This window comes from Streptomyces daliensis, from assembly GCF_054782395.1.
In genome coordinates, this window is record NZ_BAAGSO010000106.1 from 57,672 (window position 1) to 114,847 (window position 57,176).

At 72.2% G+C, this 57,176-nt stretch carries 48 protein-coding genes (2 of these 48 cut by a window edge); 25 read left to right on the forward strand and 23 right to left on the reverse strand.

Going from position 1 to position 57,176, the window contains the following annotated elements; all coding sequences use genetic code 11:
- The 3 genes from ACYVOO_RS27930 to ACYVOO_RS27940 all read left to right on the forward strand — a co-directional run.
- Positions 1–499, forward strand: partial view of an acyl-CoA dehydrogenase family protein gene (locus ACYVOO_RS27930; protein ID WP_461018479.1) — the end only. Its footprint begins 644 nt before the window's first position; only the last 499 of its 1,143 coding nucleotides appear in the window; its start codon lies beyond the left edge, outside the window; the stop codon is at positions 497–499.
- Between the two features lie 89 nt (positions 500–588).
- Positions 589–1,803, forward strand: a complete 1,215-nt coding sequence (locus tag ACYVOO_RS27935) for an acetyl-CoA C-acetyltransferase (RefSeq protein ID WP_461018480.1) — start codon at positions 589–591, stop codon at positions 1,801–1,803.
- 147 nt (positions 1,804–1,950) lie between these two features.
- Positions 1,951–4,185 (forward strand): 3-hydroxyacyl-CoA dehydrogenase NAD-binding domain-containing protein, encoded by a 2,235-nt coding sequence (locus ACYVOO_RS27940; RefSeq protein WP_461018481.1) that lies wholly within the window; start codon positions 1,951–1,953, stop codon positions 4,183–4,185.
- Between the two features lie 46 nt (positions 4,186–4,231).
- Here ACYVOO_RS27940 and ACYVOO_RS27945 read toward each other — a convergent pair whose 3' ends face one another.
- The gene (locus ACYVOO_RS27945) at positions 4,232–5,074 is read right to left on the reverse strand and encodes a MerR family transcriptional regulator (RefSeq protein WP_461018482.1); all 843 of its coding nucleotides are present in this window, start codon (positions 5,072–5,074) and stop codon (positions 4,232–4,234) included.
- A 242-nt stretch (positions 5,075–5,316) separates the two neighbouring features.
- Here ACYVOO_RS27945 and ACYVOO_RS27950 point away from each other — a divergent pair, with 242 nt between their 5' ends.
- Complete coding sequence (locus ACYVOO_RS27950) at positions 5,317–7,200, forward strand: AMP-dependent synthetase/ligase (protein ID WP_461018483.1); 1,884 nt, start codon at positions 5,317–5,319, stop codon at positions 7,198–7,200.
- 255 nt (positions 7,201–7,455) lie between these two features.
- Entirely contained in the window at positions 7,456–8,916 is a 1,461-nt protein-coding gene (locus ACYVOO_RS27955) for an amino acid permease (RefSeq protein ID WP_461018772.1), read from the forward strand.
- Positions 8,917–8,970: 54 nt separating this feature from the next.
- On the opposite strand, the gene helR is transcribed toward ACYVOO_RS27955, so the two are convergent.
- The 8 genes from helR to ACYVOO_RS27995 all read right to left on the reverse strand — a co-directional run bounded on the left by helR (position 8,971) and on the right by ACYVOO_RS27995 (position 18,731).
- A complete protein-coding gene (gene helR, locus ACYVOO_RS27960; RefSeq protein WP_461018484.1) occupies positions 8,971–11,235 on the reverse strand; it encodes an RNA polymerase recycling motor ATPase HelR in 2,265 nt (754 codons plus the stop codon).
- Between the two features lie 328 nt (positions 11,236–11,563).
- A complete protein-coding gene (locus ACYVOO_RS27965; protein ID WP_461018485.1) occupies positions 11,564–12,838 on the reverse strand; it encodes a cytochrome P450 family protein in 1,275 nt (424 codons plus the stop codon).
- Positions 12,835–14,040 carry a cytochrome P450 gene (locus tag ACYVOO_RS27970; RefSeq protein ID WP_461018773.1) on the reverse strand — a complete coding sequence of 402 codons (1,206 nt, stop codon included), beginning with the start codon at positions 14,038–14,040 and terminating at the stop codon, positions 12,835–12,837. Before ACYVOO_RS27970 ends, ACYVOO_RS27965 begins: the two co-directional genes overlap by 4 nt.
- 98 nt (positions 14,041–14,138) lie before the next feature.
- A complete protein-coding gene (locus tag ACYVOO_RS27975; RefSeq protein WP_461018486.1) occupies positions 14,139–14,795 on the reverse strand; it encodes a GTP-binding protein in 657 nt (218 codons plus the stop codon).
- Positions 14,776–15,132, reverse strand: a complete 357-nt coding sequence (locus ACYVOO_RS27980) for a DUF742 domain-containing protein (protein ID WP_461018487.1) — start codon at positions 15,130–15,132, stop codon at positions 14,776–14,778. Before ACYVOO_RS27980 ends, ACYVOO_RS27975 begins: the two co-directional genes overlap by 20 nt.
- Positions 15,129–15,545, reverse strand: a complete 417-nt coding sequence (locus tag ACYVOO_RS27985) for a roadblock/LC7 domain-containing protein (RefSeq protein ID WP_453346136.1) — start codon at positions 15,543–15,545, stop codon at positions 15,129–15,131. The genes ACYVOO_RS27980 and ACYVOO_RS27985 overlap by 4 nt, the downstream gene beginning before the upstream one ends.
- A complete protein-coding gene (locus tag ACYVOO_RS27990; RefSeq protein ID WP_461018488.1) occupies positions 15,542–17,245 on the reverse strand; it encodes a sensor histidine kinase in 1,704 nt (567 codons plus the stop codon). Before ACYVOO_RS27990 ends, ACYVOO_RS27985 begins: the two co-directional genes overlap by 4 nt.
- Before the next feature lie 340 nt (positions 17,246–17,585).
- Positions 17,586–18,731, reverse strand: coding sequence for an acyl-CoA dehydrogenase family protein (locus ACYVOO_RS27995; RefSeq protein ID WP_461018489.1), 1,146 nt, complete (start codon positions 18,729–18,731; stop codon positions 17,586–17,588).
- A gap of 99 nt (positions 18,732–18,830) precedes the next feature.
- On the opposite strand from ACYVOO_RS27995, the gene ACYVOO_RS28000 reads away from it, so the two are divergent.
- Positions 18,831–19,484, forward strand: a complete 654-nt coding sequence (locus ACYVOO_RS28000) for a TetR/AcrR family transcriptional regulator (protein ID WP_461018490.1) — start codon at positions 18,831–18,833, stop codon at positions 19,482–19,484.
- Positions 19,485–19,540: 56 nt separating this feature from the next.
- On the opposite strand, the gene ACYVOO_RS28005 is transcribed toward ACYVOO_RS28000, so the two are convergent.
- Both ACYVOO_RS28005 and ACYVOO_RS28010 read right to left on the reverse strand, forming a co-directional pair.
- Positions 19,541–21,040 (reverse strand): aldehyde dehydrogenase family protein, encoded by a 1,500-nt coding sequence (locus ACYVOO_RS28005; protein ID WP_461018491.1) that lies wholly within the window; start codon positions 21,038–21,040, stop codon positions 19,541–19,543.
- Positions 21,037–22,026 (reverse strand): oxygenase MpaB family protein, encoded by a 990-nt coding sequence (locus ACYVOO_RS28010; protein WP_461018492.1) that lies wholly within the window; start codon positions 22,024–22,026, stop codon positions 21,037–21,039. The genes ACYVOO_RS28005 and ACYVOO_RS28010 overlap by 4 nt, the downstream gene beginning before the upstream one ends.
- A 288-nt stretch (positions 22,027–22,314) precedes the next feature.
- Between ACYVOO_RS28010 and ACYVOO_RS28015 the strand changes: the two genes are divergently transcribed.
- The gene (locus tag ACYVOO_RS28015) at positions 22,315–23,130 is read left to right on the forward strand and encodes an oxygenase MpaB family protein (protein WP_461018774.1); all 816 of its coding nucleotides are present in this window, start codon (positions 22,315–22,317) and stop codon (positions 23,128–23,130) included.
- 144 nt (positions 23,131–23,274) lie between these two features.
- On the opposite strand, the gene ACYVOO_RS28020 is transcribed toward ACYVOO_RS28015, so the two are convergent.
- Positions 23,275–24,747, reverse strand: a complete 1,473-nt coding sequence (locus tag ACYVOO_RS28020; RefSeq protein WP_461018493.1) for a M1 family metallopeptidase — start codon at positions 24,745–24,747, stop codon at positions 23,275–23,277.
- 272 nt (positions 24,748–25,019) lie between these two features.
- On the opposite strand from ACYVOO_RS28020, the gene ACYVOO_RS28025 reads away from it, so the two are divergent.
- From ACYVOO_RS28025 to ACYVOO_RS28045, 5 genes are all read left to right on the forward strand, one after another.
- Positions 25,020–25,463 carry an Rrf2 family transcriptional regulator gene (locus tag ACYVOO_RS28025; protein ID WP_461018494.1) on the forward strand — a complete coding sequence of 148 codons (444 nt, stop codon included), beginning with the start codon at positions 25,020–25,022 and terminating at the stop codon, positions 25,461–25,463.
- Positions 25,464–25,552: 89 nt separating this feature from the next.
- Positions 25,553–26,809 (forward strand): amidohydrolase family protein, encoded by a 1,257-nt coding sequence (locus ACYVOO_RS28030; RefSeq protein ID WP_461018495.1) that lies wholly within the window; start codon positions 25,553–25,555, stop codon positions 26,807–26,809.
- 109 nt (positions 26,810–26,918) lie between these two features.
- A complete protein-coding gene (locus ACYVOO_RS28035; protein ID WP_461018496.1) occupies positions 26,919–28,013 on the forward strand; it encodes a hypothetical protein in 1,095 nt (364 codons plus the stop codon).
- A gap of 2 nt (positions 28,014–28,015) precedes the next feature.
- Complete coding sequence (locus ACYVOO_RS28040; RefSeq protein ID WP_461018497.1) at positions 28,016–29,125, forward strand: beta propeller repeat protein; 1,110 nt, start codon at positions 28,016–28,018, stop codon at positions 29,123–29,125.
- A gap of 160 nt (positions 29,126–29,285) precedes the next feature.
- Complete coding sequence (locus ACYVOO_RS28045; RefSeq protein ID WP_461018498.1) at positions 29,286–30,641, forward strand: M14 family metallopeptidase; 1,356 nt, start codon at positions 29,286–29,288, stop codon at positions 30,639–30,641.
- 90 nt (positions 30,642–30,731) lie between these two features.
- On the opposite strand, the gene ACYVOO_RS28050 is transcribed toward ACYVOO_RS28045, so the two are convergent.
- Positions 30,732–31,658: an FAD-dependent oxidoreductase gene (locus tag ACYVOO_RS28050; RefSeq protein WP_461018499.1), complete on the reverse strand. Its 927-nt coding sequence runs from the start codon at positions 31,656–31,658 to the stop codon at positions 30,732–30,734.
- A 225-nt stretch (positions 31,659–31,883) separates the two neighbouring features.
- Here ACYVOO_RS28050 and ACYVOO_RS28055 point away from each other — a divergent pair, with 225 nt between their 5' ends.
- Both ACYVOO_RS28055 and ACYVOO_RS28060 read left to right on the forward strand, forming a co-directional pair.
- Complete coding sequence (locus ACYVOO_RS28055) at positions 31,884–32,954, forward strand: oxidoreductase (RefSeq protein ID WP_461018500.1); 1,071 nt, start codon at positions 31,884–31,886, stop codon at positions 32,952–32,954.
- Between the two features lie 44 nt (positions 32,955–32,998).
- Positions 32,999–33,769 (forward strand): helix-turn-helix transcriptional regulator, encoded by a 771-nt coding sequence (locus ACYVOO_RS28060; RefSeq protein WP_461018501.1) that lies wholly within the window; start codon positions 32,999–33,001, stop codon positions 33,767–33,769.
- A 30-nt stretch (positions 33,770–33,799) separates the two neighbouring features.
- Here ACYVOO_RS28060 and ACYVOO_RS28065 read toward each other — a convergent pair whose 3' ends face one another.
- Complete coding sequence (locus tag ACYVOO_RS28065) at positions 33,800–34,192, reverse strand: VOC family protein (RefSeq protein ID WP_461018502.1); 393 nt, start codon at positions 34,190–34,192, stop codon at positions 33,800–33,802.
- 108 nt (positions 34,193–34,300) lie between these two features.
- Positions 34,301–35,926 (reverse strand): ABC-F family ATP-binding cassette domain-containing protein, encoded by a 1,626-nt coding sequence (locus ACYVOO_RS28070; protein ID WP_461018503.1) that lies wholly within the window; start codon positions 35,924–35,926, stop codon positions 34,301–34,303.
- Positions 35,927–36,249: 323 nt separating this feature from the next.
- Between ACYVOO_RS28070 and ACYVOO_RS28075 the strand changes: the two genes are divergently transcribed.
- The gene (locus ACYVOO_RS28075; protein WP_461018504.1) at positions 36,250–36,924 is read left to right on the forward strand and encodes a nitroreductase family protein; all 675 of its coding nucleotides are present in this window, start codon (positions 36,250–36,252) and stop codon (positions 36,922–36,924) included.
- A gap of 87 nt (positions 36,925–37,011) precedes the next feature.
- Complete coding sequence (locus ACYVOO_RS28080; protein WP_461018505.1) at positions 37,012–38,649, forward strand: ABC-F family ATP-binding cassette domain-containing protein; 1,638 nt, start codon at positions 37,012–37,014, stop codon at positions 38,647–38,649.
- A gap of 69 nt (positions 38,650–38,718) precedes the next feature.
- Here the strand turns inward: ACYVOO_RS28080 and ACYVOO_RS28085 are convergent, their stop codons facing one another.
- The 4 genes from ACYVOO_RS28085 to ACYVOO_RS28100 all read right to left on the reverse strand — a co-directional run bounded on the left by ACYVOO_RS28085 (position 38,719) and on the right by ACYVOO_RS28100 (position 43,323).
- The gene (locus tag ACYVOO_RS28085) at positions 38,719–41,175 is read right to left on the reverse strand and encodes a Tex family protein (RefSeq protein ID WP_461018506.1); all 2,457 of its coding nucleotides are present in this window, start codon (positions 41,173–41,175) and stop codon (positions 38,719–38,721) included.
- A 175-nt stretch (positions 41,176–41,350) separates the two neighbouring features.
- The gene (locus ACYVOO_RS28090) at positions 41,351–41,476 is read right to left on the reverse strand and encodes an LPFR motif small protein (protein ID WP_386449778.1); all 126 of its coding nucleotides are present in this window, start codon (positions 41,474–41,476) and stop codon (positions 41,351–41,353) included.
- A gap of 76 nt (positions 41,477–41,552) precedes the next feature.
- Positions 41,553–42,416 carry an SCO6745 family protein gene (locus ACYVOO_RS28095; RefSeq protein ID WP_461018507.1) on the reverse strand — a complete coding sequence of 288 codons (864 nt, stop codon included), beginning with the start codon at positions 42,414–42,416 and terminating at the stop codon, positions 41,553–41,555.
- 148 nt (positions 42,417–42,564) lie between these two features.
- Entirely contained in the window at positions 42,565–43,323 is a 759-nt protein-coding gene (locus tag ACYVOO_RS28100; RefSeq protein ID WP_461018508.1) for an enoyl-CoA hydratase/isomerase family protein, read from the reverse strand.
- Between the two features lie 206 nt (positions 43,324–43,529).
- Between ACYVOO_RS28100 and ACYVOO_RS28105 the strand changes: the two genes are divergently transcribed.
- A complete protein-coding gene (locus tag ACYVOO_RS28105; RefSeq protein WP_453346160.1) occupies positions 43,530–44,060 on the forward strand; it encodes an ATP-binding protein in 531 nt (176 codons plus the stop codon).
- Positions 44,061–44,249: 189 nt separating this feature from the next.
- Here ACYVOO_RS28105 and idi read toward each other — a convergent pair whose 3' ends face one another.
- The 3 genes from idi to galE all read right to left on the reverse strand — a co-directional run bounded on the left by idi (position 44,250) and on the right by galE (position 47,057).
- Positions 44,250–44,810 (reverse strand): isopentenyl-diphosphate Delta-isomerase, encoded by a 561-nt coding sequence (idi, locus tag ACYVOO_RS28110; RefSeq protein WP_461018509.1) that lies wholly within the window; start codon positions 44,808–44,810, stop codon positions 44,250–44,252.
- A gap of 51 nt (positions 44,811–44,861) precedes the next feature.
- A complete protein-coding gene (locus tag ACYVOO_RS28115; RefSeq protein ID WP_461018510.1) occupies positions 44,862–45,797 on the reverse strand; it encodes a cation diffusion facilitator family transporter in 936 nt (311 codons plus the stop codon).
- A gap of 216 nt (positions 45,798–46,013) precedes the next feature.
- Positions 46,014–47,057, reverse strand: a complete 1,044-nt coding sequence (gene galE / locus ACYVOO_RS28120) for a UDP-glucose 4-epimerase GalE (RefSeq protein ID WP_461018511.1) — start codon at positions 47,055–47,057, stop codon at positions 46,014–46,016.
- A gap of 259 nt (positions 47,058–47,316) precedes the next feature.
- Here galE and ACYVOO_RS28125 point away from each other — a divergent pair, with 259 nt between their 5' ends.
- The 7 genes from ACYVOO_RS28125 to ACYVOO_RS28155 all read left to right on the forward strand — a co-directional run bounded on the left by ACYVOO_RS28125 (position 47,317) and on the right by ACYVOO_RS28155 (position 54,450).
- Entirely contained in the window at positions 47,317–49,164 is a 1,848-nt protein-coding gene (locus tag ACYVOO_RS28125) for a DUF5941 domain-containing protein (protein WP_461018775.1), read from the forward strand.
- Entirely contained in the window at positions 49,161–49,916 is a 756-nt protein-coding gene (locus ACYVOO_RS28130; RefSeq protein WP_461018512.1) for a phosphocholine cytidylyltransferase family protein, read from the forward strand. The genes ACYVOO_RS28125 and ACYVOO_RS28130 overlap by 4 nt, the downstream gene beginning before the upstream one ends.
- A complete protein-coding gene (locus ACYVOO_RS28135) occupies positions 49,904–50,965 on the forward strand; it encodes an iron-containing alcohol dehydrogenase family protein (protein ID WP_461018513.1) in 1,062 nt (353 codons plus the stop codon). Before ACYVOO_RS28130 ends, ACYVOO_RS28135 begins: the two co-directional genes overlap by 13 nt.
- Complete coding sequence (locus ACYVOO_RS28140; RefSeq protein WP_453346166.1) at positions 50,943–51,722, forward strand: CDP-alcohol phosphatidyltransferase family protein; 780 nt, start codon at positions 50,943–50,945, stop codon at positions 51,720–51,722. Before ACYVOO_RS28135 ends, ACYVOO_RS28140 begins: the two co-directional genes overlap by 23 nt.
- A gap of 17 nt (positions 51,723–51,739) precedes the next feature.
- Positions 51,740–52,612, forward strand: a complete 873-nt coding sequence (locus ACYVOO_RS28145) for a glycosyltransferase family 2 protein (RefSeq protein ID WP_461018514.1) — start codon at positions 51,740–51,742, stop codon at positions 52,610–52,612.
- Positions 52,613–52,679: 67 nt separating this feature from the next.
- A complete protein-coding gene (locus ACYVOO_RS28150; protein WP_453346168.1) occupies positions 52,680–53,624 on the forward strand; it encodes an ABC transporter permease in 945 nt (314 codons plus the stop codon).
- Entirely contained in the window at positions 53,611–54,450 is an 840-nt protein-coding gene (locus tag ACYVOO_RS28155; protein WP_461018515.1) for an ABC transporter ATP-binding protein, read from the forward strand. Before ACYVOO_RS28150 ends, ACYVOO_RS28155 begins: the two co-directional genes overlap by 14 nt.
- Positions 54,451–54,562: 112 nt before the next feature.
- Here the strand turns inward: ACYVOO_RS28155 and ACYVOO_RS28160 are convergent, their stop codons facing one another.
- Positions 54,563–56,809: an MMPL family transporter gene (locus tag ACYVOO_RS28160; protein ID WP_461018516.1), complete on the reverse strand. Its 2,247-nt coding sequence runs from the start codon at positions 56,807–56,809 to the stop codon at positions 54,563–54,565.
- Between the two features lie 131 nt (positions 56,810–56,940).
- On the opposite strand from ACYVOO_RS28160, the gene ACYVOO_RS28165 reads away from it, so the two are divergent.
- A protein-coding gene (locus tag ACYVOO_RS28165) for a TetR/AcrR family transcriptional regulator (RefSeq protein WP_461018517.1) crosses the window boundary here: on the forward strand, positions 56,941–57,176 show its start. Its footprint extends 541 nt past the window's final position; 236 of the gene's 777 nt are visible here — the first part of the coding sequence; its start codon is at positions 56,941–56,943; its stop codon lies off the right edge, out of view.

The window sequence follows — 57,176 nt, forward strand, 5'->3', positions numbered from 1 at the left end:
CAACGACGTCAAGGTCCCCAAGGAGAACCTCCTCGGCGAGCTGAACGGCGCCTTCGTCCACCTGATGACCAACCTCGCCCAGGAGCGGATGACCATCGCCGTCTCGGCCATCGCCGCGGCCGAGCACGTCCTGGAGTTCACCACCGAGTACGTCAAGGAGCGCGAGGCGTTCGGGCGCCCCCTCGCACGGCTCCAGCACATCCGCTTCGAGATCGCCGAGATGGCGACCGAGTGCGCCGTGACCCGCAGCTTCCTCGACCGCTGCATCGAGGACCACACCAAGGGCGAGCTGGACGCCGTGCACGCCTCCATGGCCAAGTGGTGGGCCACGGAGTTGCAGAAGCGGGTCGCCGACCGCTGCCTCCAACTCCACGGCGGCTACGGCTACATGAACGAGTACCAGGTCGCGCGCGCCTTCACGGACGGACGCATCCAGACCATCTACGGAGGCACGACCGAGATCATGAAGGAGATCATCGGCCGCTCGCTGCTGAACTGACCGCCCGCCCCTTCCCGCACCCCGCCCCGCCTCTCCGACGCCCCCCTCCCGCACCCTCCCCGGCCCCCGCACCCGAAAGGCTGCTGACCTTGAGCACCGAAGCGTACGTATACGACGCCATCCGCACCCCGCGCGGGCGCGGCAAGCCCAACGGCGCCCTGCACGGCACCAAGCCGATCGATCTCGTCGTCGGGCTGATCCACGAGATCCGCAGGCGCTACCCGGACCTCGACCCGACCGCCATCGACGACGTCGTGCTCGGCGTCGTCGGCCCCATCGGCGATCAGGGCTCCGACATCGCGAAGATCGCCGCCATCGCCGCCGGGCTGCCGGACACCGTGGCCGGTGTCCAGGAGAACCGCTTCTGTGCCTCCGGCCTCGAAGCGGTCAACCTCGCGGCGGCCAAGGTGCGCTCCGGCTGGGAGGACCTCATCCTGGCGGGCGGCGTCGAGTCGATGTCCCGCGTCCCGCTCGGCACCGACGGCGGCGCCTGGCACATGGACCCGATGACCAACTACGAGACCGGCTTCGTCCCCCAGGGCATCGGCGCCGACCTCATCGCCACCCTCGGCGGCTTCTCCCGGCGCGACGTCGACGAGTACGCCTCCCGCTCCCAGGAACTGGCCACCGAGGCGTGGAAGGACGGCCGGTTCGCGCACTCCGTCGTCCCGGTGACCGACCGCAACGGGCTCACCGTCCTCGACCGCGACGAGCACATCCGCCCCGGCACCACGGCCGACTCCCTCGCCAAGCTCAAGCCCTCCTTCGCCGACATCGGCGAACTGGGCGGCTTCGACGCCGTCGCGCTCCAGAAGTACCACTGGGTCGAGAAGATCGACCACGTGCACCACGCGGGCAACTCCTCCGGCATCGTGGACGGTTCGGCGCTCGTCGCGATCGGCAGCGGCGAGGTGGGGGAGCGGTACGGGCTGCGTCCCCGCGCCCGTATCGTCTCGGCCGCCGTCTCAGGCGCCGACCCGACGATCATGCTCACCGGGCCCGCGCCCGCCTCCCGCAAGGCACTCGCCAAGGCCGGTCTGACCATCGGCGACATGGACCTGGTCGAGATCAACGAGGCGTTCGCCGCCGTCGTGCTGCGCTTCGTCAGCGACATGGGCATCCCGCTGGAGAAGGTCAACGTCAACGGCGGCGCCATCGCCATGGGCCACCCGCTCGGCGCCACGGGGGCGATGATCATCGGCACCCTCATGGACGAGCTGGAGCGGCGCGACCAGCGCTACGGGCTGGCCACGCTCTGCGTCGGCGGAGGCATGGGCATCGCCACCGTCATCGAACGGCTGTAGCGCGGAGCGCCGGGCCACGCGCCACGTCCCCGCAGGGCGCCGCGCCACGAGCCCCGGCCCCGGCCCGCCCCCGGGACGCAGGACGCAGGCCCGGCACGCGCCGCACCACAGCCCACAGCCGTACGACCTTCTTTGGAGACCACAGCCATGCCCGAGTCCACCACGATCCGCTGGGAACAGGACGACACCGGCGTCGTCACCCTCGTCCTCGACGACCCCAACCAGTCCGCCAACACCATGAACGAGGCGTTCACCGTCTCGCTCAGCGCCATGGCCGACAGGGTCGAAGCCGAACGCGACAGCATCCGCGGCATCATCTTCACCTCCGCCAAGAAGACCTTCTTCGCGGGCGGCGACCTCCACGACCTCATCGCCGCGCGCCCCGAGAACTCCGAGCAGGTCTTCGAGGCGGGCATGCGCATCAAGCGCGACCTGCGCCGCATCGAGACGCTCGGCAAGCCCGTCGTCGCCGCCATCAACGGCGCGGCCCTCGGCGGCGGCCTGGAGATCGCCCTCGCCTGCCACCACCGCGTCGCGCTCGACGCCAAGGGCACGAAGATCGGCCTCCCCGAGTCCACCCTCGGACTGCTCCCCGCGGGCGGCGGCGTCACCCGCACGGTGCGGCTCCTCGGCATCGCGGACGCGCTGCTGAAGGTGCTGCTGGAGGGCAAGCAGTACTTCCCCGCGAAGGCAAAGGAGATCGGCCTCGTCCACGAGGTCGTGGAGACCCGCGAGGAGCTGCTGGCAGCGGCCCTCGCCTTCATCGACGCCAACCCCGAGTCGCAGCAGCCCTGGGACGTCAAGGGCTACCGCATGCCAGGCGGCGCCCCCTCGAACCCCAAGTTCGCCGCGAACCTCCCCGCCTTCGCGCCGAACCTGAAGAAGCAGACCGGCGGCGCCCCGTACCCGGCCCAGCGCAACATCCTCGCCGCGGCCGTCGAGGGCGCCCAGGTGGACTTCGAGACCGCGCAGGTCATCGAGGCCCGCTACTTCGTGGAGCTGGTCACGGGCCAGATCTCCAAGAACATGATCCAGGCGTTCTTCTTCGACCTCCAGGCGGTCAACGCGGGCCGCAGCCGCCCCAAGGGCATCGGGGAGAGCAAGGTCTCCAAGGTCGGCGTCCTCGGCGCCGGAATGATGGGCGCGGGCATCGCCTACTCCTGCGCCAAGGCCGGGATCGACGTGGTCCTCAAGGACGTCTCCCAGGAGGCGGCCGACAAAGGCAAGCGCTACTCCGAGGGCCTGCTCGACAAGGCGCTCGCCCGCGGCCGTACGACCCAGGAGAAGCGGGACGCGCTGCTCGCCCGCATCACCCCGACCGCCGAGCCGCGGGACCTCGCGGGCTGCGACGTGGTGATCGAGGCCGTCTTCGAGGACCCCTCGCTCAAGCACAAGGTCTTCCAGGAGATCGAGGACATCGTCCAGCCCGAGGCTTCCCCTGGGTCCGAGGGGCCCGCGAGGTACCCCCTCCTCTGCTCCAACACCTCCACCCTCCCCATCACCGCGCTCGCCGAAGGGGTGAAGCGCCGAAGCGACTTCATCGGGCTGCACTTCTTCTCGCCCGTGGACAAGATGCCGCTGGTGGAGATCATCCGGGGCGAGGAGACCGGCGACGAGGCACTGGCCCGCGCCTTCGACCTCGTGCGGCAGATCAAGAAGACGCCGATCGTCGTCAACGACTCGCGCGGCTTCTTCACCTCGCGCGTCATCGGCCACTTCATCAACGAGGGCGTCGCGCTCGTCGGCGAGGGCGTGGAGCCCGCCACCGTCGAACAGGCGGCGGCCCAGGCGGGCTACCCGGCCAAGGTCCTCTCCCTCATGGACGAGCTGACCCTCACCCTGCCCCGCAAGATCCGCGACGAGACGCGGCGGGCGATGGAGGCCGAGGGCGTCGAGTGGCCCGCGCACCCCGCAGACGGAGTCGTGGACCGCATGATCGACGAGTTCGGGCGGCCAGGGCGCAGCGGCGGAGCGGGCTTCTACGAGTACGGCGAGGACGGCAAGCGCGCCGGGCTGTGGCCCGGCCTGCGCGAGCACTTCACCAGGACCGGCGCCGACGCGCCCGACATCCCCTTCGTGGACATGCGGGAGCGGATGCTCTTCTCCGAGGCGCTGGACACCGTCCGCCTCTTCGAGGAGGGCGTCCTCACCTCCGTCGCCGACGCCAACATCGGCTCCATCATGGGCATCGGCTTCCCCGCCTGGACGGGCGGCGTGATCCAGTACATCAACGGCTACGAGAACCCGGAGGGTGGCGAGGGCGGCCTCAAGGGCTTCGTGGCCCGTGCCCGTCAGCTCCAGGAGCGCTACGGGGACCGGTTCGCGGTCCCCGCGCTGCTGGCGGACAAGGCAGAGAAGGGCGAGGTCTTCAGCGACGGCTGACGGGCGACGGCTGAAGGACCGACGGCCGGTGGCCGACGCCGGCCCTTCAGCCCGGGATGCGGGGCGCCTTCTCCCCGGGGAAGTCGCCCCGCAGCTCCTCGTTCAGCGACCGCTGGAACGCCGTCACCAGCGCCTGGAGCACCATCGGCTGCATATGGGCCGAGAGCGCCTTCATCCGCTCGACGCGTTCCGGGTCCTCCTCCCGCTCCCGGTACGGGCGCCACACCTCCTCCTTGAAGAGGCGGCTCAGTTCCCGCGCGGCCGAGCGGGTGTGCTCCAGCATCACGTTCCGCGCCGCGAGGATCGCCTCCTGGGAGATGGGCACGTCGAGCAGGCGTGCCCCCAGGTGCACCAGGCCGGGATCGACGCGGAAGACCTCCGGGTCGTCCGTGCCCTCCAGCACGCTCATCGCCTCAAGGCGCTTGATGTCGTCGTCCGTCAGCTCCCGCCCGACGCGCTGCTCCAGTTGTTCGCGCGTCGACTCGTCGACGGTGTCGGGCATCCATGAGGCGACCATGGCCCGGTGTATCGCAAGGTCGTGGGGGCTCATGTCGTCCGGGAGGCGCTGGATGTAGCGCTCGATCGCGGAGAGCGTCAGGCCCTGGTTCTGCAACTCCTCGATGAGCGCGAGCCGGGAGAGGTGGTCGGGCCCGTAACGTCCCACCCTGCGCGGGCCGATGGTGGGCGGCGGGAGCAGGCCGCGGGTGCTGTAGAAGCGGATCGTGCGGACGGTGACACCTGCGCGGGCCGCGAGCTGGTCGACGGTGAGCTGGTCCGTGCCGGCCTGCGGGCCAGCGGAGGCGCCGTCCGGCCCCGGTCCCGCTCCCTTGTCGGTGCCCGTGTCCGTGCCCGAAGCCTCGGCTGCGGCGTCCCCTGGCTGCTGCTCCATCGGCTGCGACCTCTCTCGCTGCTGCCGCGCGCGGCGGCTCACGTACACCAATCGTGTTCAACAGTATTGCTGTCTCACCAGTCTTGTACTGCAATACCCCGTGGGGAAGCCCTTGATCCCCGGCCTTCCCGCCGAGCGCACCACTGAGCGCGCCATCGAGCGCGTCACCGCGCACGCCACCAGCGCACCACCGAGCGGAACCAGTCCACGGCACCATTCCGAATCCCTGCCCGGAGGCCGTCATGACCGCGAACCTGCGACTGCCCGGGGACGACCCGGCGAACCTCACCATCCCCGCACTCCTGCTGCGCAACGCCGAGGACCACGGCGACCTCCCGGCCCTCTCCTGGCGCGCACCCGCCACCGCCACCGCCACGGCCACCGCCACGGCCACCGCCACCGCAAGCAGCACAGGCACCGCCCCCGAAGAGGACACCGGCTGGGCGACCCTGACCTGGGCCGAGGTGCGCCACCGCGTCGCCGAACTCGCCGCGGGCTTCACCGCACTCGGCGTCACCGGCGGCGAACACGTCCTGATGATGATGGGCAACAGGCCCGAGCACTGGCTGTGCGACCTCGCGCTCACCCACCTCGGCGCCGTCCCCGTAACCGTCTACAGCACCGCGGCCCCCGAACAGATCGCCCACATCGTGCGCCACAGCAGGGCCCGTCTCGCCATCGTCGAGGGAGCGGCGGAGACGGCCCGCTGGGAGCCGCTGCTGGCGGACGCCGGGCCGCTGGAGCGCCTCGTCGTGGTGGAGGAAGGCGCGGCCGGGCCGCACACCCCGTACGCCGGTGTGCCGCGCCCCTACGAGCGCGAGGGCTTCGAGAAGACCTGGCGCGGCATACGGGCCACCGACCCGGTCACCGTCGTCTACACCTCCGGGACGACGGGCGACCCGAAGGGCGTCGTCGTCAGCCACCGCAACGTCATCCTCAACGGCGTCGCGCTGGACCGCGTCGTCGAGCTGCCCGAGCACGTCGAGCACATCTGCTATCTGCCCTTCGCGCACATCGCCGAGCGGATGCTCGGCATCTACCTGGCCGTCTTCCGCGCCGCGCACGTCTACATGTGCGCCGACCCGGCGCAGGTCGCGGCGACGGCGCGGGAACTGCACCCGGCGCAGTTCTTCGGGGTGCCGAGGGTGTGGGAGAAGCTGGCCGCTTCCGTACGGGCCGGGCTCGCGCTGCTGCCCGAGGAGCAGCGGGCCGCGGTCGAGCGCGCGGGGGACGTGGCACGCGAGTACGTGGACCACCGCGAGCGCGGTGAGGAGCCGCCCGCCGAGCTCGTCGCCTCGTACGAGCGGGCCAGGAGCGAGGTGCTGGAGCCGCTGCTGTCCATGGCCGGGTTCGAGAGGCTGGTGTGGACGTCGAGCGCGTCGGCGCCCATGCCGCTGGACGTGGTGCGGTTCTGGGCGGGCTTCGGCATCGTGATCATGGACGCCTGGGGGCTGACGGAGACCGTCGGCGTGAGCACGATCAACACCCCGGACGCCTTCCGGCTGGGCTCCGTCGGCCGCCCGATCGACGGCTTGGAGGTGCGGACGGCCGAGGACGGCGAGATCGAGGTGCGGGGCAGGACAATTTTTGACGGCTATTTGCGGGCCGACGGCACCGTCGAACGGGCCACGGACGACGAGGGCTGGTTCGCGACGGGCGACATCGGCCGCGTCGACGAGGACGGCTACCTCTGGCTGACCGACCGCAAGAAGGAGATGATCGTGACCTCGACGGGCAAGAACGTCTCGCCCGCGCTCGTCGAGAACACCCTCAAGGAGCACCCGCTCATCGGGCAGGCCCTCGTGCACGGCGACGGGCACTCCTACCTCGTCGCGCTGCTCGTGCTCGACGCCGAGATGGCGCCGGTCTGGGCGAAGGGCCAGGGCATCGACGCCGAGCCCGCCGCGCTCGCCTCCCACCCCGCCGTACGGGCCGAGGTCGAGCGCGCCGTGGCGGCGGCGAACGCGCGGCTCAACCGCACCGAGCAGGTCAAGCGCTACCGCCTCCTCTCCGAGGAGTGGGGCCCGGCCACCGGCGAGCTGACCCCCTCGCTGAAGCTGCGGCGCCGGGTGATCAGGGACAAGTACGCGCCGGTCATCGAGGAGCTGTACGGGGAGCGGGGCTGAGCGGGAGCGATACCCGGCCCCGGCTCCCGGCCCCGGCTCCGGGCGCCGGACCGGAGCCGGGCGCCGGGCCTGGGGGCACGGGCATGTCCGCGATGTGAGATGTTCCCGGTGTGATGTACACCACCGCGTAGTTGGTCAAGGCAAGGAAAGGTAACGCCCTGGCCTTGATCTGTGGAACCCGCGGTGACGGGCCGAGCCATGGCCCGACCAGAGTGAGTTGAACAAGCTGTGAGCAATCAGACCGTCGAGGACGCCATCCCCCCACAGCCCGGCGCGCAGGGGGCGTCCTCCACGACGCAGGGTCCTCGGGACGCCGGTGACGCCGGCTACAGCAAGGACCTCAAGCCACGCCACATCAACATGATCGCCATCGGCGGCGCGATAGGCACCGGCCTCTTCCTGGGCGCGGGCGGCCGTCTCGCCTCGGCGGGACCGGCCCTCGCCCTCGCCTACGCCGTCTGCGGACTCTTCGCCTTCTTCGTCGTCAAAGCCCTCGGCGAGCTGGTGCTGCACCGCCCCTCGTCCGGCTCGTTCGTCTCCTACTCGCGCGAGTTCCTCGGCGAGAAGGGCGCCTACGTGGCCGGGTGGATGTACTTCCTGAACTGGTCCACCACCGGCATAGCCGACATCACGGCCATCGCGCTCTATACGCATTATTGGAGCCTCTTCACTGACATCCCCCAGTGGGTGCTGGCGCTGATCGCGCTCGCCGTGGTCCTCGCCATCAACATGATCTCGGTGAAGATCTTCGGCGAGCTGGAGTTCTGGTTCGCGATCGTCAAGGTGGCCGCGCTGGTCGTCTTCATGGTCATCGGCATCGTCCTGCTCACCACCCAGCACCCCGTGGGCGGCAGCACACCGGGCCTGCACATGATCACCGACCACGGCGGGATCTTCCCGCAGGGGATCATGCCGGTCGTCATCGTGATGCAGGGCGTCGTCTTCGCGTACTCCTGCGTCGAGCTGGTCGGCGTGACCGCCGGTGAGACGGCCGAGCCCGAGAAGGTCGTCCCGAAGGCCGTGAACGCGATCATGTGGCGGGTCGGCTTCTTCTACGTCGGCTCGGTCGTGCTGCTCGCGCTGCTGCTGCCGTGGGGCGAGTACACGGAGGGGCAGAGCCCCTTCGTGACCGTGCTCTCCAAGGTCGGCGTCCCGGCGGCGGGCGATGTGATGAACCTCGTCGTGCTCACCGCCGCCATGTCGAGCCTCAACTCCGGCCTCTACTCGACGGGCCGCATCCTGCGCTCCATGGCGATGGCGGGCTCGGCGCCGAAGTTCACCGCGCGCATGAACAAGAGCCAGGTCCCGTACGGCGGCATCCTGCTGACCTCCGCCGTCTGTGTGCTGGGCGTGGCTCTCAACTACGTCGTGCCGGGCAAGGCCTTCGAGATCGTGCTGAACATCGCCTCGCTCGGCATCGTCAGCACCTGGTGCATCATCATGCTCTGCCACCTCGTCTTCGTGCGGCGTGCCAAGGCGGGGCTGGTCGAGCGGCCCCACTTCCAGCTGCCGTGGTCCCCGGTGACCGAGATCGTGACGATCGCGTTCCTCCTCGGCGTCATCGTCCTGATGTGGGAGGACCCCGACGTCGGCCGCAAGACGGTCATGCTCGTGCCGCTCATCGCCGCCGCGCTGGTGGCGGGCTGGTTCGCGGTGCGGGGGCGCGTGCGCTCCCTCGCCGCCGAGCGGGAGAAGGAATCCGCCGGACAGCTCTGACGGCCCCGGCCCCGGCCGCCGGGCCCCGCGCGTGAGGTGCGGGGCCCGGCACGGTCACGAACTGGTGAGGACGACGAGCTGCTGCGTCGCCCGGGTCATCGCGACATAGCGGTCGACGGCCCCCTCGACGCCCTCCCCGAACGTCTCCGGGTCCACGAGGACGACCAGATCGAATTCGAGCCCCTTCGACAGCTCGGGCGTCAGCGACCGCACACGCGAGTACGCCCCGAACGCGCTCCCGACCCCGCCCACACCCTCGGAGCCGATGACGCAGGCGACCCCGTCGGCGTGCGCGGCGAGCCAGTCGTCGAGCACCGTGTCCAGCTCCGCGACGGAGCCGTGGACGACGGGGAGGCCGCCCTTGCGGATGGACGTCGGCACGTTGGCGTCCGGGAGCACGGCGCGGATGGCGGGCTCGGCCTCCGCCATGACCTCCTCCGGCGTGCGGTAGTTGACGCGCAGCGAGGACACGCTGATCCGCTCCAGCCCGGCCCGCTCCAGCCGCTCCTGCCACGCCTCCGCGAACCCGTGCCTGGCCTGGGCGCGATCACCGACGACGGTGAAGCTCCGCGACGGGCAGCGCGCCAGCAGCATCTGCCACTCGGCGTCCGTCAGTTCCTGTGCCTCGTCCACGATGACGTGCGCGAACGGGCCCGCGAGAAGGTCCGGTTCGGCGGTCGGCAGCGCGCTCTCGTCGATCAGGGTGTCCTGGAGATCCTGGCCGCGCAGCATCCCCACCGCGCCCTGGGCCTCGTCGATGTCGCTGTCCTCCAGGATGCGGTCGATGACGTGGGACCTGCGCGCCCGCTCGGCGGCGACGGACGCCTCGTGCCGCCGCCTGCGCGCCGACGCCTCCGGGTCGCCGAGCCGCTGCCGTGCCGCGTCCAGGAGCGGCAGGTCGGACACCGTCCAGGCGTGCGCGTCCGTGCGTTGCAGCGCGCGCACCTCGTCGGGGCTCAGCCAGGGCGCGCACTTGCGCAGATAGGCGGGCACCGTCCACAGGTCGCCGACGAGGTCGGTCGCTTCGAGCATCGGCCACGCGCGGTTGAGGGTCCTGATCAGGTCGCGGTCCTGGAGCAGTGACCTGCGCAGCAGCTCGGGCGAGACGCCCCCGCCCCTGCCCCCACCCCCGTCGCCTTCGCCTTCGCCGTCGCCGTCGTCCGCCCAGTCCTCCCCGTCGTCCTCTTCGTCCACGCCGTGCTTGTCGACCAGGATCGTGAGCAGTTCTTCCCGTATCTGGTCCCGCGCCTCGTTGTGCGGAGTGCCCGGTTCCACCGCGCCGAACGCCGTCGCCCAGTCGTCGGCGCTCAGCCAGACGTCGGCCCAGTGGCTGGAGACCGTCATGCCCTCGGCGGGCGGCTCCTCGTAGAGGGCGACGGCCGGTTCGACGGCCCGTACCAGGTCGGCCGACGACTTCAGCCTGGCCACTTCCGGATCGCTCTCGACGGTGGCGGTGGCCCCCTCGGTGACGAGGTCGCGCAGGAGGCACGTCTGCACGCCCTCCTCGCCGAGGCTGGGCAGCACGTCGGCGACGTAGGCCAGGTAGGGCCTGCTCGGGCCGACGAACAGCACGCCGCCCCGACGGTGCCCGAGGCGCGGGTCGGAGTAGAGGAGGTGCGCGGCGCGGTGCAGCGCTACGACGGTCTTGCCCGTGCCAGGACCGCCGTCGACGACGAGGGTTCCGCGCGAGCCCGCCCGGATGATGGCGTCCTGGTCGGCCTGGATGGTGGAGAGCACGTCGCGCATCCGCTCCGACCTGTTGCCGCCCAGGCTGGCGATGAACGCGGACTGGTCGTCCAGCGCGGCGTGGCCTTCGAGCCCGTCGGCGGTGAACACCTCGTCCCAGTAGTCGCTGACCCGGCCCCCTGCCCAGCGGTATCTGCGGCGGCTCACCAGGCCCATGGGCGCGGCGTGGGTCGCCGCGAAGAACGGCTCGGCGGCGGGGGAGCGCCAGTCGAGCAGCAGCCTGCGGCCCGTGCTGTCGGTGAGGCCGAGGCGCCCGATGTAGACGGGCTCGGCACCGTCCGCACCGCTCTCGGGGACGATGCGCCCCAGGCACAGGTCGAGGCCGAAGCGGCGCAGGGTACGCAGCCGCCCTGTGAGCCGGTGGATCTCCGAGTCCCGGTCCATCGCCATCCGGCCGATGCCGCCGGGCGCCTTGCGAGTGGCTTCGAGGCGCTCTGACAGTTCGGCGATGGTCTGCTCAAGGCTCTCCGCGATGGCGGCGAAGTGCCGTTCGTCGGCGTCGATCAGCGCCGGGTCGGCCTTGGGGGAGAGGTGGTCGGGAAGGTCGAACGCGCTGGTGGTCAAGGAGGTCATCGCGGCAGCTCCACCCTGGGGTCGTCACACGACTCGTGAACAGACAACAACACACGCACTTCGTGAAACTCCCATTTCCGCAGGTTCTGGCGTCGAGCCGCGATTCTGCACCAGAGGCGGGGCCTTGCCGCAAGCCCCCCGGTGAGCTATAAGTTGAAAGTGGCAAGGAGTGGGATGTCCTCCTGTCCTCCCCGCCGTCCGCTCGCACGGACAGCCCTCACACACCTCCGCACACACTTCTGCACACGCTTCTGCCCCCTGTTTCGGACGCTCTCACGCGCGCGTCCGAAACAGGGGGCAGAAGGCGGGAAGCCCCGGTCAGCCGGTCTCAGCGTGCGGCGGTGCCCAGGACCACCGGCAGCTCGTACAGCTCGTTCTGCGTCACCGCTGGCTTGTTGCGCAGCTCCGACGCGGGAACCCCCAGTGACAGCTCGGGAAAGCGCGCGAAGAGCGCGGGCAGCGCGACCCGCGCCTCCAGCCGCGAGAGCGGCGCGCCGGGGCACACGTGCGGGCCGTGCCCGAAGGAGAGGTGCCGGTTGGGGGAGCGCGTGACGCGGAACTCGTCGGCCGTCGGCCCGTGCTGTGCCCCGTCCCGCCCGATGGCCCCGTAGGCGACGATCAGGGCCTCGCCCTTCCCGATGACGGTGCCGCCCACCTCGACGTCCTCGGTGGCGAAGCGGATCAGCACGTGTGTCGTCGGCGCGTTCCAGCGCAGCGTCTCCTCGATGACGCCGTCCCAGTCGGCCTCGCCCGAGCTGACGAGGGCGAGCTGGTCGGGGTGGGTCAGCAGCGCGACGACGGCGTTCACGATGAGGCTGATCGTCGTCTCGTGACCGGCGGCGATCATGACCTGGAGGGTGCCGAGGACCTCCTCGTCGGTCAGGCTGTCCCCGTCCTCGCCCGCGGCGAGCAGCGCGCTGGTGAGGTCGTCGCCCGGTGAGCGCTTCTTCTGCTCCAGCACACCGCCGAAGAAGGCGGCCAGCTCACCGATGATCTCCTGGACGCGTTCCGGGGGTGTGACGCTGCTGAAGAACCCGTCGTAGAGGGAGCGCAGCCGGGGGTGGTCGACAGCGTCGATGCCCATCAGCTCGCTGACGACGTTCATGGGGAGCCGGTACGCGAAGTGCGACTTGAGGTCGATCCGCCCGCCCGTCGCCGCCGCGTTCCGCTCCAGCGCGTCCAGCAGCTCGTGGGTGATCGCCTCGATGCGGGGCCGCATGGCCTCGACGCGCCGGGGCGTGAGCGCCTGCGCCGACAGGGCGCGGAGCCTGCGGTGCTCGGCGCCGTCGAAGGTGAGCATGCTCGGGCCCGGATCGGCGAGCCCGATCAGCGGCCAGGTCTTCGGTATCTCGCCCCGCCGCCAGGCCGCCCAGTGGCCGATGTCCTTGACCAGGCGCGGGTCCATCAGCAGTTCCCGCGCCTCGGCGTGCCGGGTCACCGCCCACACGGGCACCCCGCCCGGCAGCTCCACCGCGGCGACGGGCCCCGCCTCGCGCAGCCTGGCGCCCTCCCCGGCCAGATCGCGTACGAGGGGGTCGAGCACCACCCGCGCTTCCCCCGGTCTGTCGCCGCCTGTCTCTCCGGTCACGGGGCAGGACGTCATCCGGCGTCTCCTACGGCGATGGTGGGCGTGAAGTGGACGGGCAGCGACTCAAGGCCGCGCAGCCACGGCGAGGGCCGCCACACCAGAGCCTGCCGGGACACGGCGAGGTCGGCGTCCGGCAGCCGGTCGAGCAGCACCTCGATGCCCGTACGGGCGATGGCCTCGGCGATGTCCTGCGCCGGGTAGGGGCAGCGGTGGTCGCCGTGGCCGAAGGAGAGGAACGCGTTGTTGCCGCCGGTGAACGAGTGCTGGTCGGGGCGCACCTGTGGGTCGGCGTTGGCCGCGGCGAGGCTGAGGATGAGCAGATCGCCGCCCCGGACGCGCTTGCCGCCGAGCTGGGTGTCACGGGCGGCCCAGCGGCCCGCGACGTTCTGGGTCGGCGTCTCCTCCCACAGCACCTCGTTCATGGCCTCGCCGACGCTGTGCCTGCCCCCGGAGAGCGAGGCGGAGAAGCGGTCGTCGGTGAACGTCAGCCGCAGGGAGTTGCCGATCCAGTCGGCGGTGGGCTGGTGGCCCGCGACGATGTTGACCATCATGTCCTCGACGATCTCCTCGAAGGAGAACTCGTCGGCGTACGCGTGGTGCAGCATCCGCGTCGCGACGTCGGCGCCAGGAGCCGCGCGCCGGGAGGCCAGCAGGCCCCGCATCGCGGCCTGGATCCGGTCCCGCCCCTCAAGGGCGCCCTCCGAGCCGTCGACCAGCGCGTTGATGCTGGGCACCAGCGAGGCGCCCTCCTCGTCGCCGAAGCCGTACAGCCTGGCGAGCACCAGCGCGGGCAGCACCTTCGCGTACTCGGCGACGAGGTCTCCGTCGCCCCGTCCGCAGAAGCCGTCGATCAGCCGGTCGGCGAACCGCTCGGCGTGGTGGCGCAGTTCGAAGGGGTCGACGGCGGCCAGCGCGTCGCTGACCAGCGAGGAGCGGCGCTGGTGGCGCGCGCCCGTCTCGTAGAGGATCGAGGGCTGCCTGCCCACCATGGGCAGCAGCGGCCAGTCCGCCGGTATGCGGTCCCACTGGTTCCAGATGCCCGAGTCGCGGGTGAACAGCGCGGGGTTGCTGGTGATCTGGTGCAGCTCGCGGTAGCCGAGCACCAGCCAGGCGGGGACGTCGCCGAGCAGGGTCACGGGGGCGAGGGGGCCGTGCTCCTGGCGCATCTCGCGGTAGAGCTGGGCCCGGTCGTCGTTGATGAACCGCGTGCCGAACATCGGTACCGCGCCGGTGCCCTCATGGGCCGGGCAGCCCGGCGGCGGCGCGACGGTCTCGGCCGCCGGTTCTTCGGGGGTGGTGCGGGCGTGCGGGGTGGTCACGGTGTGGTCTCCCGGGCGGAGGACAGGGCGTAGAGGTGGTCGACGAGGGCGATCAGCACGTCCCGGCTGGACTCGCGCGAGCGGGCGTCGCACTCGACGAGCGGCACGTCCTCGGGCAGGTCCAGCGCCTCGCGCACCTGCTGCGGGGTGTGCCGGGGGCCGCCGAAGTCGTTGCTGGCGACGATGAACGGGGTGCCGTGCGCTTCCAGCCGGTCGATGGCGTACCAGGAGTCCGAGAGCCGTCGGGTGTCCACGAGGACGACGGCGCCGAGCGTGCCCAGGAACAGCCGGTCCCACAGGAACCAGAAGCGCTCCTGGCCCGGCGCGCCGAACAGGTACAGCACTGTCCGCTCGTCGAGGCCGATGCGGCCGAAGTCGAAGGCGATGGTGGTGGTCGTCTTGCCCTCGACGTCGGTGAGGTCGTCGACGCCCTCACCGGCGCGCGTCATCGTCTCCTCGGTGTTCAGCGGACGGATGTCGCTGACGGAGCGGACCATCGTCGTCTTGCCGACCCCGAAGCCGCCGACGATGACGATCTTGAGCCCGTTGTCGACGGTCTCGCTCAGGGGCGGGCGGCTCGCGGGCTGGTGGGCCGCGGTGGGGCCGGTCGAGGCGGGGCCGGTCGCGGTGAGGTCAGAGGTTGCGGAGTCCAACGAGCACCTGCTTCAGGATTTCGGGATCGGGCAGTTGATCCGCTGAGGCGGTCGTACGGGGGTGGCGGGCGGTGATCCGGCCCGCCGCGAGCAGGTCGCCCAGCAGGATGCGGACGATGCTCACGGGCAGGCCGAGATCGGAGGCGACCTCCACGACCGCCGTCGGGTACCGGCAGATCCGGAGGATCGCGACGTGTTCCGACTGCATTCCGGGCACCGGGTCGCACTCGCTGACCACGAGCGTGACCAGGTCGAACGTCTCCGTGTCCGAGCGGCTGCGGCCGCCGGTCACGGTGTAGAGACGGTCCGGATCGTCGTCCCGGCCCGGCCGTGTCATGTGGTCCCGCTGCCTTCGCCGAGGTTGCGGGGCGGCGTGCTGAGGTACTCGCTGAGCTGCTCGATCAGCTCGTTCATGTTGTGCCCGACGAGGCCGACGTCGGAGTCCTCGTCGGCGACGACGGCCAGATGGGCGCCGTCGCCCGCCTCGACGACGAACAGGATGCCGCCGTAGAACTCGGCCATGGCCTGGCGCACGCCGCCGGTGCCGTCGCCGAACTCGATGGACGCGCCGTGGGACAGGCTCTGGATGCCCGCGGAGATCGCGGCGAGCTGGTCGGCCTGGTCGACGGAGAGTTCGGGGGTGCGGCACAGCTTGAGGCCGTCACGGGAGAGCACCAGGGCGTGCCGGGCGCCCGGCGTGCGGCTCAGCAGACTCTCCAGCAGCCAGTCGAGCTTGCTTTCGGTGGTCATTCGGTGTCGTCCTCCGGGCGGGAAGAGGAAGGAGAGAGGGACGGGGTAGCGGAAGCGGAAGCCTGGGGCGGAGCGGTGCCTTCGCCGATGCGGGTGCGGGGGTCTGCGCCGGTGTCTTCGCCGGTACCGGCGTCCTCGGACGGGCCGCCTTCCGCTGACGGCTGGCCGCCCTGGACGGCGCGCCGGAAGGCGCCGAACCGGGAGCCGGAGCGCTCGGGAGAGCGGGCGCCCTCCGCGTCCTTGGCGGCACGGGGCGGCGGTGTCTGCGCGCGCTTGGAGGCGGCGGCCAGGGTCTGCCCGCGCCGCCGCTTCGGCAGCCCGCTCTCGCCGGTTTCCGGAGCCGGAGCGTGCTCGGGCGAGGGCTCGCGCGTGACGCCGGACTCCGCCGGCGCTGACGCGTCGGACACGTCAGATGTGACGGACGCCTTGGACGCGTCGCCACGCGCGGACGTCCGCCGCGTCTCGGGCGGCAGTGCCTCCAGCCGCGGCCGTCGCTCGGGCTCGCGGACGCCGTCCGCCCCCTCGGCGCGTGACTGCCGCGGCACGGCGGGCCGTTCCTCGCGCTTGGTCTGGGTGATCAGTTCCTGCGGAATCATCATCAGCACGCCCGTGCCGCCGTGCGCGGAGGGCCGGAACGAGACCGTGAGCCCGTGCTTGCGGGCGAGGCGTCCGACGACGGGGAGGCCGAGGCGGGTGCCGGAGAGCGTGGTCAGATCGAGTGACTCGGCGGACACGGCCTGCTCGGCGCGGCGCAGCGCGACGTCGCCCATGACCAGGCCGCCGTCCTCGACGGTGATGACGACACCGGCCGAGACCTCCTCGACGTACACATGCACCTCGGAGGTGGGCGGGGAGAAGTTGGCCGCGTTGTCCATCAGTTCGGCCAGCGCGTGCATGACGCCCTCGGCCGCGTGGCCCGCGACGGCGACGGTGCTCGTGGAGTGCAGGCGCACCCGCTGATAGCCCGCGATGCGGCCGAGCGCGCCGCGCAGGATGCTCTCCATCACGATGGGCTTCGCCCAGCGGCGGCCCGAACGGGCGCCGGTCAGCACGGCGATGGAGTCCGCGAGCCGTCCGGCCTGCGCCGTGCGGTGGTCGAGGTGGAGCAGGTCGCCGAGCACGTCCTCGTCGCTGTGGCGGTGCTCCATCTCGCGCAGGTCGGCGGCCATGCTGGTGGCCAGCGCCTGCACCCGGCCCGCCGCGTTGGCACACGCGGACATCGCGGCGGCGCGCCTGCCCTCACCGCGGTGCACCTCGGTGGCCACCGTGGTCAGGACCCGCCGCTGGGGCTCGTCCTCGGTCGGGGGCGCGGCGGCGAGCGCGGTCTCGGCTGAGGCGCCCTCGCGCAGGCGCTGCACCAGCGCGGGCACGGTGACGTCGGCGAACCGCGCGGACGAGGCCCGCAGCGCCTCGATCGACGCGTCCCTGAGGGCGATGGTGTGCCGCAGCCCGCGCGCGACGAGGACGGCGTGCGCCGCGACCGCCACGGCCGCGCACAGCAGTACGGCGGCGGCACCGGCGCTCCATGCGACGACGGCGCGCTGGGCGAGGGGTGTGGCGTAGACCGCGATCAGCCACGCGGGCGCGGCGACCACGACGGCGACGAGCAGGGCGAGCGCGGTCCCGGTCCCCGGCCGCTGCGACCTCCGGCCGCCTGGACCGGGAGGCGGAGGCTGGGGCGGGGCTATCTCGGGGGTCATCAATCAGGGTCCTCGTGGACAGATCAGGTCCGGACAGGGGACAGGGGGACGATGGCGTTTCGGGCCGAGCGACGCCGGAACAATATATTCGAGTTGGCGATCTTATGTGCGAGTGCGGGTGCGGGATCGGGCCCGGAGGCACACAGGGCCGCCCGTCGAGGGCGGCCCTGGTGCGGTTCCGATGCGGTTCTGGCGCGGTTCTGATGCACCGTCAGCTCGCGGCCGGGCCCGTCGAAGGGCCCGTCAACGGGGCCTGATCAGCGGATTTCCGGCGCGGGACAAGCCTGTGGAGGGAGGCGGCTGGACGCCGCGCGTGAACGGCGCCGCCGCCCCCGGGGCGTCACAGCCCGTACGTCTTGCCGATGATGTCCCGCTGTATCTCGCTCGTGCCCCCGTACACGGTGGAGACCACCGCGGTACGCAGATACCGCTCCATGTCGTATTCCGTCGCGTATCCGTAGCCGCCCATCATCTGCATGCCCTCCAGGGCCGCCTGCTTGGCCAGCTCGGTCGTCTTGAGCTTGGCCATGGACGCCTCGCGGGGGAAGAGCCGCTCGGGCTCGGCGTCGCAGGCCGCCGCGGTGTCGAACACCAGCAGCCGCGCGCACTCCAGCTCCGTGGCGAGGTCGGCGAGCCGGTGCCGCAGCGCCTGGAACGAACCGACCGGTCGGCCGAACTGCTCGCGGGTGCGGACGTAGGCGACGGTGTCCTCGAAGATGCGCCGGGTCAGCCCGAGCATGTTCGCCGCGAGGAAGAGCCGTTCCGCGTTCAGCCCGGCCATGAGCTGGCTCCAGCCCTCCCCGACCTCCCCGACCACGGCGTCGGCGGGCAGCTTCACATCGGTGAGGTAGACGTCGTTGACCTCGCGCCCTCCCATGGTCTCGATGCCCCGGATCTCCACGCCCGGGGTGTCGGCGGGCAGATGGAACATCGTCAGGCCCTCGTGCTTGGAGCCCGTGGAGCTGGTGCGCGCGACGAGCAGGATGTGGCTGGCCAGATGGGCGTTGGAGATCCACGTCTTGTGCCCGTCGACCGTCCAGCCGCCGTCCTCGCCGCGCACGGCGGCGCAGCGCAGCGCGGCCACGTCCGAGCCCGCCTCCGGCTCCGACATGGCGATCGAGAGCACCTGCCCCGAGACGGCGCCGCCGACCGCGGTCTTGCGCTGCGCCTCGCTGCCGAAGCGCTCGTACGCCTTGGCCGTGATGACGGAGGTGACGAAGCCGCCAGCGGGGATCTGGCCGAGGCTGCACTCCTCCAGGAAGAGGCACGCCTCCGTCATGCCGCCGCCTCCGCCCCCGTACTCCTCGGGGAGGCAGACGCCGAGCCAGCCCAGCGCGGCGAGCTTGGCGTACAGCTCGGGACTGTGCGGGCCCGCGCCGCCGGATGTGAGGTCCTGGCGGCGCTCACGCGTGCCGCACTCGCGGCGCGCGAACTCCCGCACGGCCGTGGCGAATTCCTGCTGTTCGGGCGTCGGGGTGAACGGCACGGTGCCTCCTGTGCAGCGGCTTGAAACAATGAGATGGAGATAGTGTCTATGTAGCAGAGTGCGTGTGGTTCAGTTGGGTGAAAGCACGGGGAGGGGCCGATGGCCGTACAGGACAGGGAAGCCGGGGGAGCCGGGGAGGGTGAGGGCTCGCTGCTCGCCCGCGTGCTGGCGACGGCACCGGAGGAGGACGCGCTGCGCGAGAAGATCCTCGACGCGGCACGCGAGCAGTTCATGACCTTCGGCCTGCGCCGCTCGACCGTCGACGACGTCGCCAAGCGGGCGCGCGTCTCCCGGGTGACCGTGTACCGGCGCATCGGCAACAAGGACCAGTTGGTGCAGGAGTGCCTGCTGAGGGAGTACCGCAGGTTCGTCGCCGAGGTGGACGCCGTCGCGGCCGAACTGCCCACGGTGGAGCAGCGCATGGAGGAGGGCTTCGTCGTCCTGCTGCGGCACATCCGCGACCACCCCCTGGTCGGCGGCCTGCTGAAGCTGGAGCCGGAGCTGATCCTGCCGTATCTGACGGTGGACTCGGGGCCCGCGCTCGTCGCGATGCGCGAGTATCTGGCCACCCGGCTCCGGCGCGTGCAGCGCTGCGAGGGCAGGCCCGAGGGCGATCCCACGCCGGTCGCCGAGCTGATGGTGCGGATCACGGTCTCCTTCCTGCTGAACCCTGAGAGCTGTTTCCAGCTCGACGACGACGACCAGGCCCGCGACTTCGTGCGCCGCTACCTGATCCCTCTGCTGGACCGGTGAGCGCCGACCGGTGAGCGCCGACCGGTGAGCGCGGCGCCGCCCGCCGAGGGCGACGGTCAGCGCCGCGCGTGCAGCCTGCGCGCCAGCTCCACGGCACGCGCGGCCTTCTCCCCCGGGGTCGCGTACGACGTCAGATCGACGTAAGGGCGCATCCGCCGCACCGTCACCGAACGCGGCGTCGCGAAGGAGCGCAGTCCCTCGTCGCCGTGCACGCGCCCGTACCCCGACTCGCCCGAGCCGCCGAACGGCAGCGAGGGCACCGCGGCGAAGCCCAGCACCGTGCCCACCGAGACCGCGCCAGCGCGCAGCCGCTCGGCCACCGCGAGACCCTCACGCCGTGACCCTGTGAAGACGGCGGCGCCCAGCGCGTACGGCGAGTCGTTGGCGCGCTCGACGGCCTCGTCCAGGTCCCGCACGGAGTTGACGGCGACGACGGGCCCGAACGTCTCCTCGCGCATCGCGGGCGAGTCCTCGGGCACGTCGACGAGGACGAGGGGGTGGACGAAGGGCGGCCTGACCGACTCGGGCCCGCCCAGCGGCGCCCGCGCCCCGGCGCCCAGCGCCTCCTTGAGGTGGTACTCGACTGTGCCGGTCTGGGAGGGCAGCGTCAGCGGGCCGTAGTCGTCGGGCTCGCCGTCACGCGCCGCGCCGGGGCCGCCCGTGCGCAGCTCGCGGGCCCGGTTGACGATCCGCTCGCACAGCTCCTTGTGCACCCGCTCGACGGCGTAGACCCGCTCCACCCCGGCGCAGGTCTGGCCCGCGTTGGACATCGCGCCCCACACGATCGCGTCGGCCGCCTCGTCCAGATCGGCGTCGGCGCCGACGAGCACCGCGTCCTTGCCGCCGCCCTCGGCCAGCAGCGGCGTCAGTGTCCGCGCGCACACGGCGGCGACCTTGCGGGCCGTGGCCGCAGAGCCCGTGAAGGCGACCTTGTCCACACCGGAGGCGGCCAGCGCCTCCCCCGTCTTTCCCATGCCGGTGACGGTGCGCAGGAGCCCCGCGTGCTCCGGCACCGTCTCCTCCCACATCCGGGCCAGCAGCACGCCCGTGCCCGGGGTGAGTTCGGAGGGCTTGAAGACCACGCCGTTACCGGCGGCGAGCGCGTGTCCGATGGAGCCCATGGGGGTGTAGACGGGGTAGTTCCAGGGGCCGATCACACCGATGACGCCGAGCGGACGGTAGGCGAGGAGGGAGCGCTGGTGGACGGACAGGGCGCCGGAGGCGACGCGACGGCGGCCGAGGACGCGCCGTGCGTTGCGCGCGGCCCAGTCCAGGTGGACCACGGCGAGCAGCACCTCGGCCCGCGCGTCGTGCATGGGCTTCCCGGTCTCCGCTGCGACGGTGTCGGCCAGTTCGTGCGCGCGGGAGGCGAGGGCGCGCTTGAAGGTGAGCAGCGCCGCGCGGCGCCCCTTCCACCCGGCTCCGGCCCAGTCCCGGGCGGCCGAGCGTGCGCGGTCGACGGCCGCGCGCACCTCCTCGGGGCCGTGCACCGGGTGATCGGCGACGCGCTCGCCTGTGGCGGGGGAGAGGGAGGTGAAACTCTCTGCGCTCTTCATGGGGGGTCCTCACGGTGTGTGGGAGAGCTGGTGGGCCGGGGAGCGGGCGGGCGGGCCCGGTGGGGGCCGGTGCCGTTACCGGCGCTGGTCCTGGTCCTGGTGCTGGTGCCGGTGCCGGTGCCGGGCAGCGGTTCGAGGGGGCGGCTCTGGGCCCAGGCGGGGCCGAGATCGTCGAGCGTGTAGCCGAACGGGTACGAGCGCGGGGCGAACCGGGCAGGCCGCCACCGCGGTCGCGCGGGCCCCAGCCGCAGGAGCGCGGACCGCGCCCGTACCGCCGAAGCGGCCAGCGAGCGCAGCCACGCGGGCTGTACCGGGAAACCGAGCGCGCGCAGCAGGGGTTCGTCCAGCAGTGCCAGCGTGGCGCGGCCGACGAGCGTGCGCAACGGTGCGGGGTACCAGCCCGCCATCACGCGGAACGTGGCGTTGGCGACCCGGTGGTTGGCCGGGTCGTAGGCGAACATCTCCGCCTCGTACGAGTCCAGCAGCTCCTCGAAGCCCTCCATGGTCCGCGGCGCGCCCTCGATGCCCATCGCCTCGGCCATCCGGTGCCCGACGAGGGCGAGCGCGGCCAGCTCGTTCGCGCACAGTGGCCGCCAGCCGAACCGCTCCAGCCAGCGCTTGGGCCCGACGACCGTCGTGGCGAGGACGTAGCGGAAGTCCTGCTGCGGTATGCGGTACTTGCCGTGGATGCGGTTGAGGTGGCGGGCCGCGGCCTGTCCTCGTGCGGAGCCGAAACCGTCGACGGCCATCTCGTACGCGAACAGCACGGTGTCGTCGTAGCGCTTCTGGCCCGCCTTCTCGAACTCCTGGGTGCGGTCCAGCAGCCGGGAGATCCGGGGGACGCCGAAGTCGCGGAGGAAGGCGACGCTGACCCCCTGCTGGTAGTCCCAGGGGAACTCGTAGCGGGTCAGCAGCCGGAAGATCTCCTCGTAGTCGCGCGCGGGGTCCATGCGCTGGATCGCGCGCAGACGGCTGTAGCGGCCCATGGGGCGGCTCCTCTGTGCTGACGGTGCCCGGATGAGTCAAAGTTACAAAGACTATTGACTTGTTTCATCGTCCCCGTCAACACTGCTGACGGAGATTCAAATGACCCGCCGACGTCGGTGCACCCGAACGCCGCTGGAGGCATCATGAAGAACGTGAGTGCACGGAACGACAGCCTCCGCGAAGCGGGCGAAGGTGGCGGCGAGGGTGAGGGCGGCGGCGAGGACAGCCCCGGCAGCCCCAGCAGCGCCGGCCGTCGCGCGGACCCGCCACCGCCACCCCCTGACGGCCTGCTCTGGGAGGTGGCCGGAGAGGCACGCGCCCTGCTGATGCTGCCCGCCGCGCTGACCATGCAGGTCGCCCACCCGGCCGTGAGCGCGGGCGTCGACGACCACTCCGTCTTCCGCACCGACCCCTGGGGCCGCGGCGAGCGCTCGCTGACCTCCCTGCTGACGTGGGTCTACGGAGGAGAACAGGCGGCGGCGGAGGGCAGGCGGCTGCAGCAGCTCCACAAGACCATCCAGGGCACGGACGCGCACGGCCGCAAGTACCACGCCCTGAGCCCGCCCTACTACGCCTGGGTCCACGCCACCGGCTTCCCCGTCTACCGGCACGCCCAGCGCTACCTCGGCCGCCGCCCCTACACCGGGGCCGAGGAGCGGCAGCTCTACGCGGAGTGGCTCCAGGTCGGGCGGATCCTCGGGCTCCACGACCGCGACATGCCGCAGACGGTCGAGGAGTTCTGGCCCTACTACCGGCGGATGCTCGACGAGGAGCTGGAGGCGACGCCCGTCGTGCGCGAGCTGGTCACCACCTCGCGCCACCTTCCGCCGCCCGACCGGGGACCGCGCCCGCTACGGCTGGTGCTCGGGCTGCTGTGGCCGCTGCTGCTGCCGCCCTTCGCGCGCTTCCGCCGCTTCGTGACCATCGGCCTGATGCCCCCGGACGCGCGCGAGGCGATCGGCCTCCCCTGGACGGCCAGCCAGGAGCGCGCCCTGAAGCGGTTCGGGCGGGTACTGGCCGTGGTGCTTCCGCTGCTGCCGGAGCGGCTGCGGTACGTGCCGATGGCGTACCGGGCGCGGGCGGCGCACCGTGCCGGGGCCTGACGGCGCGGGCCTGTCGGTGACGCCGGGTCCGACGGGGACGGCGGGCCCGGAGGAACCGGGGCCGGAGGGAGCTTTCTCCCTCCGGCCCGTGCCTCAGCGGGCGTGCGCCCCGTCAGCGGGTGTGCGCGTGATCAGTGGGCGTGATCAGTGCTCGTGCACGTGGTTCGTCTCCTGGATCTTCTTCCAGGACTTCGGGCGCTCGGGGGTGTCCGAGGCGCTCAGCGCGGGTGCTCCGGGCTTCGAGGGCTCGTAGAGCCAGGTGTCGAAGAGCCCGGACAGCGGCTCGCCCGAGACCTTCTCCGCGTAGGTGACGAAGTCGCGGACCTTCGCGTTCCCGTCCGCGTGCTGCTGCGGCCAGCCCTTGAGGATCGCGAAGAAGTCCTCGTCACCGATCTCGTTGCGCAGCGCCTGGAGCGCCATCGCGCCACGGTCGTAGACGGCGGCGTGGAACTGGTTCTCGGGGCCCGGGTCGCCCGGCTTCACCGTCCAGAACGGGTCGTCGGCCGGGTGCGAGGCGTACGCGTAGTCGGACAGCTCCTGCGCCGTGCCCTCGCCCTGGTCCTCGGACCAGAGCCACTGGCTGTAGCGCGCGAAGCCCTCGTTGATCCAGATGTCCTTCCACTGGCGCACCGAGACGCTGTCCCCGTACCACTGGTGCGCCAGCTCGTGCACGACGACCGACACGTTGGAGCCGTTCGCCCAGCCGCGCTTGCCGTAGAAGGGGCGGGTCTGCGTCTCCAGCGCGTAGCCCGCGTCGACGTTCGGCGCGTAGCCGCCGACGGAGTTGAAGGGGTACGGGCCGAAGTAGCCCTCCAGCCACTCGGTCACCTCCGCGCTGCGCTCGATGCTGGCGCGGGCCGCGCCCTCGTCGGCGCCGAGGTCCTTGCTGTAGGCGTTGATGACGGGGAGGCCGCTGGAGGTGGTGTCCTTGACGACGTCGAACTTGCCGACGGCGAGCGTGGCCAGATATGTGGCCTGCGGCTTGTCGGAGCGCCACGCGAACCGCGTCCAGCCCGCGCTGGAGCGCTGCGACTGGAGGGTGCCGTTGCTGAGGGCCGTGGTGCCGTCGGGCACCGCCACGCTGACGTCGTACGTCGCCTTGTCCGTCGGGTGGTCGTTGCTGGGGAACCACCACCAGGCGGCCTCGGGCTCGTTCGCCGCGACGCCGCCGTCCGGGGTGCGGTGCCAGGAGGTGAAGCCGTCCACCTCGACGTCCGAGGGGACGCCGGAGTAGCGCACGACGACGGTGGCGCGCTGCCCCTTGGCCAGCGGCGTCGCGGGCGTCACCTCCAGCTCGTGCGCGCCCGAGGTGGCGAAGGACGCCTTCTTGCCGTTGACGCGTATCTCGCTGACGTCGAGGGCGAAGTCGAGGTTGAAGCGGGACAGGTCCTGGGTGGCGGTGGCCAGGAGGGTGGCCGTGCCGCCCAGTTCGTCGGTCTTCGGCTGGTACTTCAGCCGCAGGTCGTAGTGGGAGACGTCGTAGCCGCCGTTCCCGTAGTCCGGGTAGTAGGGGTCGCCCACACCCGGCGCTCCCGGCGCGGGCTCGGCGGCCGATGCCGGGATCGCCAGCGTGAGGGCGGCCAGCACCGCTGCCGGGACGATGAGTCTGTGACGCACGGGGTCCTCCAACTCCATTGCGCTCTCGCGGGATCGCGAGGCCGTGACAGGTGTCATCCGGCCTGAAGGGTATGTACTCCCGCGCCCTGCGGTACGTCCACAGTGCCTCGCTTCATGTGATCGCCATGGGCCGTATACAGGCCACGGAGACGGGTCACGGACAAGGGTCACGGACACCGGCCACCACCGGGTTCGGGACGGTTCGGTTGACCATCGATTTAACTGCAACTAGCATTGTTGCAGTTAACTGGTGGCGACGGCGGGAGCGGGAAATGGCGGGGCTCAGCAGCAGGAGCGCGGTCGCGATTCACGCGCTCGCGATGCTGGCGCACCGGCGCGGGGGCTCGTTGACCTCCGCGGAGATCGCGGACAGTCTCGAAAGCAACCCGGTCCTGGTGCGGCGCATCCTCGGCCGCTTGCGAGACGCTGACCTGGTGTGGTCGGCCGAGGGTCGGGGAGGTGGCTGGTCCCTTGCCCGCGCCCCGCGGGACATCACGCTCTACGACGCGTACGCCGCCGTCGAGGGGGCACAGATCTTCTCGCGGCACACCCATCCGCCCAGCGGGGCGTGCGAGGTCGGGCGCACCATCGGCGACGTGCTCGACGCCGAGTTCCAGAGCGCGGAACGAGCCCTGGAGGAGCGGCTCGGCGGGACGACGATCGCCGGCCTGCTGGGGCGGATACTCGCCTCCGGCGCCGGACAGCGGGACCACTGATCAAGCGCACATGCACACCTTGTGTCATGACGCACGACTTAACTGTAACTGGCTCAGTTGCAGTTTGGAACGTACCAGGAGTGAGAGCGGTGCCCCAGGAACCCGAAGCACTCGCGAGCACCGTAGCCCGCGGCCCTGCGACCTACGACCTCGTGATCCGTCGCGCACATGTCTTCGACGGCCGTCAGGCGCTCGACGGTCTGTACGACATCGCCGTCGACGGTTCGGAGGTCGCTGCCGTCTCGGCCGAGCCGCTCAGGGGCGGACAGGAGGTGGACGCGGCCGGAGGATGGGTCATGCCGGGCCTGATCGACACCCATGTCCACTTCTACGACGTGCGAGCGGTCTCCGGTCCGGATGCGATGCGGGATTTCGAGGAGAACGAGCTTCCCGGAAGGCTCGGGCTGTTCCTCGACCACGGGATCACCACCATCAAGTCGGTGGGCGATCCGACGGACGGAATCCTGGACACGCGGGCCGGAATCGCCGCGGGCACGCTGCGGGGCCCGCGCCTGCTGGCGACCGGTTGCGGTATCACCGGACGCGACGGACACCCCGCCGCCACCGTCTTCAGCGGCAACCCCTGGGCGCGCGAGCGCTTCACGGGAGAGGTCGAGAGCGTGCGGCAGATCCGCGACCTGGTGCACCATCTCGCCGACCGCGGGGTGGACGCGATCAAACTCCTGTCGGAAGGCGCGTGCGCACACTCCGGCGGGCCGAAGTACCTCTGGCGGAACCCCGCCTTTCCGGATGGTGTCGCGTTGGAACGGCTTCCCCTCGATCTCCTTCGGGCGGGTATCGAGACCGGGCACGAGCGGGGCCTTCGGGTCACCGTCCACACCACCCAGCAGGCCGCGGCACGCGAGGCGATCGAGGCCGGGGCTGACGGCCTGGAGCACGGTGTCACCGTCGAGCCACTCAGCGACCACTCGCTCATCGACCTGATGCTCGAACACGACATCACCTACACGCCCACGCTCTGGATCGACGACGCCCACCCTGACGCCCGTGGCAATCTGCGCAAGGTCGCTGAGGCAGGCGTGCACATCGCGCTGGGCAGCGACACCTTCAGCGGCCGGGGCCTGTTCGGGGCCAACACCCTGGAAGAGGCCGAACTCATGGTGGCGGCCGGGATGACACCCACCCAGGTGCTGGCCGCGGGCACCAGTGGCGCGTCGCGGCAGTGTGTACGCGCCGACCTCGGCACGGTGGCCCCCGGCAAGCGCGCCGACCTGCTCGTGCTGAACGCCGATCCCACCGCGGACATCGGCAACCTTCGCGACCTCGGCATGGTGATCCTGAACGGCCGACCGGTCGTCGACGAGCGGTTGAGCCCGACCCCCTGAGGCCCCCGGCCCCCTGAGACGCCCGCCCTCTCAGTCCGCGTTGTGTGACATCTGTTCACGAGTGGTGAATGCCCATAATCTGATGGGGCATCACGTTCTGGGGGGTCTCGTGAACGTTCTCCGTGCGCTCGTCGTCTGCTTGGTGATCGCGTGTGCTGCCGCGGTTTCACCCGCCGTGCCCACGTCGTCCGCCGCGCCGGTGCCGCCGTCGGCCGCCGCCGGGAAGCCGGGCTGGTCGGCGCTGCCCGTACCCCCGGCGGCCTTCTCGCCCGTGACCGTGTCCGACCTCGCCGCGCGCGGCCCGCGCGAGGCGTGGGCGACGGGATACGAGCACGCCCCCGACGGAGTGCGGCCGATGCTGTACCGGTGGGACGGCACGGCCTGGAGCCGGGACACCACCTTCCCCGGCGCGAGCGGGTCGGGGTGGCTCGGCAAGGTGCAGTTCGTCGGCGACGAGGTGTGGGTCTTCCACAGCGGCGCGGAGGGAGGGGAGATCCTGCGCCGCTCCGCTGGAGGAGAGTGGAGTGTTCTCACGCTGCCGCAGGCCCTGTGGATCTACCAGGACTTCGCCGCGACAGCGGGCGGCGCCTGGGTGGTCGGTCAGGACGACAACGGGCTGAAGGTGCTGCACTACGACGGTTCCGGTTGGAGCACCCAATCCGTCCCGGACGAAGTGGCGTACGTGGCCGGGGTCACCGCGCGAACCGCCGACGACGCCTGGGCGTGGGCGGACACCAGCACCGGAACCACCGTCCTGCGCTGGGACGGCACGGAGTGGCGGGACGCGCGGGTGCCGCTGCCGTCGAACAGCAACGTGCACACGATCCTGCTCGAACCCTCGGGACGGGCCACGATCACCGGCACCCAGTACAGCGACGGTGTGCCCCGCGCCTACCTGATGACCTGGAACGGGCACACCTGGCACACCACCCACCCGCCGCTGGGCGACACCTACACCGAGTCCCTGGAGCGCGGCCCGGACGGCGCGCTGTGGGTGCCGGTGCGCAGCGACCGCGCGTTCCAGTCGAAGTACGCGCGGATACAGGGCTCCCGCACCACCTTCTCCTACGGCCCGGAGCGCGAGGACGCCATCGACGTCAAACCCCTCGCGCTGGCGAGGACCGGGTCCGCACTGCTGTCCTTCGGCACCGTCGAGATCTACGGCTCGAAACCCGTCCTGATGAGCGAGCGGCTGGGAGGCTGACCATGGCACGCAGACTTCTCCTCGCGGCCCTCGCCGCCGCCATGGCGGTCATCACCGTCATGACCCCGGCCGCGGCGGAAACCCTCTCCTGGCAACACGTTCCGGTCCCGGAACAGGTGCGCCCGCAGGCCGGGCTGAACGAGGCGGTGGCGGTCGGCCCCGACCGGGCCTGGGCGGTGGGCGCCGACGCCGTCGGCCGCACGGCGCCGGGCTACCCGCTGATGCTGCGCTGGGATGGCACCGCGTGGCAGCGCCAGAGCCTGCCCGGTGTCGGCTGGCAGGGCGAACTGCTGTCCGTCGCCGCGACGTCGCCGACCAGCGCCTGGGCGGTCGGCCGCGACTCGGCGGGCGGCGCCCGACTGCTCCGCTTCGACGGCGGCAAATGGTCCGAGCGCAGGGCGCCGCGCGGTCTCGTGCTGAACAAGGTCGTCGCGGGCGCCGGTGAGACCTGGCTGATCGGTTCGCGGGACTACGCGCAGGTACTGCTGCGCTGGGACGGCCGCGACTGGCAGGACCTGCCGGTGCCGTCAGGAGCCGTGTACGGGCTGGACATCAAGGCGGCCGACGACGTCTGGGCAGCGGGCGAGACCGGCTCGGGTGCGGCCGTGTCGCACTGGAACGGGCAGGAGTGGCAGCAGACGATCGTGAACGGGTTCCCGCGCTCGGCCGTCGGCAGTGTGCTGGCGGTCTCGCCGACGGAGGTGTGGGCGGGCGGCACAGCCGGGTTCGTCGGCGGCCCGGTGGGCAAGCCGATACCGCCCCTGCTGGTCCGCTGGGACGGGGAGAAGTGGAGCCAGGTGACCATGCCCACCGACTTCGGCGGGATCACCTCGCTGACGCCCACCTCGTCCGGCGAACTGGGCTGGGTCGCGGTGACCCGCTCGCAGAAGTGGGGCCCGCCCGGCAGCTATCCGCCGTGGGTCCCAGGGCCCGACTTCCTCGCCTGGAACGGGCAGTCGTTCAGTGAGTACGACGAGCCGACGGTGGCCGGGGAGGGCGACTCCTCGCTGCTGCGGCTGGCGCCGGTACCGGGCACGTCGACGGTGTGGTCGGTGGGCCGCGCCGCCGGGCCCGAGGGCACCTTCGCCCCACGCATCCTGCGGTTCGGCTGAGACGGCGAACAGGGCGGGGCCGGTCGACCGGCCCCGCCCCGCCCCGCCATGCCCCGCCCCGCCATGCCCCGCCCCGCCCTGCCCCGCCAACTCACGCCGCCCGTGCGGAAGATCGAACGCCCCCTTCTGCGCGACCGCGCACGACGCTAGCGTCCCGTGCATGGTGATACCCGCGCGTTTCAAGCGCCCCAGGCGCTCCAGGCGGAGAACGCTCGCCCTCACATCGGCCGCCCTCCTCGTGCCCCTCCTCGGCGCAGGCCCCTCGGCCCAGGCCGCGGCACAAGAACCCCAGCCCCGCACCGGGTTCGAGCGCACGAACGGGAAGGAGTGGACCAGCCAGCCCGACGAGACCCGCTTCCTCGACGCCGTGGACGCGGCCAGCGACCGCGTCGTCGTCGACGAGATCGGCAGCACCGCGCAGGGCCGCCCGCTGCGCCTCGTCCGGATCGGCGCCGACAGGCCCGCCGACGAGGACACCGTGCGACGCGGCAACTCCGTGCTGCTGGTGTGCTCCCAGCACGGCGACGAGCCCTCCGGGCGCGAGGCGTGTCTGTCCACGGTGCGCGACCTCGCCTTCGCCAAGGACGCCAGAACCCGGCGCTTCCTGGAGCGCACCCACGTCCTCGTCGTGCCCACGGCCAACCCCGACGGCCGCGCCGCCGACACCCGGGGCAACTCCGACGGTGTGGACATCAACCGCGACCACATCACCCTCGCGACGGCCGAGGCCCGCGCCCTGGCGGCCGTCTCCCGCGACTACCGCCCCGACGTCATGTACGACCTGCACGAGTACGGGGCCACCGTGCCGTACTACGTCAAGGACCTGCTCTCCCTGTGGCCGCGCAACCTCAACACCTCGGACGCGGTGCACAAGGAGTCCGAGACACTCTCCGAGTCGTATGTGCGCCCCTCCGCCGAGAAGGCCGGGTACAGCAGCGGCATCTACGGCATCTGGACCGACCCGGAGACGGGCGAGCCGGTCAAGCAGGTCGCCGGTGACGGACAGGAGCGGATCTTCCGGAACACAGCCGGGGCCAAGCACTCCATAGGCCAGCTCGTCGAGACGAGGGTCGATCCGCTGACGGACGAGGAGAAGGCCGACCCGGCGCTCAACAACCGTCGGCGCGTAGGTTCCCAACTCGCGGCCCTCGACGGCGCGTTCGCGTTCGCGCGCGAGCGCAGGGCGCGCGTCGAGGCCGCCACCACGGCCGCGCGGCTGACGGGGTGGGCCGATCGCGGACCCGTCTACCTCGGCGGCGCGGACAACGACCCCGCCGAGCCCGGCGAGATCATCCAGGACCCGCCCTGCGGCTACCGGCTGAGCGCCGCGCAGTGGAAGGACGTGCGCGACGAACTCGCCCTGCACGGCGTGCGCGCGCGGGAGAGCGGCGAGGGCGGCGACGGTGGCGCCTTCGTGCCCCTGCGGCAGTCGCAACGGGCCCTGGTTCCGCTGCTGTTGGACGAGCGCGCCGCGTACGAGCTGACCTCGGCCGAACCGGTCGCCACCTGCCGCTGACGGTACGTCACACACCGCACGTCGCATGTCATGTGCCGGTGCCCCCGGTTGACGCGTCACCCGGGGGCACCCCGGTCTCACACGGCAACGTCACACGGCGTCGGCCACCAGCCGCGCGGCGTCCACGGCGCACCCCCAGGAGACCGTGACCCCGGCCCCGCCGTGCCCGTAGTTGTGCACGCACAGCGCGCCCCCCGGCAGACGCTCCGCCTCCAGCCGCACACGCGGCCTGTACGGGCGCAGCCCCACCCGGTGCTCCAGTACCCGCGCGTGCGCCAGTGCCGGGCGGACGCGGGCGCAGCGCCGGATGATCGCCTCGGCCGTCGCGGGGTCGGGCACCGTTTCGCCCGAGCCGTCCTGGGCCGTGCCGCCCAGGACGGCGCCGAAGGGCTGGGGAAGGATGTAGGTGGTGTGTACGGGATCGCTCACCGGGTCCGCGTACCACTCCTCGACGCCCGGGTTCTCCACGACGACGATCTGGCCGCGCACGGGGCGCATCAGCGGGTCGGGCACCAGCTCGCGGGCGCCGAGCCCCGTGCAGTTGACCACCACGCCCGCCCCGTCACCCGCCCCACCGGCCGTGGCGCCGGCCGCCTCGTCGAGCGAGGTCGCCGTGCGCCGCTCGTACCGGCCGCCCGCGCGCTCCAGCCGTCCGCGCAGATACGGGAGATAGGCGCGCATGTCGATCAGCGGGGCCAGCGTCCTGGGCCCCACGAGCGCGGCCCACTCCGGCGGCACGTCCCCGTCGTCCCGCATGAAGCCGGGCACCAGCCGTACGCCCGTCAGGTCCGGCTGTTCGGCCAGCCAGGCGAAGTTGCGGAACGCGCGCACCGACCAGTCGAGCGCCTGCCGCTCCGGCTCGATGCGGTACGGCCAGCACAGCCCGCCCGCCACCGACGAGGTGGTCTCCGGCTCCGGATCGCGGCCCCACACCCGCACGGGCATGCCGCGCTCGGCCAGCAGCACCGCCGTCGTCAGCCCGATGACCCCGCCGCCCAGCACGATCACGTCATCCATGGACGCGACGGTACCCGCTGCCTGCCGGAAGGCGCCGCTGCCCGAAAGGGCGGTGCCCGCTGCCCGAAGGTGCGGCGTCCACTGCCCGGAAGGGGAACCTCCGGCCGACGGCGGGGGAAGGCCCGACGGGCGGAGGGAACACGTCCGTACGGGCCCGGGTGCCGCCTCTTTCCGGAATGGGCGCGGCCGGGGGCGCGGCCCCCGGGACGTGGCGATACTCGGGCCATGCATGCCGAGTACGCGAGCTTCGCACTGGCTCCGGCGACGCGCACCGGGGGAGTCCTGCCCGGCGGCGCCTACCAGGCACACCGTGACTTCCTCGACTTCGTCGTGGACGGCAGGCCGCTGCTGTCGCGGCTCGACGACGTGGACGCCGTCTCACCGCTCGCCGCCGACCTGGGCCCGACCGTCTTCACGGCCCACGTCCGGAGCCTGCTGCTGGAGTCCGAGGCGCCGCTGGACGGCGGGCGCCATGTCCTCTACGGCTGCCCCGAGTGCGAGGACCTGGGCTGCGGCGCCGTCACGGCGGTGATCGAGCGCGAGGGCGACGGGGAGGACGGGGGAGAGGACGCGGCCGTCGTCTGGCGGGACTTCGCCTGGCAGACGGACGTCAAGGTTGACCTGGAGCGCGACGGCTACCCCGGCATCGGCCCGTTCCGCTTCCGTGCGCGGGAGTACCGCGCTGAGCTGGAGCGGCTGCTCGCCGAGGGCGGCGCCGAGGCACCCCCGCGCCGCGTCCTGCTGGTCGGTGCGCGGGCCCCCGTGCTCACGCGGCTCGCCAAGGCGCTGCGGCAGACGGGCATCGGGGCCGAGATCTCCCGTGAAGCTGCGGGCGCCTCGCCCGAGGAACTGCGCGGCTACGCGGCCGTCGCGTTCGACCGCGCCGTGGGAGCGGAGGAACGGCGCGCCGTACGCGCCGCCTTCGCCGCTGCGGGCTCGGACGCAGTCTTCCTGGAGGGGCCGGCGCCCGTCGTCCCCGTGCTCGTCGCACAGACGGAACAGGCACTGGACAGGGCGGCGCGCGGTCGGCGGCAGCTCGTCGCGCTGGAGGCGTCCGGCACGACGGTCACCGTCGGGACGGCGGTCCCCTGCCGGGTCCGGCTGACCGCCTACCGGCTCGACCGCCTCCACCGCACCCGTACCCGCACCCGCGAGCTGCTGGACACCACCCTGGAGGCCGGGACCCACAGCCTGGAGCTGGACGCGCGCACGGCACGCGGCGAGTCGTTCGTCGTCGCGCGCACGACGAGCAATGTGCTGGTCGTGCCGGTGACGCGCTCGCGCCCCGGGGCGTGAGACGGCCCCGGACGGGCTCCCTGCCGGGATCTTAAGCTGGCGGTGTGAACAGGACCGATCGCCTCTACGCGCTCGTCGAAGAGCTGCGGGCCGTGGCACCGCGCCCGCGCAGCGCGCGCCGGCTGGCCGACCACTTCGAGGTCAGCGTGCGCACGATCGAGCGCGACATCGCCGCGTTGCAGCAGTCGGGCGTGCCGATCTGGGCCGAACCCGGGCGCACGGGCGGCTACTGCCTCGACAGGTCCCGCACCCTGCCGCCAGTGAACCTCACCCCCGACGAGGCCGTCGCGATGGCCCTGGCACTGCGCCGGATGGAGGGGACGCCGTTCCGGGCGACGGCGGGCTCGGCGCTGCGGAAGCTGGTCGCGGCGATGGGGCGCGACGACGCCGACGCCGCGCACGAGCGTGCCGGGCGCATCCACCTGCTGGGCCCGCTGGACCCCTCGGACCCGCCAGGACCGCCCCGCCGCTCGGGCCCGTCCCACTCGCCAGGACCGTCCCACCCGTCGGGCCCGCCCGGCCCGGTGCCGCGTGCCGTGGCCGACGCGCTGTCCACCGGGCGCGTCCTGCGCCTCGCCTACGGCGACCGCGAGGGCGACACGACGACGCGGGACGTCGAGCCGCTCGGCTACGTCGGCTCCCCGTACCACTGGTACCTCGTGGGCTGGTGCCGCCTGCGCGACGCCGTCCGCGTCTTCCGCACCGACCGGATCGTCTCCGTCACCGTCACCGCCGAGGTGCCCGCGCCGAGGGAGTTGCGGCGCGAGGACCTCGACATCCCGTACGGGGAGGTCCGGCAGCTCACCCTGGGCTGACCCATGGGCGGGCGGCTGGCCGGTCCCGCGTCAGTCGCGCGCGGCGGGCGGAGCGGGCGGGGTGAACACGGAGAAGTGGTTGCCGGCCGGGTCCAGCACATGCGCGAACGTCACCCCGACCGGATTGACCTTCGGCTCGCGCTGCACCGATCCCCCGGCCGCCTCCACCCGGCGGCACGTGGCCGCCACGTCCTCGACGAGCACGCTGAAGACCGCGTAGCCCGGCATCTTGCCCGCCGTGTCGAACAGCCCGCCGCGCAGCCCGTCCCCGTCACCCGTGGTGACGACCTGGTACGCGGCGTCCGTGCTCTTGGTGTCGTCGTGCGCGACGGTCCACCCGAACACGTCACCGTAGAACCGCTCGGCGCCCGCCGGGTCGTCGGTACCGACCTCGAACCAGGCGACCTCGTTGATTCCAGGCATGTCGCTCCATCCCTCATGTGCGCCGGGTCCCTCCCGGCCCGTCCTACGTTCCTCGGCGACGGCGACAGCCCCCTGTCGGTGTTTACGGCCGGTCACGGGTGCGGCGCGTCACACCTCCTCCAGCTCCTCCGGATCCAGCGCGGTCAGTTCGCCGTCGAGCCGGAGCCAGCGCGTGATGCCGATCTCGCGCAGGAACGGCACATCGTGGCTGGCCACGACCAGCGCGCCCTCGTACGCCGCCAGCGCCTCGCCGAGCTGCCGCACGCTCGCCATGTCCAGGTTGTTCGTCGGCTCGTCCAGCATCAGCAACTGCGGCGCGGGCTCGGCCAGCATGAGCGCCGCCAGCGTCGCCCGGAAGCGCTCGCCGCCCGAGAGGGTGCCCACGGGCTGGTCGGCCCGCGCGCCCTTGAAGAGGAAGCGCGCCAACTGCGCCCTGATCCTGTTGTGCGTGGCCAGCGGCGCGAACCGTGCCACGTTCCGTACCACCGACAGGTCCTCGTCCAGCACGTCGAGCCGCTGCGGCAGATAGCGCAGCGGCACATGGGCCACCGCCTCGCCGCTCACCGGCGCGAGCTGCCCCGCGACGGTGCGCAGGAGTGTGGACTTGCCCGCGCCGTTCGGGCCTGTCAGCGCGATGCGCTCGGGCCCGTGCACATCCAGGTGCGCACGGGCGCCGCAGCGCAGCTCCGCCTCGCGCAGCGTGAGCACCTGCCGTCCCTTCGGCACGGCGGTGAAGGGGAGATCGACGCGGATCTCGTCGTCGTCCCTGACGTGTCCGACGGCCTCGTCGAGCCGCTCCCTCGCCTCCTCCAGCTTCTGTTCGTGCATGATGCGGTGCTTGCCAGCCGAGACCTGCGCCTCGCGCTTGCGCAGCCCCATGACGATCTTGGGCTCGCGCTTGCTGGCCTGCATCTTGTTGCCGTAGCGCACGCGCTTGGCCAGCTTGCTCCGCGCCTCGGCCAGTTCGCGCTTCTGCCGCTTCATGTCCGACTCCGCGACGCGCACCATGCGCTCGGCGGCCTCCTGCTCGGTGGCGACGGCCTCCTCGTACGCGTCGAAGCCGCCCCCGTACCCGTGGATGCCGTCGGCGCGCAGATCGGCGATCTGGTCCACGCGGCGCAGGAGTTCCCTGTCGTGGCTGACCACGATCAGCACCCCGTGCCATCCGGCCACGGCGTCGTAGAGCCGGTGCCGGGCACGCAGGTCGAGGTTGTTCGTCGGCTCGTCCAGCAGCAGCACGTCGGGGCGCCGCAGCAGCAGCGCCGCCAGCCGCAGCAGGACGCACTCGCCGCCCGAGACGTCCCCGATGGTGCGGTCCAGGCCGATGTGGCCGAGGCCGAGCTGACCGAGCGTGGCGAGGGCGCGCTCCTCCACGTCCCAGTCCTCGCCGACGGCCGCGAAGTGCTCCTCGGCCGCGTCGCCCGCCTCGATGGCGTGCAGCGCGGCCCGCGTACGCGCGATGCCGAGCGCTTCGTCGACGCGCAGCGCGGTGTCCAGGGCGAGGTTCTGCGGCAGATAGCCGATCTCGCCCTCGACGCGCACCGTGCCCCCGGCGGGTGACAGCTCCCCGGCGACGAGCTTGAGCAGGGTGGACTTGCCGGTGCCGTTGAGCCCGATCAGCCCGGTGCGGCCCGGCCCGGCCGTCCAGTCGAGCGCTTCGAACACGGTGGTGCCGTCGGGCCAGGCGAAGGAGAGGCCGGTGCAGACGACGGACGCGGTGGTGTGGGTTGACATAGGTGGTGCCTCCAGAGGCGTGGCACGTGGACATGTGGCCACGTGCCACGCGGGCGCGTAGGGATGACGGGCAGCGCGTGGAGACACCGGACCCCGCGGACGGCGGGGTGGAGGAGCGGGGAGACGGAGAGGGGAAACGGCTCGCGGCTCGCATCCGAGGTCACACTCGTGGGCACACACGACGGGGCGCACGGTGTCTCAGGACCTCAGACGAGCAACGGCCTCTCCTATCGACGGCAACAGGGCCAGTGCTGGAAGGTACGCCGCGGGGTTGGCGCGTGCAAGTCTTTTTCCGCGCGCCGGGGTGTGCTGTCCTGCGGGACATGGTTCCCGCCGCCGCAGCCCCCAGCCCGTTCCCCACCGTCCCCCTCCGCCCCGTCGAGGTGCCCGCCGACGAGGCCGAGGAGCGCTGCCGGGCCTTCCACCAGGTGATGTCCCAGCGCCGCACCGTGCGCGACTTCGACCCCGCGCCCCTCCCCGAAGGTGTCGTCGAGTGGGCCGTGCGCACCGCCGCGACGGCGCCCAGCGGCGCCAACGTGCAGCCCTGGCGCTTCGTCGTCCTCACCGACCCCGACCGCAAGAGGCGGCTGCGCGAGGCGGCCGAGGCCGAGGAGCGGGAGTTCTACGGGCGCCGTGCCTCCGAGGAGTGGCTGACGGCGCTGGCCCCCCTCGGCACCGACGCGCACAAGCCCTTCCTGGAGACCGCGCCCGCCGTCATCGTCGTCTTCGAGGTGCACAAGGGCCCGAACTCGCCGCGCCCGTACTACACGAAGGAGTCGGTCGGCATCGCCGTCGGCCTTCTCGTCGCGGCCCTCCACCAGGCGGGCCTGGCCACCCTCACCCACACCCCCAGCCCCATGCGCTTCCTCAACGAGATCTGCGAACGCCCCGCCGAGGAGCGCGCTGCCTACGTCGTGCCCGTCGGCTACCCGGCTCCCGGCGCGCGCGTGCCCGACATCCACCGCAAGCCACTGGACGAGGTGATGGTGCGGCTGTGACGGGTCCCCGCCGGGCCTCCGGCAGGCGCCCGGCGGCGGAAAATCCGCGCGACCGCCCCGCTCGGCCGCGGCTACGATCAGGTCACTGTGTCTGCCACTCTTCTCGCCAAAGACCTCGCCGCAGGTCACGGCCCGCGCTCCCTGTTCACCGGCCTCGGCCTCGTCGTCGCGCCGGGGGACGTGATCGGGCTCGTCGGTGCCAACGGCGCTGGAAAGTCCACCCTGCTGCGCCTGCTCGCGGGCCTCGACGAGCCGGAGGAGGGCAGCGTGCAGCTCACCCCGCCGACCGCGACGGTGGGCCACCTGCCGCAGGAGCCCGAGCGCCGGGAGGGGGAGACCGTCCGCGGTTTCCTGGCGCGCCGCACCGGCGTCGCACGGGCCCAGGCGGACCTCGACGCGGGCGCGCAGGCCCTCGCCGACGGCAGCCCCGGAGCCGACGACGCCTACGCCGTCGCACTGGACCGCTGGCTCGCCCTCGGCGCGGCCGACCTCGACGAGCGCGCCGAGGAGGTCACGGCCCAGCTCGGACTCGACACCGGCCTCGACCGCCCCATGACGGCCCTCTCCGGCGGCCAGGCGGCCCGCGCGTCGCTCGCCTCGCTGCTGCTGAGCCGCTACGACGTCTTCCTGCTGGACGAGCCGACGAACGACCTGGACATGGACGGGCTGCGCCGCCTGGAGTCCTTCGTCACGGGGCTGCGCGCGGGCACGGTGCTGGTGAGCCACGACCGCGAGTTCCTGGCGCGTACGGTCACCGGCGTCCTGGAGATCGACCTCGCGCAGCAGCGGGTCGGCCTCTTCGGCGGCGGCTACGAGGCGTATCTGGAGGAGCGCGAGCGGGCCCGCCGCCACGCGCGTGAGGAGTACGAGGAGTACGCGGAGACCCGCGCCTCCCTGGAGGCACGGGCGCGCACCCAGCGCGGCTGGATGGACAAGGGCGTGCGCAACGCGCGCCGCAAGGCACCCGACGGCGACAAGCTGCTGCGCAACGCGCGGATCGAGGCCACCGAGAAGCAGGCGTCCAAGGCCCGTCAGACGGACCGCATGATCGAGCGCCTGGACGTGGTGGAGGAGCCGCGCAAGGAGTGGGAGCTGCGCATGGAGATCGCCTCTGCGCCCCGCTCGGGCGCTGTCGTGGCCACCCTGCGCGGCGCGCGCGTGCGGCGCGGTGACTTCGTCCTCGGCCCCGTGGACCTCCAGATCGACTGGCGCGACCGCGTCGCCATCACCGGCGCCAACGGCTCAGGCAAGTCCACGCTGCTGGCCACCCTGCTGGAGCGGCTGACCCCGGACGAGGGCACGGCGACGCTCGGCTCGGGCGTCGTCGTGGGCGAGATCGACCAGGCACGGCGGCTGTTCTTCGGCGAGGAGGCGCTGCTCGACGCCTTCCGCGCGGCCGTGCCGGGGCTCGAACCCGCCGACGTACGGACGCTGCTGGCCAAGTTCGGCCTCAAGGCAGACCACGTGCTGCGCCCCGCCGTGACCCTCTCACCCGGCGAACGCACCCGCGCCGCGCTCGCGCAGCTCCAGGGCCGCGGGGTGAACCTGCTGGTCCTGGACGAGCCGACGAACCATCTCGACCTGCCCGCGATCGAGCAACTGGAGTCGGCGCTCGCCTCGTACGAGGGCACGCTGCTGCTGGTCACGCACGACCGCCGGATGCTCTCCGCCGTCGAGGTGACGCGCCGCCTGGACGTCGACGGCGGCACGGTGACCGAACTCTGAGAGCCGGAACCGCAAGGGCCGGGACCGCCCCGCGAAGGGGCGGCCCCGGCCACAGGCGGGAGGCGCGGGCTACTTGCCGCCGCCCAGGAGGCCCGCGCGGCGCAGCGCCTCCGCCATCTCGTTGTTCGCGGGCGCCGCGTCACGCCGCTTGCCGCCACCGCCGCCCTGACCACGGCCGCCCTGCCCCTGGGAGCCGCCACCGCCCTGACTCTGGCCCTGCCTGGCGCCGCCGCCACCGCTGCCGCCCTGCCGCTGACGGGGCGCCCCGCCACGGCGCTGCCGCTCGCCGCCCTGGCGCCTGCCGCCGCCCTCGGCGCCGGATCCTGAGCCCGAGCCGTCGGCGGCCTCGTCGTCGAGCCGCAGCGTCAGCGAGATCCGCTTGCGCGCCGCGTCCACGTCCAGGACCTTCACCTTCACGATGTCGCCGGACTTGACCACGTCGTGCGGGTCCTTGACGAACGTGCGCGACATCGCCGACACATGGACGAGCCCGTCCTGGTGCACGCCGACGTCCACGAAGGCGCCGAACGCGGCGACGTTGGTGACGACGCCCTCCAGGATCATCCCGGCCTCAAGATCCCCCAGCTTCTCCACGCCCTCCTTGAAGCTGGCCGTCTTGAAGGCGGGACGCGGGTCGCGGCCCGGCTTCTCCAGCTCCTTGAGGATGTCGTTGACCGTCGGCAGACCGAAGGAGTCGTCCACGAAGTCCGCCGCGTTCAGCGACCGCAGCACGGCGGTGTTGCCGACCAGCGACGGCACGTCCGTCGCCGCCGCCTTCACCATCGTGCGGACCACCGGATACGCCTCGGGGTGCACGCTGGAGGCGTCCAGCGGGTCGTCGCCGCCGCGGATGCGCAGGAAGCCCGCGCACTGCTCGTACGCCTTCGGGCCCAGCCGCGCCACGTCCTTCAGCTCCGCGCGGTTCTTGAACGGGCCGTTGTCGTCGCGGTGCGCCACGATGTTCTCGGCCAGGACGGTGCCGATGCCCGAGACCCGTGACAGAAGCGGCGCCGAGGCCGTGTTGACGTCCACGCCGACGCCGTTCACACAGTCCTCCACCACCGCGTCCAGCGAGCGCGACAGCTTCACCTCGGACAGATCGTGCTGGTACTGGCCGACGCCGATCGACTTCGGGTCGATCTTGACCAGCTCGGCCAGCGGGTCCTGGAGCCGCCGCGCGATGGAGACGGCGCCGCGCAGCGACACGTCCAGCTCCGGCAGTTCCTGCGAGGCGAACGCGGAGGCGGAGTACACCGAGGCGCCCGCCTCGGAGACCATCACCTTCGTCAGCTTCAGCTCGGGCCGCTTGGCGATCAGCTCACCGGCCAGCTTGTCCGTCTCGCGCGAGGCCGTGCCGTTCCCGATCGCGACCAGCTCGACGGAGTGCGCCTCGGCCAGCGCAGCCAGCCTGGCGAGGGCCTCGTCCCACTGCTTCTGCGGGGCGTGCGGGTAGACGGTGTCGGTGGCGGCGACCTTGCCCGTCGCGTCGATGACGGCGACCTTCACACCCGTGCGCAGCCCCGGGTCGAGACCGAGCGTGGCCCGCGTACCTGCGGGCGCCGCGAGCAGCAGATCGCGCAGGTTCGCCGCGAAGACGCGGACCGCCTCGTCCTCGGCCGCCGTGCGCAGCCGCAGCCGCAGATCGATGCCCAGGTGCACCAGGACGCGGGTGCGCCAGGCCCAGCGCACCGTCTCGGCCAGCCAGGCGTCGGCGGGACGGCCCTGGTCGCTGACGCCGAAGCGGTGCGCGATGGCGCGCTCGTACGAGGAGGGGCCGTCCGTGCCCTCCGCCTCACCGGCGGGCTCCGGGTCGAGGTTGAGGTCCAGGACCTCCTCCTTCTCGCCGCGCAGCATCGCCAGCACCCGGTGGGAGGGCAGCTCGGTGAAGGGCTCGGCGAAGTCGAAGTAGTCCTTGAACTTGGCGCCCTGCTCCTCCTTGCCCTCGCGGACCTTCGCGGCCAGCCGCCCACGGCTCCACATGCGCTCGCGCAGCTCGCCGATGAGGTCGGCGTCCTCGCTGAAGCGCTCGGCCAGGATCGCGCGGGCGCCGTCCAGGGCCGCGGCGGTGTCCGCGACGCCCTTGCCGTCGTCCACGAAGGCGGCAGCGGCGGCCGTCGGCTCCACCGACGGGTCACCCAGCAGCCCCTCGGCCAGCGGTTCGAGACCGGCCTCGCGCGCGATCTGCGCCTTGGTGCGGCGCTTGGGCTTGTACGGGAGGTAGATGTCCTCCAGCCGCGCCTTCGACTCGGCGGCCCTGATGCGGGCCTCCAGCGCGTCGTCGAGCTTGCCCTGCGAGCGGACGGACTCCAGGACCGCCTCGCGCCGCTCCTCCAGCTCCCGCAGATAGCGCAGCCGTTCCTCAAGGGTGCGCAACTGCGCGTCGTCGAGTGTCTCGGTCGCTTCCTTGCGGTAGCGCGCGATGAACGGCACGGTCGACCCGCCGTCGAGCAGCTCGACCGCGGCCTTGACCTGCCGCTCCCGTACGCCGAGCTCCTCGGCGATCCTGCCTTCGATGGTCGTCGTCACGATGGTTCGTTCCGCCTTCTCGGTGCTGGTTGTCCCCCGGTGAGGCAAGCATTGTGGCAGGTGGCGACGGAGAGCGGGCGGTCAGACTCGGTCCGGGCCACACCTGTGACCCGGACCGTGACGATGAGCTGTGCCTTGTACGCGGATGTGCGCGGACGCGGCCGTACGCGACGCGCTACACGCGGCGTCCGGTCCGGGACGCGCCGCCGAAGAGACGTGCCAGCAGTCGGAAGGGAAGGGTGACGACGGTCGCGATGGCGCCGCCCACCATGCGGAGTGCGTCTGCGATTGCTCGGAACATGGCGTACGGGTAGCCAGCGCCCCGGCCCGTAAACGGCCCCCCGCACGCCGGGCGCGCGCACCTGCGGTCCCTCCGCTCAGCCCTTCCCCATGAGGTCGGAGGGGAACGCGCCCGCGCCGAGGGCGGTCGCGGTGAAGGCGCTCGCCAGCTCCGTCAGCCGCTCCACGGCCTCGGCGCCCAGGTGCTCGTACGGGGCCCGGTCCATCAGGTCGGTCCGGTGCTCCACGTCCTTGCGCAGCGCCACGCCGCTCTCGGTCAGCTCGCCCGAGGCGTCCAGCAGCCCGCGCCCGCGCAGCCGCTCCTGCGCGGCGGCCCAGTCCTGCTGGTTGTAACCACGGGTGGCCAGCAGCCACTTGGGGTTCTGGCCCTTGCCCGTCGCGCTGTGGCTGACCAGGGCCTCCAGCGGGTCGAGCTCTGCCTGCTGGAGCGCTGCCAGGTGCGCGTCGCCCCGGTGCTCGCGCAGCAGGGTGGCGCCGTGCCAGAGCGCGAGGTGCGCGTCGTCGGGCACGGGGAGGTCGGCGTTGGCCGCGTAGAGCGGTCGTCCCGGGCGGGTGCACGCCTCGGCGGCGCGCAGCGTGAGGCGGGCTGCCTCCGCCATCTCCGGCGAGGCGATGGCGTCCTCGCCCAGCAGCCTGCGCAGCGTCGCGTCGGCGGCGCGCAGCCGCGCGGCGATCACGGTGTCGGGGGAGGCGAACTCCCACGCCTCGGGTATGAAGCGCGCGACGAGCTTGTGGTGGAAGTTGTAGAAGGTCGCGGTGACGGCCCCCGCACCCACCGCGCCCAGCGGCGCGGCGCGCGCCATCAGATACACGGCGCTCGGGTCTTCGACGCCGTAGGGGGCCAGCTCTTTGCCCAGGTCAGGGGCGAAGTAGAGGGTGGAGTGCAGCGGGTTGATCACGTTGTGGCAGCGGCGCCCGGCGCGCTCGGGGAGTGACGTCATGCCCGTACGCTACCTATGGGTAATAGCCTCCATGAGCGCTGGGCGGAAGAAAACCCTCCGTGTGCGCTGACCGCACGTTCCCTCCACGCTCTCTCCATGCGCTCTTCACGGCGCCCCGTGGTGTCGGCGCCCGTTTTCCTGCGCCCGCTCACGGCTGCCAGGTGAACCGAGGCGCGCGGCGCTCCAGGAACGCGGCGACGCCCTCGGCCGCCTCCCCGCTGCCCTCCGCCTCGCGCTCCCAGTGGGCGACGCGTGCCGCGTCGGCCTGCCCGTCGGCGAACTCCTTCGCCGCCGCCTGCGTGAGCTGCGAGCGGGCGGCGAGCCCGCGCGCGAAGCCGGTCACGCGGGCTTCGAGCGCGTCGTCCGGATGGGTCTCGTCGACGAGTCCGGTGCGCAGCGCGCGCTCTGCGCCGATCAGCTCCCCGGAGAAGAGCAGGTGCTTGGCGGCCGAGGGTCCGACGAGGCGCACCAGCCGCCGCGTCGAGGAGGCCGGGTAGACGATGCCCAGTTTCGCCGGGGTGATCCCGAAGAGCGCGCTCTCGGCCGCGAAGCGCAGGTCGCAGGCGACGGCGAGCTGACAGCCCCCGCCCACGCAGTGCCCGCGCACGGCGGCCACCGTCGGCTTGGGGAACGCGGCCAGCGCTTCCTCTGCCGCCACCGCGAGCCTCTGCGAGGGACCGGCGGAATCGCGCAGCGTGGAGATGTCGGCCCCGGCGCAGAAGGTGTCGTCGGCGCCGGTGAGCACGAGGGCCCTGACGGCGGGGTCCGCGGCCAGCTTCTTGAGCAGCGGGGGCAGTTCGCGCCACATGCCGGGCGTCATCGCGTTCCGCTTGGCGGGGTGCCTGATGGTGAGGGTCGCGACGCCGTCTTCGGTCCGGCTGAGCAGGGCGGGCGGGGCTGGCTCCATGAGTCGGATCGTATCCGCGGAGCAGTCAGGGACAGCCGCGGCGCACATGCAAGATCAGTCACAGAACTGATCGGCGCGTAAGTCTTCTGTCAAATGCCATCGATAAGTGCCGACTTGCAGTCACACGACCGGACCAGGGCCGTTCCCTATCAACACTCGTGCAAGTACAGATGCACGTACGGTGCGGAGAGCGGGGTGCGGGAGAGATGGAGAGCCGCGGGAGTTTCCCGCCCGAAGCGGGAGGTCAGGCACCCGTCGCGACACCGGTGGCGACACCGGTCGCCACACCGGTGCAGGAACGTGCCGAACCTCGCCCGCGCGAGGGGGCCTGGAGGTTCACGGCGCCCGCGCTGGATTCCTCGGTGCCACGGCTGCGGCACACCGTGCGCGACCTGATCCGGCGCCAGGATCCGCTGATCCCCGACGACCTGGTTCAGGGCGTGCTGCTCATCCTCTCCGAGCTGGTCACCAACGCCGTGCGGCACGCGGCCCTGCTCTCCCCGGAGATCGGCGTCGAGGTGTCGCTGACCGGCGGCTGGGTGCGGGTCGCGGTCGAGGACAGCCACCCCTACCGGCCGAAGGCGCTCGCCGCCGACCCCGAGCAGGAGGAGACCGGAGGGCGCGGGCTGCTGCTCGTCAAGACCATCACGCTGGAGGCGGGCGGCATCTGCGACGTGGAGCAGACCTGCACCGGCGGGAAGGTGGTCTGGGCCGCGCTGCCGCTGCCCGTCGGCTGACCGCCCGTCGGCCGGCCGTCGCCTGCCCGCCCGCCTCCGGCCGCCCCCGTGCGGGCCGCCGCCCCGCCGCGCCCTCGTCGCGGGGCGTCCGCCCCGTGGTGAGCCGCCGATCCCCGCCGACCGGCTCACCGCCTGCCGGGGCGGCCGCCGTCCAGGCCGCCCCGGCACCCCCTCCAGGACCGCTCGGGCTCACCAGCCCGCGGCCGCTCCCGTCACCTCGCGGATGCCCGGCCTCGCCGCGTCCAGCACCGTCATGAACCAGGCCGAGAAGGGCTGCGAGCCATGGCGCTCGGCCAGTTCGTCGGGCGTCACGAACGCCGTCTCGCCGATCTCCTCGGGGTCCGGGCGCAGCGGGTCGCGGATCAGCCCGGCGAAGAGGTGGTTGTACTCCTGCTCGACGAGCCCTGAGTCCGGGTCGGGGTGGTTGTAGCGCACGGTGCCCGCCTCCCGCATCAGCAAGGGCGCGGCGCCCAGTTCCTCGCCCACGCGCCGCGCGGCGGCGACGAACGGCGGCTCGGCAGGGTAGGGATGGCCGCAGCAGGTGTTCGACCACACGCCGGGCGAGTGGTACTTGCCCAACGCCCTGCGTTGCAGCAGCAGTCGGCCCGTATCGTCGAAGAGGAAGACGGAGAACGCGCGGTGCAGCCGTCCGGGTGCCACGTGCGCTGAGAGCTTCTCGGCGGTGCCGATCGTCGTCCCGTCCTCGTCGACCAGTTCGAGCAGGATCGGGTCCGCTGAGCCGTTTGCCATGTTCATCCTTCTATTGGGCCTATCCGACGACGCGCCCCAGTGTGCCGTAACTCAGTGGCACAGTTTCGCTTCATGCGCCGCATGTCCGCGCGGCTCGAGCTGGAAGGTGCAGTGTTCGACGTCGAAGTGGTCGCCCAGGCACTCCTGTAGCTCGTGCAGTATCCGGCCCTGGCCCACGGAGTCCAGCGTCTCCCGCGCCACGACGACGTGCGCGGAGAGCACGGGCAGCCCGGAGGTGATCGTCCAGATGTGCAGATCGTGTACGTCCTCGACGCCCTCGACGGCCAGCATGTGCGTGCGCACCTCGTCGACCTCGACGTCCTTGGGCGCCGACTCCAGGAGCACGTCCAGCGCCTCGCGGGCCAGCTTCACCGTGCGCGGCACGATCATCAGCCCGATGACCAGGGACGCGATCGGGTCGGCCGCCTGCCAGCCGGTCGTGAGGATCACCGTGGCGGAGACGAGCACCGCCACCGAGCCCAGCGTGTCGGCCAGCACCTCCAGGAACGCGCCCCGCACATTCAGGCTGTCCTTCTGGCCGCGCATCAGCAGGGAGAGCGAGACGGCGTTGGCGACGAGGCCGACGGCGGCGAAGACGATCGCGAGACCGCCCTTGGTCTCGGCCGGGGTGACGAAGCGGTCGACGGCCTCGTAGAGGATGTAGCCGCCCACGCCGAGCAGCAGCAGGCAGTTGGCGAGGGCCGCGAGTATCTCGGCTCTCGCGAGGCCGAAGGTGCGGCGCCCCGTGGCGGGCCGGTTGGCGAAGTGGATCGCCACCAGGGCCATGCCCAGGCCCAGCGCGTCCGTCGCCATGTGGCCCGCGTCGGCCAGCAGCGCGAGGGAGTCGGCGAGGATGCCGCCGATCACCTGGAGCACGAGGACGGACAGGGTGATGCCCAGCGCGATCCGCAGCCGCGTCCGGTACGCGGCTGCTGCCGTACCGTCCCCCTGCGGCGGGGGTCCTCCGTGATCGTGCCCTGCGCCCATCGCTGAAGCCTCCCGAATCGACCCGGATCAACGGTTCGCACCGTGGTTCACACCGGTCGCTCTGCACACCGGCCGACTTCAGTGAACTAGGGGAGGGGGGTATCTGGCAACGCGACGCTGAACACCGTTGTCATGTGCCCTGACCTGCGGTTTTCTTTCCGCAGGTCAGGGCGGGCGCGGGCCGGGTGAGGGCGGGGTGGGGGCCTTCTCGCGTCCTTACTCCGCCTCGGGATGACGCAGCAGCCAGCCCTCCCAGGCCGAGGCGACCATCGCGCGCACGTCGTGCCGTGCCGTCCAGCCCAGCTCCTTGGCGGCCAGCTCGGCGGAGGCCACCACCCGTGCCGGGTCCCCCGCGCGGCGCGGGTGGACCTCGGCCGCGGGCTCGCGCTTGCCGGTGACCTCGGCGACCAGGTCGGCCATCTCGCGCACGGACACGCCCTTGCCGGTGCCGATGTTGACGGTCAGATCGCCGCCCGTGCCGTCGGGCAGCGGCCCGTCGAGGCGGCGGGCAGCCGCGACGTGGGCCTCGGCCAGGTCCTCGACGTGGATGTAGTCGCGCACACAGGTGCCGTCGGGCGTCGCGTAGTCGTCGCCGAAGATGCGCGGGGCCTGACCACGGGTGAGCGCGTCGAAGAACATCGGGACGATGTTGAAGACCCCGGTGTCCGACAGCTCGGGGTGCGCCGCGCCCGCCACGTTGAAGTAGCGCAGACAGGCGGTGTCGATGCCGTGTGCACGCGCCGTGGCCCGCACCAGCCACTCGCCGGTGAGCTTGGTCTCGCCGTACGGGTTCATCGGCACACACGGCGTGTCCTCGGTGACGAGGTCCACATCCGGCATGCCGTACACCGCCGCCGAGGAGGAGAGGACGAAGCGGTGGACGTCGGCGGCGACGCACGCCTCCAGCAGCACCGTCAGCCCGTGCACGTTCTCCCTGTAGTAGAGCAGCGGCTCCTCGACGGACTCCCCGACCTGCTTCTTGGCCGCGAGGTGGACCACCCCGTCGACACCGTGCTCGGTGAGCGTGCGGTCCAGCAGCGCTCTGTCCAGGACCGAGCCCCGCACCAGCGTGAGGTTCCCCCCGGCGCTCCCGTTCCCGGCCTCGCCTCCGGCTCCGTTCTCGTCCTCGATCCGCCGCAACCGCTCCGCGACCCCGCTGGAGAAGTCGTCCAGCAGGACGACCCGCTCACCGGCCTTCAGCATCGCCCGCGTCACATGCGCGCCGATGTAACCCGCCCCACCTGTGATCAACCACGTCATAACGGCACCCTATCCGCCGGGTGGAAGCCCTCCGGGCCCGTCCCGCAGTTGTGAGCCGACACCATGATCGGCAATGCTGTCACCCGGCACGGCAAGACGAGTCCGGTGAACGCGTGGTGAAAGCTCGCGTCGGCCATCGGATAGCCTCTGCCGACGTGCCGCCCGCCCCTCGAACGGGCGATGGCGCACCCTGACCGCTGCCCGGCCACTCCCAGGGCCCGGCTCCGCGGACATGTCAGCTTCCAAGGAGTGAGTTCGTCTGTCGACCGCCATTCTCACCGGTCCGCCGGTCGCAGGGTCGTCGCTCGAAGGCGGCCTGCGGTCGCTCGGCTTCGACGTGCGCGTGGCGGCCGACGCCGCCGGAGTGGCCGCGGAGCTGGCCGCCGTCCCCGCGCGGGAGCGGGTCGCGCTCGTGGACCCGCGCTTCGTGGGACACGTGCACAGCCTCCGCCTCGCGCTGACCGACCCCCGCTTCCCCGCCGCCGCCGTCCCCGGAGCGCTCACGGCCCAGCCGGAGGCCCGCGCCGCGCTGGCCGACGCCCTCGCGGACACTGGCGGGCACGGTGACCCGGCCCCCGCCGGCACCCCCGGCGAGGCCGCCACCGCCGTCCGCGCGCTGCCCGACACCCTCGGCGCCCTCCTGGAGGACGGGGGGACGGCCGTGCACCGGCCCGACCTGGGCGTCCTCGTCGCCGCCGTCCCCGACAGCGAGGACGCGCGCGCCGAGGCACGGCGCGCCGTGGAAGCGGTGGACGACGAGTCCGTGCGGCTGCGCTCGGCGGTGAAGGCCCGCGACGGCTTCTTCACCACCTTCTGCGTCAGCCCCTACTCCCGCTACCTCGCGCGCTGGTGCGCCCGCCGCGGCCTCACCCCGAACCAGGTCACCACCGCCTCCCTGCTCACCGCGCTGATCGCCGCCGCCTGCGCGGCCACGGGCGAGCGCGGCGGCTTCGTCGCGGCCGGTGTCCTGCTGCTCGCCTCCTTCGTGCTGGACGCGACCGACGGACAGCTCGCCCGCTACGACCTCCAGTACTCCACCCTCGGCGCCTGGCTGGACGCCACCTTCGACCGGGCCAAGGAGTACGCGTACTACGCGGGCCTCGCACTCGGCGCCTCCCGCGGCGGGGACGACGTATGGGCCCTGGCGCTCGGCGCCATGGTGCTCCAGACCGCGCGGCACGTCATCGACTTCGCCTTCAACGAGGCGAACCACGACGCCGACGCCAACACCAGCCCCACCGCCGCGCTCTCCGGGAAGCTCGACAGCGTCGGCTGGACCGTCTGGCTGCGGCGCATGATCGTGCTGCCGATCGGCGAGCGCTGGGCGCTGATCGCCGTGCTCACCGCGTGCACCACCCCGCGCGTCACCCTGATCGTCCTCATCGCAGGCTGCGCCCTGGCCGCCTGCTACACCACGGCGGGCCGTCTGCTGCGCTCGCTGACGCGCAGGGCGCGCCGCACAGAGCGCGCGGCGCTGGCCCTGGCCGAGCTGACGGACAGCGGCCCCCTCGCGCAGGGCTTCGCCGCCGCGTTCGCGCGTGTGCGGCTGCCGGGCCTCGGCGTCCCCGCCGTCGCGCTCCTCGGCACGGCGGGCCTGCTCGCCACGGCGCTGTGGACCCCGCTGGGCAGCCTCTGGGTCTGCGTGGCCGCGCTCGGCTACGCGCTCCTGGCCGGGCTCGCCGTCGCCCGTCCCCTCAAGGGTGCGCTCGACTGGCTCGCGCCGCCCCTCTTCCGTATCGCGGAATACACCACGATCCTTGTCATTGCCGCCCGCTCGGGGGTGAACGGCGCCTTGCCCGCGGCTTTCGGGCTGGTGGCGGCCGTCGCCTACCATCACTACGACACGGTCTACCGCATCCGCGGTGGCACCGGTGCCCCGCCGCAGTGGCTGGTGCGGTCGATCGGGGGGCACGAGGGACGGACCCTGCTGGTCACGTTCGCCGCCGCCCTCTGGCTGGGCGGTCTCGCGCACTCCGACCGCAGTTTCACCATCGCGCTGACCGCGTTCGCCGTGGTCATCGCGGTCGCGGTGCTCATCGAGAGCATCCGTTTCTGGGTGTCCTCATCCGCACCCGCCGTACACGACGAAACAGGAGAACCCGCATGATCGGCCTCGTGCTGGCCGCCGGCGCCGGACGGCGTCTGCGTCCCTACACCGACACCCTCCCCAAGGCCCTGGTGCCGGTGGGCCCGGAGCAGGAGGGCGAGGAGCCCAAGAGCGTCCTCGACTACACCCTCGCCAACTTCGCCGAGGTCGGCCTGACCGACGTCGCCGTCGTCGTCGGGTACCGCAAGGAGGCCGTCTACGAGCGCAAGGAAGCGCTGGAGCAGAAGTACGGCGTCAAGCTCACCCTCATCGACAACGACAAGGCCGAGGAGTGGAACAACGCCTACTCCCTCTGGTGTGCCCGCGAGGTCATCAAGCAGGGTGCCCTGCTCGCCAACGGTGACACCGTGCACCCCGTCTCCGTGGAGAAGACCCTCCTGGACGCGCGCGGCAACGGCCAGAAGATCATCCTCGCCCTCGACACGGTCAAGGACCTCGCCGACGAGGAGATGAAGGTCGTCGTGGACCCCGAGAAGGGCGTCCGGCGCATCACCAAGAAGATGGACCCGGCCGAGGCGTCCGGCGAGTACATCGGCCTCACCCTCATCGAGCCCGAGGCCGCCGAGGAGCTGGCCGACGCGCTGAAGGCCGTCTTCGAGCGGGACCCGCAGGAGTTCTACGAGAACGGCTACCAGGAGCTGGTCAACCGCGGCTTCAAGATCGACACCGCGCCGATCGGCGACGTCGACTGGGTCGAGATCGACAACCACGACGACCTCGCCAAGGGCAGGGAGATCACGTGCCGGTACTGACCCGCCTCATCCCGTCCCCGGTCGTCGTCGACATCAGCCGCGGCGCCCTGGACGACCTGGCGGGCCTGTTGGCCGATCAGCGGATCTCCTCCAACGGCAAGCTCGCCTTCGCCATCAGCGGCGGCTCAGGCGCCGCCCTGCGCGAGCGGTTCGCGCCCGAGCTGCCCAACGCCGACTGGTACGAGGTCGGCGGCGGCACCATCGACGACGCGATCAAGCTCGCCGACGCGATGAAGACCGGGCGCTACGACGCGGTCGTGGGCCTCGGCGGCGGCAAGATCATCGACTGTGCGAAGTTCGCAGCGGCGCGCATCGGCCTCCCGCTGGTCGCCGTCGCCACGAACCTCTCGCACGACGGTCTCTGCTCGCCCGTCGCGACGCTCGACAACGACGCGGGCCGCGGCTCCTACGGCGTGCCCAACCCGATAGCGGTCGTCATCGACCTCGACGTCATCCGCGAGGCCCCGGTCCGCTTCGTACGCTCCGGCATCGGCGACGCCATCTCCAACATCTCGGCCGTCCGGGACTGGGAGCTGGCACACGAGACGCGCGGCGAGGACATCGACGGCCTGGCAGCCGCCATGGCCAGGCAGGCGGGCGAGGCCGTGCTGCGGCACCCCGGGGGCGTCGGCGACGACGCCTTCCTCCAGGTGCTCGCCGAGGGCCTGGTGCTCACGGGCATCTCGATGTCGGTCGCCGGGGACAGCCGTCCGGCCTCCGGCGCCTGCCACGAGATCAACCACGCCTTCGACCTCCTCTTCCCGAAGCGCGCGGCGAGCCACGGCGAGCAGTGCGGCATGGGCGCCGCGTTCGCCACGTTCCTGCGCGGGGACAAGGAGACGGCGCATCTGATGGTGGAGGTGCTGCGGCGCCACGGCCTGCCCGTCCTGCCCGCCGAAATCGGCTTCTCCGTCGAGGAGTTCGTGAAGGTCGTCGAGTACGCGCCGCAGACCCGGCCAGGGCGCTACACGATCCTGGAACACCTCGACCTGTCCACCGACCAGATCAGGGACGCGTACGCGGACTATGCAGAAGCCATCGGTAGCTGAGCTGCGGCCGGTCGTTCACCCCGCCGGGGTGAAGGACCGGCGCAGCGGCGAGCACTGGGCGGGCCGGCTCTACATGCGGGAGATCTCCCTGCGTGTGGACCGGCACCTGGTGAACACGAGGGTCACGCCCAATCAGCTCACGTACGTGATGACCGTCGCAGGCGTGCTCTCGGGACCGGCGCTGCTGGTCCCGGGGATCGGCGGCGCGGTCCTCGGCTGGCTGATGGTCCAGCTCTATCTGCTGCTCGACTGCGTCGACGGCGAGGTGGCCCGCTGGAAGAAGCAGTTCTCGATGGGCGGCGTCTACCTGGACCGCGTCGGCGCCTACCTGTGCGACGCCGCGCTGCTCGTCGGCTTCGGCCTGCGCGCCGCCGATGTGTGGGGCGACGGCAGGATCGACTGGCTGTGGGCGTTCCTCGGGACGCTCGCCGCGCTCGGCGCCATCATGATCAAGGCGGAGTCCGACCTCGTCGGCGTCGCCCGTCACCAGAGTGGGCTGCCGCCGGTGAAGGAGGAGGCGTCGGAGCTGCGCTCGTCCGGCATGGCGCTCGCGCGCAAGGCTGCGGCGGCGCTGAAGTTCCACCGGCTGGTCCTGGGCATCGAGGCGTCCTTCCTGATCGTCGCGCTGGCGGTCGCCGACACGGTGCGGGGCGACCTGTTCTTCTCGCGCCTCGGCGTCGCCGTCCTCGCGGGCATCGCCGTCCTCCAGACGCTGCTGCATCTGGTGTCCATCCTCGCCTCCAGCAGGCTCAAGTGACGGAGGGAGAGCGGCCGATGAAGCTGGGAGCCGTCATCCTCACCATGGGCAACCGCCCCGAGGAGCTGCGCGCCCTGCTCGACTCCGTCGCCAAGCAGGAGGGCGACCCGGTCGAGGTCGTCGTGGTGGGTAACGGCGCGCCGCTGCCGGAGTTGCCCGAAGGTGTACGGACGGTCGAGCTTCCGGAAAATCTCGGCATCCCCGGTGGCCGCAATGTCGGGATCGAGCAGTTCGGCCCCTCGGGCGCCGAGGTGGACGCGCTGCTCTTCCTCGACGACGACGGGCTGCTGCCGAACGGCGACACCGCGGCGCTCGTGCGGGAGGCGTTCGCCGCAGACCCGAAGCTGGGCATCATCAGCTTCCGCATCGCCGACCCCGACACGGGGGAGACCCAGCGGCGCCACGTGCCCCGGCTGCGGGCAGCGGACCCGATGCGCTCCTCCCGCGTCACCACCTTCCTCGGCGGCGCGAACGCGGTGCGCACGAGGGTGTTCGCCGAGGTCGGCGGCCTGCCCGACGACTTCTTCTACGCCCACGAGGAGACCGACCTCGCCTGGCGCGCGCTCGACGCGGGCTGGGCGATCGACTACCGCGCGGACATGGTGCTGTACCACCCCACCACCGCGCCGAGCCGGCACGCGGTCTACCACCGCATGGTCGCCCGCAACCGCGTCTGGCTCGCCCGCCGCAACCTCCCGGCCCCGCTCGTCCCCGTCTACCTCGGCGTCTGGCTGCTGCTGACGCTGGCGAGGCGGCCCTCGCGCCCCGCGCTGCGGGCATGGCTGGGCGGCTTCAAGGAGGGCTGGACCTCGGCCTGCGGTCCTCGCAGGCCGATGCGGTGGCGTACGGTATGGCGGCTGACCCGACTGGGCCGCCCTCCCGTGATCTGACAAGCTCGACCCTGAGAGCATCAGTCCCCAGGTACACCTGCGCAGTGTGAGGACGAAAGTTTCCAACGTGACCGAGACAACGCACGGCGGTGCGGTCGGCGTGACGCCTCCGCCATCACCGGACGACCGTCTGTCCCAGGCCGAACTCGCGGCCAAGTACGGCCTGACGGTGAGCGGGGCGCGACCCTCGCTGCCCGCCTATGTACGCCAGCTCTGGGCGCGGCGGCATTTCATCCTCGCCTTCTCCCGGGCGAAGCTGACGGCCCAGTACAGCCAGGCGAAGCTCGGCCAGCTCTGGCAGGTGGCCACGCCCCTGCTGAACGCCGCGGTCTACTACTTCATCTTCGGCGTCCTGCTGGGCGGCCGTGACGGTACCCCCGGCGGCAAGGAGAACTACGTCCCCTTCCTGGTGACGGGCGTCTTCGTCTTCACCTTCACCCAGACCTCCGTGCTCAACGGCGTCCGGGCGATCTCGGGGAACCTCGGCCTGGTGCGGGCGCTGCACTTCCCGCGCGCCTCGCTGCCGATCTCCATCTCGCTCCAGCAGCTCCAGCAGCTCCTGTACTCGATGATCGTGCTGGTCGTCATCCTCTTCGGCTTCGGCCAGCTCCCCCAGTGGTCCTGGCTGCTGGTGCTCCCCGCGCTCGCCTGCCAGTTCCTCTTCAACACGGGCATGGCCCTGATCATGGCCAGGATGGGCAGCAAGACGCCCGACCTGGCGCAGCTCATGCCGTTCGTGATGCGGACGTGGATGTACGCGTCCGGCGTGATGTTCCCGCTGGAGCACATGCTGAAGGAGCGCGCGGGCGCCTCGCCGTGGCTCGTCGACATCCTCCAGGCCAACCCCGCCGCGGTCTACATGGACCTGATGCGGTTCGCCTTCATCGACGGCTACACCAGCGCCGACCTCCCGCCGCACGTGTGGGCGCTGGCCCTGGGCTGGGGGCTCCTCGTGGGCATCGGCGGATTTGTATTCTTCTGGAAGGCGGAGGAGCGTTATGGCCGTGGCTGAGCAAACGGAGAAGGCCGGGCAGAGCGCCGTCGAGCAGGCCCCGCAGGACCGGGCGCCGCAGGAGCCGTGGGTCCCGACCGTCATCGCCGAGGATCTGCACATCGTCTACCGCGTCTACGGCGGCGCCAAGGGCAAGGGCAGCGCCACCGCGGCCCTCAACCGCATCGTCCGGCGCAAGCCGGGCGGCGGCGGCATCCGCGAGGTGCACGCGGTCAAGGGCGTCAGCTTCACGGCGTACAGAGGTCAGGCGATCGGCCTCATCGGCACCAACGGATCCGGCAAGTCCACGCTGCTGCGTGCCATCGCCGGGCTGCTGCCCGCCGAGTCCGGGCACGTCTACAGCCACGGGCAGCCCTCGCTGCTGGGCGTGAACGCGGCCCTCATGAACGACCTCACCGGCGAGCGCAACGTCGTCCTCGGCGGCCTCGCGATGGGCATGACCCGCGAGGAGATCGACGAGCGGGCCGAGAAGATCATCGAGTTCTCGGGCATCAACGAGAAGGGCGACTTCAGCACCCTTCCGATGCGCACGTACTCCTCGGGCATGGCGGCGCGGCTGCGCTTCTCCATCGCCGCTGCCAAGGACCACGACGTGCTCATGATCGACGAGGCGCTGGCGACGGGCGACAAGAAGTTCCAGAAGCGCTCCGAGGCCCGCATCCGCGAGCTGCGCAAGGAGGCGGGCACCGTCTTCCTCGTCAGCCACAACAACAAGTCGATCCGCGACACCTGCGAGCGGGTCCTGTGGCTGGAGCGCGGCGAGCTGAGGATGGACGGCCCGACGGAGGAAGTCCTCAAGGAGTACGAGAAGTTCACGGGCAAGTAGGGGCGGCGGGCGCCCGCTGAGGCGCCCCCGCCCACGCTTCCCCCGTCACGCACACAGCGGCCGATCCGGACCCCCGTCCCGGATCGGCCGCCGTGCGTGGTGCGGGGCCCGCTCAGACCCCCGCCGAGGCGCGCTCCTTCTCCGCCTTCTCCACGTCCTCCCGGCCGCTGGCGCCCGCGCCGTCCGTCCCGCCCGGTGCCGACTCGTCCAGGCCGACGCGCGCGTGCAGCCGCCGCAGCGCCTTCGGCGCGTACCAGGCGGAGCGCCCCAGCAGCCGCATCGCGGCGGGCACCAGCACACCGCGCACCGCGACCGCGTCGATGAGGATGGCCAGGCCGCTGCCGAGCCCGAACATCTGGAGGAAGCTGACGCCGCTGGTGGCGAAGGCGAAGAAGCTGACGGCCAGCAGCCCCGCCGCCATGGTCACGATCCGCCCGGTGCGCGAGAGCCCGTGGACGACGGCGGTGCGGTTGTCGGCGCCCGACTCGTGCAGCTCCTTGATGCGGCTGGTCACGAAGACCTCGTAGTCCATGGACAGGCCGAAGACGATGCAGAACATCAGCACCGTCATCGAGGTGTCCATCGGCATCGGCGTGAAGCCCAGCACGGACGAGAGATGGCCGTCCTGGAAGATCCAGACCATGGCCCCGATGGCGGCGGTCAGGCTCACCGTGTTCAGCGCGAGCGCCCGCAGCGGCTGCACGACGCTGCCGGTGAAGAGGAAGAGCAGCGCGAACGTGGTGACGACGACCATGCCGACCGCGAGCGGCAGCCGGTCGCCGATCGAGCGCTTGGAGTCGACGAGCTGCGCGTCCGTGCCGCCGACGAGCGCCTCGGTGCCGCCGGGCGCCGGGACGTCGCGCACGGTCTCGACCAGGTCCTGCGCCGCGCCCGACTTGGGTTCAAGACCTGTGGTGACGGTCAGGAGCTGCGCGTCCTCGCGCCCGAGCGCGGCCTCCGCCGGCCCGGGGCGCGCGGCGCGCCCGTCGGTGTACGTGCCGGTGGCGGCCTGGACGCGGGTGACGCCGTCGAGCCGGGAGAGCCGCTCGGCGTACGCGTCCAGCGGGCCCTTCGCGACCGGGCCCGTGGTGACGACGCGGACCGCGTCCGTGTCGTTCCCGGCGAAGTCCTCGCGCAGCGCCGTGGACACCTGGCGGCTCTCGGCCTCCTCGGGCAGCACCCGCTCGTCGGGGGTGCCGAAGGACGCGCCCAGCAGCGGGCTCGCGGCGAGCAGCAGCACGGCCAGTACGGGCAGCGCGGTGAGCGCGGGGCGCCGCATGACGGTGCGCGCGAGGCGGCCCCACAGCGGCGCTTCGGGCCTGCGGACGGCGTCGGCCCACGGGAGGCGGCCCGCGTTGACGCGGTGCCCCAGCACGGCGAGCAGCGCGGGGACGACGACGAGCGCGGCGACGGCGGCGATGGCCACCACGCCGATCCCGGCGTAGGCGAAGGAGCGCAGGAAGAACTGCGGGAAGAGCAGCAGCGCGGCGAGCGCGGCGACCACGGTGGCGGCCGAGAAGGCGATGGTGCGGCCCGCCGTGCGCACCGTCGTGCGCAGCGCGTCGGGCACCTCGTCGCCCTCGGACAGGCGCTCGCGGAACCGGCTCACCAGCAGCAGCCCGTAGTCGATGCCGAGCCCGAGGCCGAGCGCGGTGGTGAGGTTGACGGCGAAGACGGAGACGTCGGTGACGCTGCCGAGCAGGTACAGCTCGGCGAAGGTCCCAAGGATCGCGATCAGTCCGATGGCCAGCGGCAGCAGCGCGGCGACGAAGCTGCCGAAGGCGATGACGAGCAGGATCAGGGTGACGGGCACGGCGATGGCCTCGGCGACGGCGAGGTCGCCGGAGACCTGCTGGGTGACGTCGTTGTTGAGCGCGGCTGGCCCGCCTGCCCGGACGGTGAGGGCGCCCCTGTCGCCCGCCCACTTCCGGGTGACGTCCTCGGCGTGCTCGCTGACGGTGGTGCTGTCGCCCTTCACATGGGCCAGCACCAGGGCCTGGGTGCCGTCCTTGGAGGTGAGCGCGGCGCCGCCCCTGTCCCAGTACGAGGAGACGCGGGTGACCTGGGCCTCGGCCTTGAGCCCCGAGGTCAGCTCGCGGCCGGCGCGCTCGGCGGCGGGGGAGCGGAGGCCGCCTTCGTCTGCGCGTACCAGCAGGACGAGGTTGTGGTCGCCGCCGAACTTCTCGTCGATCAGCGTCTGGGCGCGGCTCGACGGCGCGTCCGGGTCTTCGAACCCGCCGCCCTGGAGCTTGCCGAAGGCGCCGGAGCCCACGGCACCCATGACGGCCACGGCGAGAAGGGTGAGCAGCAGCAGGGCCCGTGCCCTGCGCAAGGTCAGTTCTGCGATACGTCGGAGCACGGTGGATTTCCCCCTGGGTCTGCGCACGGCGAGAAGACACGGCGAAGGTGCGCGGCGCCGCGATGTTTACGGTGTCAACATGGACTGTCGCAGGGGATGTTAATGCTGTCAACATCGGGCAGGATGGGGGCATGCAGGCGAAGACCAGCGCGACCCCCGGGCCCGGCGACGACGAGGGCTCCGGCTCCGCTTCCACCAGGGGCGCCGGGCCGGCGCAGGCGGGTACGGCGGGCAAGGCGGGCTACCACCACGGCGACCTGCGCAACGCGCTGACCGAGGCCGCCACGGCACTCGCCCGCGAGGGCGGCCCCGAGGCCGTGGTGCTGCGTGCCGCCGCGCGCCGCGTGGGCGTCTCGCCCACGGCCGC

What these genes read in the sequence shown, in the direction of transcription:
- ACYVOO_RS27940 (WP_461018481.1), top strand. Translation starts at nt 1,951, where the DNA reads ATGCCCGAGTCCACCACGATCCGCTGGGAACAGGACGACACCGGCGTC.
- ACYVOO_RS27945 (WP_461018482.1), bottom strand. Translation starts at nt 5,074, where the DNA reads ATGGAGCAGCAGCCAGGGGACGCCGCAGCCGAGGCTTCGGGCACGGAC.
- ACYVOO_RS27950 (WP_461018483.1), top strand. Translation starts at nt 5,317, where the DNA reads ATGACCGCGAACCTGCGACTGCCCGGGGACGACCCGGCGAACCTCACC.
- helR (WP_461018484.1), bottom strand. Translation starts at nt 11,235, where the DNA reads ATGACCTCCTTGACCACCAGCGCGTTCGACCTTCCCGACCACCTCTCC.
- ACYVOO_RS27965 (WP_461018485.1), bottom strand. Translation starts at nt 12,838, where the DNA reads ATGACGTCCTGCCCCGTGACCGGAGAGACAGGCGGCGACAGACCGGGG.
- ACYVOO_RS27970 (WP_461018773.1), bottom strand. Translation starts at nt 14,040, where the DNA reads ATGTTCGGCACGCGGTTCATCAACGACGACCGGGCCCAGCTCTACCGC.
- ACYVOO_RS27980 (WP_461018487.1), bottom strand. Translation starts at nt 15,132, where the DNA reads ATGACACGGCCGGGCCGGGACGACGATCCGGACCGTCTCTACACCGTG.
- ACYVOO_RS27985 (WP_453346136.1), bottom strand. Translation starts at nt 15,545, where the DNA reads ATGACCACCGAAAGCAAGCTCGACTGGCTGCTGGAGAGTCTGCTGAGC.
- ACYVOO_RS27990 (WP_461018488.1), bottom strand. Translation starts at nt 17,245, where the DNA reads ATGACCCCCGAGATAGCCCCGCCCCAGCCTCCGCCTCCCGGTCCAGGC.
- ACYVOO_RS28000 (WP_461018490.1), top strand. Translation starts at nt 18,831, where the DNA reads ATGGCCGTACAGGACAGGGAAGCCGGGGGAGCCGGGGAGGGTGAGGGC.
- ACYVOO_RS28005 (WP_461018491.1), bottom strand. Translation starts at nt 21,040, where the DNA reads ATGAAGAGCGCAGAGAGTTTCACCTCCCTCTCCCCCGCCACAGGCGAG.
- ACYVOO_RS28010 (WP_461018492.1), bottom strand. Translation starts at nt 22,026, where the DNA reads ATGGGCCGCTACAGCCGTCTGCGCGCGATCCAGCGCATGGACCCCGCG.
- ACYVOO_RS28025 (WP_461018494.1), top strand. Translation starts at nt 25,020, where the DNA reads ATGGCGGGGCTCAGCAGCAGGAGCGCGGTCGCGATTCACGCGCTCGCG.
- ACYVOO_RS28040 (WP_461018497.1), top strand. Translation starts at nt 28,016, where the DNA reads ATGGCACGCAGACTTCTCCTCGCGGCCCTCGCCGCCGCCATGGCGGTC.
- ACYVOO_RS28045 (WP_461018498.1), top strand. Translation starts at nt 29,286, where the DNA reads ATGGTGATACCCGCGCGTTTCAAGCGCCCCAGGCGCTCCAGGCGGAGA.
- ACYVOO_RS28050 (WP_461018499.1), bottom strand. Translation starts at nt 31,658, where the DNA reads ATGGATGACGTGATCGTGCTGGGCGGCGGGGTCATCGGGCTGACGACG.
- ACYVOO_RS28055 (WP_461018500.1), top strand. Translation starts at nt 31,884, where the DNA reads ATGCATGCCGAGTACGCGAGCTTCGCACTGGCTCCGGCGACGCGCACC.
- ACYVOO_RS28065 (WP_461018502.1), bottom strand. Translation starts at nt 34,192, where the DNA reads ATGCCTGGAATCAACGAGGTCGCCTGGTTCGAGGTCGGTACCGACGAC.
- ACYVOO_RS28070 (WP_461018503.1), bottom strand. Translation starts at nt 35,926, where the DNA reads ATGTCAACCCACACCACCGCGTCCGTCGTCTGCACCGGCCTCTCCTTC.
- ACYVOO_RS28075 (WP_461018504.1), top strand. Translation starts at nt 36,250, where the DNA reads ATGGTTCCCGCCGCCGCAGCCCCCAGCCCGTTCCCCACCGTCCCCCTC.
- ACYVOO_RS28090 (WP_386449778.1), bottom strand. Translation starts at nt 41,476, where the DNA reads ATGTTCCGAGCAATCGCAGACGCACTCCGCATGGTGGGCGGCGCCATC.
- ACYVOO_RS28095 (WP_461018507.1), bottom strand. Translation starts at nt 42,416, where the DNA reads ATGACGTCACTCCCCGAGCGCGCCGGGCGCCGCTGCCACAACGTGATC.
- ACYVOO_RS28100 (WP_461018508.1), bottom strand. Translation starts at nt 43,323, where the DNA reads ATGGAGCCAGCCCCGCCCGCCCTGCTCAGCCGGACCGAAGACGGCGTC.
- ACYVOO_RS28105 (WP_453346160.1), top strand. Translation starts at nt 43,530, where the DNA reads ATGGAGAGCCGCGGGAGTTTCCCGCCCGAAGCGGGAGGTCAGGCACCC.
- idi (WP_461018509.1), bottom strand. Translation starts at nt 44,810, where the DNA reads ATGGCAAACGGCTCAGCGGACCCGATCCTGCTCGAACTGGTCGACGAG.
- ACYVOO_RS28115 (WP_461018510.1), bottom strand. Translation starts at nt 45,797, where the DNA reads ATGGGCGCAGGGCACGATCACGGAGGACCCCCGCCGCAGGGGGACGGT.
- galE (WP_461018511.1), bottom strand. Translation starts at nt 47,057, where the DNA reads ATGACGTGGTTGATCACAGGTGGGGCGGGTTACATCGGCGCGCATGTG.
- ACYVOO_RS28130 (WP_461018512.1), top strand. Translation starts at nt 49,161, where the DNA reads ATGATCGGCCTCGTGCTGGCCGCCGGCGCCGGACGGCGTCTGCGTCCC.
- ACYVOO_RS28140 (WP_453346166.1), top strand. Translation starts at nt 50,943, where the DNA reads ATGCAGAAGCCATCGGTAGCTGAGCTGCGGCCGGTCGTTCACCCCGCC.
- ACYVOO_RS28145 (WP_461018514.1), top strand. Translation starts at nt 51,740, where the DNA reads ATGAAGCTGGGAGCCGTCATCCTCACCATGGGCAACCGCCCCGAGGAG.
- ACYVOO_RS28155 (WP_461018515.1), top strand. Translation starts at nt 53,611, where the DNA reads ATGGCCGTGGCTGAGCAAACGGAGAAGGCCGGGCAGAGCGCCGTCGAG.